We start from the raw sequence: 57,671 nt of genomic DNA on the forward strand, positions 1-57,671 counted from the left end.
ATCCAGTTACCCTTTCAAAAGATCATACTTTAGCTCAGGCTAAAGAAATGATGTCCAAATATAAAATTTCTGGTTTACCGGTTGTAGATCCAAATAATGTTCTTATTGGAATCATTACAAACAGAGATGTTAAGTATCAGGAAAATCTTGATATGAAAGTTGAGGAGATCATGACGAAAGAAAATCTGATCACTTCCGATAAAAACACCAATCTTGAAAAGGCTAAAGAAATCCTTCTTAAGAACCGTGTTGAAAAACTTCCTATTGTAGACAAAGACAATAAATTGGTAGGATTGATTACGATTAAAGATATCGACAATCAATTGGAGTATCCTAATGCGAATAAAGATCAAAATGGCCGCCTTATTGTGGGAGCCGGAGTAGGAGTAGGAGAAGATACCATGGACAGGATTGCAGCGCTGGTAAAGGCAGGTGTTGATATTGTAGCGATTGATTCGGCTCATGGACACTCCAAAGGAGTTTTAGATAAGATTTCTGAGATCAGAAAAGCATATCCGGATCTGGATATCGTGGGAGGAAATATTGTAACTGCTGAAGCAGCAAAAGATTTGATCAAAGCAGGAGCAAATGTTCTTAAAGTAGGTGTTGGCCCGGGTTCAATCTGTACAACCAGAGTAGTAGCAGGAGTTGGGGTTCCTCAGTTATCTGCGATATACAATGTGTACGATTATGCTAAATCTAAAAATGTAGCGGTAATTGCTGACGGTGGAATTAAACTTTCTGGGGACATTGTAAAAGCTATTGCGAGTGGGGCAGGAGCGGTAATGCTTGGATCTCTTTTAGCAGGAACTGATGAAGCTCCGGGAGAAGAAATTATTTTCCAGGGTAGAAAGTTCAAGTCTTACCAGGGAATGGGAAGTCTTTCGGCAATGAAAAGAGGAGGAAAAGAAAGATATTTCCAGAGTGAGGCTAAAAAATTCGTTCCTGAAGGAATTGAAGGTAGGGTTCCCCACAAAGGAAAACTGGAAGATGTGATTTTCCAGTTAACCGGTGGACTTAGAGCAGGAATGGGTTACTGTGGAGCAAAAGATATTGAGGCTTTACAGAAAGATACAAAAATGGTCATGATCACAGGAAGTGGATTGAAAGAATCTCATCCGCACGATGTGATTATCACACAGGAAGCTCCTAATTATTCCTTATAATTGTAGTAGTAATAAGATTAATATAAAAAAATACGGCTGGCTCATTATTGAGCCAGCCGTATTTGTAATTTAATAAATAAAATAACTTTTGAATAAAAGGACAAATTACTGTGCAATACAAGATCCTGGTGGAAGATCTGCTATTCTTCTGCAACCGCCAGGTCCACAGCAGAAAAACTCTGCATCACCACAGCCGAAATTAGGTAACTCAGCATTACACATTTTAAATCCTCCCTTAATTGTTTTCAAGCTTTCTCTTGAAATTTTTTTTGAATTTTTCATAATAAGTTAATTGTTTTAGGTTTTGTACAACGTATCAAATGTAAATTTTTTTTTCACAATTTGAATGAATTTCTTAAAAAAAGAGAGTTACTAAGGAAAATAATAATTTAAAATTCAATTGTTCTATGCGATCATTTCAGTGAAGAAAATATATGATATTCCTCAATATGGCTTTTATCCAAAATCTATTCGGAAATAGTATCGTTAAACTAAGAAATTAGGTCAATGAATGAATCATACGTTCCGTCATAATCTTCCCATTTTTGTCCATTGACGAAAAAAGATGGAGTGCCGTTTACTCCACTGCGTACACCGCCTTCAAAGTCAGCCTCAATCTTTGCCTGAAGTTCTTCGGTGTTAATCTCATTTTCGATTTTATTCACATCCAGTTTCAGAACTTTTACACACTCTTTGAGTAGTGCTTCGTTCAATATATTTTGATTATCATAGATGAGGTCGTGCATTTCCCAGAATTTTCCTTGTTTTCCTGCTGCCTCGGCAACTGTTGCGGCTGCCATGGCATATTCATGGGCATCAGTCAAAGGAAAGTTCCTGAATACAAATGCTACATCATCACTGTTTTCCTGAACAAATCTTCTTATTAAAGGAAAAGCGTGTCCACAATACGGACATTGATAGTCACCATATTCTACTAAAACTATTTTCGCGGTATCTGGATTTCCCTGAACGTGGTCGTTAGGACCAATGGGAATTCTTAAAGTAGACATAAATATTATTTTTGTTTTAAATTTTCTAAAGCATCAATGATTCCGTCAGCTCCTGGATTAATTCCATCGGGTGATAAGTAGCTCCACTGGATGATTCCTTCAGGATCAATAACAAATAGTGCTCTTTGTGAAGTTCCGTTTTCTTCATTATAGACGCCGTAAGCTTTTGAAACTTCTCCCTTGGGGTTGAAGTCTGCCAACAGGGGGAAGTGTAGTTTTCTGTTTTCCATGAAAGCATCATGGCACCAGGCGCTGTCAACAGAAATACCCAGGATATCTGCATTATATTTATGAAAAATGGAAAGCATTTCATTATATAGGCTCACCTGATCACCACAAACCGGACTCCAGTCTGCAGGATAAAAAACTAAAATCAGGTTCTTTCCTAAAAAATCAGAACGCTTTAGTTTCTGGTCGGGAGTAGCATGGAGTTCAAAATCCGGTGCCGGGTTCCTTGTTGTAGTATCATATTTTTTGTGATTGGTTGTAAATTCTTTGAATGAAAAACTAAAATTAGGAATAAGAAATTAATTCATAGCCGATAACGACTTAAATTATTGTTAAAATAAGACGCAGAATGTTATTTTATTCTGGTATACTTAAATTTCTTTTTGATAACCTTATTAAGAAATGTCCCTTTAGAAGTAAAAGCTTTGAATTGATCAACAATGATCTGTGGTACTTTCAAATAATCATAAACTGCTCCCGACTGATATACAATTCTTAGTATTTCAGTTTCCGGAAAATATTCATAACTATGTACAACTGAGGAAGGCATGGTTTAGTAACTGCAAAAAATATTCCTATTGTATAAATAAAAAAGACCTTCCGTAAATATGAAAGGTCTTTTTTTTAATATAATTTAAATTATTTATTTAGATTCTCTTTAAAATCATCGATTCTATAGTCGGTAAGGGTATTGCCTTTTTCAATTTTTTCCTTGGAGTACAGGCGGAAATCATTTTCTGTTTTTTCCAGTAGATGATCATAGGGGCCTACATGAGAAATTAGCTTAACCAGTACAGGAGAAATTTCCAGACAAATGAAAAGCCCCATAATAAAGGCTGCAGCTAAACCTATGATTGCGGAATTTTTTCCTAACTCATCCAGCGCCTGCAAACGGGCGGCAAATCCATTGAACTTATCCTCAAAGGTTTCAGTAGATTTTCTTTCGGTTTCCAGATTGGTGTATACTTTTGAAATTTCTTTATCCAGATATTCCAACCTGGGAGCTACTTGCTTTTGATAACTCTTAAGATCCTGACGTCTTTGCTCCTTAAGCTCCTGTTTTCTTTTGGCATTAGATCCGAAACCTACTTTTCCACTCGTTAAGCCTGATTGTTTTCCTAGGATTTCTTTTTCTAGCTCTACAGCTGCCGAATCATAAGACTTTTGGTATTGTGCAATCTTTTCTGATATTTGTTTTTTCTCAGTTTCAAAAGGACCGCTTTGCTGAAGAATTCTGCCGGTCATCTCACCCTGAAGCTGCTTTTTATTTCGCTGGATGATCGTGTTCAACTGTTTATTGACTTCCTTTTCAAAAATTTTAAGCTCTAAAGGTTTTGAAATGATAATTCCTAAAAAAGTAGCCAAAACCAGACGTGGAATAGCCATGAGTATCTGATTCCACCATGTTCCCGTTTTTTTGATGGAGGAAACAATGTAACGGTCCAGGTTAAATATCATTAATCCCCATAAAATTCCAAAACCAACAGATGTCCATATATTATCAAATACAGTATACATGGCATAACCTGCGGAAAGTGTAGCGAAAACTGCAGTAAATAAAACGATACCTCCGATACCCGAAAATTTATTCCATTCACTTGGTGTTTTCCTTAAAATATGGATGTTTCCTCCGGAGCATACCATCAGAAACTTCTGGAACCAATTTATTTTATGATTCACCTGATTTATAGTTTGTTGTTGATTTTTCATTATTGAAAATTTATACAAAAGTAATACTAAAAATCATACCAATGCTAAAGATAGTATTATGTTTTACCAAGTATGTTTACTTGTTTTATTTATATCGCTGTTAGACAATTAGTTATGATTTTTACATATTAACATAATAAAATTCTTTACGTTTTTTCAATATATTTTGTCAATTTGTTAAAATAAATAATAGTTTTGCATCGAATAAATTAAAAAAATAGTTGAATATGAAGAGAATAGTTCTATGTTTTGCGTTGATCCTTTGGGTTAATGCATTTTCTCAAGATGTGCAAAATATTTGTGGTTTTGACCAAATCATGTCGCAAATGGATGCTAAACACCCTGAACTAAAGAAAAACAGGGAGATTGTAGAAGCCAGATTAGCTTCCATGAATAAGCAGTCTTATCTTAATAAAGTTGGCGCTAGTACTTCGTGGAACGGACTTTATACCGGACAAGTTTATGAAATCCCTGTTGTAGTACGGTTTTGATGGCAAGCAGCGAACAGTTGTATGCTTTTTGGCAATGGATTAAAGGTGGGGATAATTCCTTTTAAGCTTGTATTGGCTAAAAGATTCCTCGGTATTGTGAGATATCTATAGGTTATGATATTAAGATTAAGTGGAGCTAATAGCCAGCACACCATTTTCATGTAGTGATCGGCCAGCAGCAATTATCATTTAAATACGCAAAATTCCCGGATTCTTATGCTTATGATTATGAAAGCTTTATGAAGGTGGCAACCATTAAAAATCAAAATGATACGACATTAACTCATGAACTTGGACATGCTTTTGGACTTTATCATACATTTCAGGGAGTTTCATATACTGATCAATCAAGTTGCCCTCCTAGTAATGATTGTGCAACAACAGGAGATAGAGTATGTGATACTTCACCATCTAGAAGCATGTATGGTGTTGCTGTTCCTAACAATACGGCTATTGATCCATGTACCGGACAAAACTACGACGGAACTCAATATAATGTTATGAATTACACTAATTCTAACCGTAAATTTACGGAAGGACAAAGAGACCGGGCTATTTTGTTAATGATGGAGTATAGAAAAGATCTGCTTAACTCTACAGCGGGTAAAGATCCGTCGATTGTTATTCCTTCGCCAGTTTCTGTAGTTGCAGCCCAATGTAATCCGCCAAGTACAGCGCACCCTACCAATAATAATTTCGCGATCGGTGCTACCAACGTTAAATTTGGAACCATAAACAGTACTACTAATGGCTACGATTCAGATGAAGCAACTCCTTCGTATTATGATGATTTTGCTTCTGCAAATTGTATCAGACCTGCATACTATACCGAAATACCGTCAACTACAGGAACCGAGCTGAAAGTGACTTATGCATATACTTTTAGTCAGGCAGAAAAGTTTAGAACAAAAGTCTGGATCGATTATAATAACAATGGGTCTTTTGAAGATAGTGAATTGGTCGTAAATCATTTATCAGGCAATTTGACTGGAACAGGGATGACCGTTACCAACACGATTACTCCTCCAGCCAATGCTGTGAAAAATACTTATTTGAGGATGAGAATTGCAGTGGATGCTGCGACGTATAATTCAGTAAATCTTCCTGATCTTACCCCTTGCTCTCAGTTACAATATGGACAAATGGAGGACTATGCAGTTAAGATTTTAGAAGCATTAGGAACATCTGAAGTTAAAGGAAGTTCGGAAAGTAAAATTGTTTATACAAAATCAGAAAATAAACTTCAACTGATAGGAAGTAAAAATGTAAGTTTTGGAGATTACCAGATCTATGACATGAGTGGAAAAGTATTGCAGAAAGGTACTTCTAAAACGAATGAAGTTCAAATCAACCAAACATTACCGAAAGGAGTATACATTATCACTTACGGTGATAAAAAAGAATCAAAGAAATTTATAAATAACTAATAGAGTAAAAGGCCCTTTGAAAAAAGGGCCTTTTTTACTAAAAGATGCTAAACAATGAAAAGATTAATTTTCTTATTATGCTGTAGTTTTATGCTAAATTGTCAATCACAATCTCCCGCAGTAAAAAGAAAGAGTCCGGAGAGTGATCAATATTACTTTATCGGAAAATGGAAATTAGTTGAAGAAACCTATAAAGATGGAGAGATAAGTAAAATATATCCACTTCACGAATGTACAAAGAAGACTACTTTATTATTCGAAAAAGAAAAGGGAAATATTTTTTTTATTAAAAAGTATGCAAATGGAAAAAACTGTGAGATAATAAGTTAGTCAGCAAGAAATTTAGTGACGATTAATAAAAATTCATTCTCATATATGGATGCAGATCTAAAAGAAAATAAACAATTTAGAATCATTTCGAAAAACAGATTTTCCATTCTTTATAATGATATCATCTATGGAAAGGCTACTGCTATAGAAGATATTTATGAAAGACAGTAACGCTTATTTTAAACGGTCAGGATTCTGCTTTAAAAAACTTTCCCATCCGGAATAAGATTTTGTATCAGCAATTGTTCCTGAATTAAAATGATGACAAACAGCTACGGCAAGACCATCAGAAGCATCCAGATATTTTGTTGGAAATTCTTTTAGCTTCAGAAGGTTTTGAAGCATCCCTGCTACTTGTTCTTTGCTGGCATTCCCATTTCCTGTAATAGCCATTTTTATTTTCTTAGGTGAGTATTCGGTAATCGGAATATTTCGATGAAGGCTCGCTGCCATTGCTACCCCTTGTGCACGTCCAAGTTTTAGCATACTCTGAACATTTTTTCCATAAAATGGAGCTTCCAGGGCAACCTCGTCCGGGTGATACTCATCAATTAAGGCTAAGGTTTTATCAAAGATGTATTTTAGCTTTGTTTCATGGTTGGGATATTTTTTCAAAATAAGCTCGTGGATGGAAACCATTTCCATCTGACCTTTTTTAATGGAAATAATCCCAAAGCCCATTATGGCAGTTCCCGGGTCAATACCTAAAATTATCTTTTCTGCAATCATTTTGTCAAAGATATGACTTTCTGAATTTTTTCCCTTAGAAAAAAAACAGTAAAAATAAATCTTATTTTGGTGAAATCTTCTTAACTTCATCAAAAAATGATTATGAAAAATTTACTAACCTTTTTAATTCTTCCGACTTTTGTGCTGTATAGCTTTCTGACAGTGAAAGACTTAAGTTATGGAAGATCATCTGAGAATGTTAATTGTCAACAAGACAAAAATCAAATTGTGTACCTGTTTTTTAAGGTAGAAAAAACGAAATCCGGTCCTGAAAAAATTACCCTCGAATCAAAGAAGATTACTGAAGGAAAGTTGAAATCCATCCCTTCTTTTGACAGAAATTCAGCAGGTCTTGGTGATTTTATTATATCACTTACTGATGCCAGCGGAAAAGAGATTGTGAAACAGCTGGTGGAAGATCCTCTGAATCAGAATCTGGAAAGTTTTGATAAAGACGGAATCGGAAGACACAAAGTTTTCTCGGATAATGCTGAATTCAGTGTGCGCTATCCTCATTCCGGAGAAATCCAGATCGTGAAAGTGGAAAAAGTTACCCATGCAGGAAATCAATTATTATTTAACCAAAAACTATAGCCATGAAAAAAACTTTATTTCTCCTATTAGTAAGTTCATTGTGCTTTTCACAAACCTTTCAGACAGTTTCTCTGCTTAATAACGGTTCAAACTCTAACCGGATCAATATCGCAGTATTGGGTGATGGATTTACTTCTGCTCAGCAAACTAATTTTGTGAATTCTGCACAGTCTACGATTAACTATCTCTTTACAAAAAGCCCATATACAGAATATAAAAATTATTTTAATGCGTATGCTGTAAAAGTAGTGTCAACAGAAACAGGTGTAAAACATCCTGGAACAGCAACGGATGTTACAGAGCCGGTTATTCCTGTTTCCAATCCCAATAATTACCTGGGCTCTTCATTTGACTTTGGTGTACACCGCTGTATTTACAGCAATAGTACAAATAAAGTAGCGCAGGTTCTCGCAGCTAATGTTCCTGATTATGATATTACGTACGTTCTGGGTAACTCTACAGAGTATGGCGGATGCGGAGGTGCTTATGCATTTGCGTCGCTAAATGGCTCTTCAAATGAGATTGTAGTACATGAACTTGGGCATTCCTTTGGAAAGCTTGCGGATGAATATTGGTTTGCAGGAACAGGGGAATCACCTAACAAGACACAAAACTCCAATACAGCAACCATCAAATGGAAAAACTGGTTAGGATTAAACAGTGTGGGAGTGTATCCTTATACCGAAAGCCCTTCATGGTACCGTCCACATCAAAATTGTGAAATGAGATATCTGGACAGACAGTTTTGTTCCGTTTGTAAAGAGGCCATTATTGAGAGAATACATTCATTAGTATCACCGATTGACTCTTATACACCAGCCAACAGCAGCAATGTGAATGGTAATGCCGCGGTAACATTTACTGTAAATGAAGTTTTGCCAATCCCTAATACATTGGTCAATTCCTGGACTCTCAATGGAACGGCTCTTTCTTCAACCAACAATACCTTAACAGTTTCTCCGTCACAACTGAATAGCGGTCTTAATACCCTTATTTTCTCTGTTACCGACAACAGTCCTTTAATAAAAGTTAACAGTCACAATACGGTTCATTTTGCCACGGTAACCTGGAAACTGAATAAGACCTCAACGTTAAGGATGTCTGAAATTAAAGCAGAAGAAAGAAGATTCGGAATCTATCCGAATCCGGCAGAGAATGAATTCTATATCAAAGGTAAACAGGACTTTTCAAAGAATGTAAAAGTAGCATTGTATGATGGATCGGGTAAATTGATTCCTGTCAAATTTGAAATGAAAAATGCTTCTACAATCTTTGTTAATATCAGTACTATTCCTTCTGGAATCTATACTTTAGCTGTAAGTGAAGATGAAGGTCTGATCATTTCACAAAAAATTGTAAAAGAATAAAAGTAAACGAAAATATACATAACATTATGAATCGGCCCAGTGGCCGATTTTTTATTGTAGTTTCTTTTCTCTGATGGATACCCATTTTCCGTCATATCTCAGAAGCAGAATTTTATCAACGGTAAATTTATTTTCGTAAGGTTTGTTTTGATACACCTTCCAGGCTTTCAGGTAATTTTCAAAGCTCAAATCTCTGTATCCAACGGTCATATGAGGGTTGAAGGAGCCTTTGCCAAAGCTAAATTGTTTTTTTACTCGATGGTAAATATCTATAAGGCCCGGATTATATTCAGGATGTACAAAGATCACCGGATTTTTTGGATTCGGAAAACTTCCAAAGCCATTGAGAACGATTTCGAATGGAGATAGGGAAGTATCTATTCTTTCAAACGCTTCAATAATATCATTCTCAAGCTCTGCCTCTCTTGAAAATGGAGGTAACAAGGTGATATGAGCATCATTTTTAACCGCTTTTGAATTTTGATAATGGTAAGCAAGGTCTTCTTTGAAGAGTTTTATTTCATCAATGATCCGTTGAGGAGGATAGATAGCAATGAAATATAATTTTTTCATTACAATTCATTTTTATTACTACTTGTTCTTATCATTTGTTGTCTTAAGTCGATAACCGTGTTTTCAATAGCATCTGTGATTTTCTTTACCTCAATATGCGGTCTGAAAACTGAAGCTTTGCCCTTTGCCTCATCAGCAATATTAGACAATATAATGACTGAAGTTTTAGTATATGGGTAATAAATGTTTAGGGAAGGAGAACCCATAACATAGCCACTGTGGAAATAGGCTGTCGGTTCGCCTATATTGAGCATTATACCATATCCGTAACCCATTTTTCCTAAAATAGCATGATGTCTTTCGGAACTTTTAGAGATGAATTTCTGAAGGGTTTCCGGTTTCAAAACTTTACCACCATACAGAGCGTTATTCCAGCGGCGTAAATCATCTATGGTAGAAAGAATTCCACCTGCAGGGATCCCAATTTCTTTTCCTCCCAATCTGCGCGGCATATTAGGAACCCTTTCCGCATTCTTCTTATTTCCAATATAAGCACTTGCGAAATTCTTTCCCTCAAAAACATCTCCTGTTGAAGAATTTTTCATTCCTGCCTTTTTAAACAATTCCTGGACGTTTTTGTCATAAGAGTTTCCTGATACTTTTTCAACGATTTTTCCCAATGCATTAAAGCCATCATTGGAATAGAAAAAACCCGATCCACTTTTGAATAAAAGCTTACCTCCCAGCGTATTTAATCCGGAGGTATGGTTCAGAAGCTGACGGATTGTAATATTTTCGTATTCTTTTGTTTGAAATTCCTTGAGGTATCTGGAAACCTTATCTTCGATATTCAGCTTGTTTTGTTCCATTTCAAGTAAAACAAGAACTGCCGTAAATTGCTTACTTACAGAGCCGATGGCAAAAATAGTACTGTCGTTGATTTTTGTTTTATTTTCAAAGTTAGAGAGCCCGCTTTCTTTTTTATATAATTGGGTAGAATCCTTGAAAACAGCAATACTTCCGTTAAAATTAAATCGTGAGAATACAGAGTCGATCTGTTTTTCCAAAAGTTTTTTCTCGAAGGCGGTAATGGTGGAGTCTACGATTGCATTCCTGTCAACCGTTTTTATAGATTCCATCGAATTCTTGCATGCGGTTAATGAGAGTGTAAAAATGATTAATGGGAACAATAAGTGGGAAAATTTCAGCATTTGTTTTTTAATTTAAAGCTACAGCATCAAAAAGGATGCAAACCATGCCAAATAAATAGAAAAAATGATGTGAGAGCTCCGGGACCGATTTTTAAATTATTGTGATCAAGGGAAAAGCTCTGCCAAATTATGAAAGACCTGTAAATTATATAAACTAAATTATTACAGAAAGTAATATTTTTGAATAGATTATTAATTCAAAAATGGAAAAACATCTTGAAAATGATTTGTCGGAAATCGGCAACTTATTAGAAACTATAAAAAAGCAGGGGCTGGCTTATCTGGATGCTTTACCCGATAGAAAAACATCCGTTGATTCAAAGGAATATGCTTCCGAAGACAAAGTACCAGAGTCCGGATATGGAACAAAAAAGGTGTTGGAAGTTTTTAATGAAAGATTTGAACCGGTTATGGTTGGATCATCAGGTCCCAGATATTGGGGCTTTGTTACAGGAGGTTCCACTCCTGCTTCTATTGCCGGAGACTGGCTGGCTTCTGTTTATGACCAGAATACCCAATCAACAAAAGGGCAGGGAGGTATTTCTGCGATTATAGAGCTGGAAACCATACAATTAATGCTCGATCTTTTGGGGCTGCCGAAAAATTTTCTCGGTGGCTTTGTAACCGGAGCAACAATGTCTAATTTTACCTGTCTTGCAGTAGCAAGACAATGGTTAGGAAGAGAAAAAGGAAAAGATATTGCAAAAGACGGCATTTCGATACCCATAAAAGTGCTTACCGCGACACCCCATTCTTCAAGCCTTAAATCACTATCACTTTTAGGGATAGGAAGCGGAAATATTGTGAAAATTAAAACAATAGAAGGGAATAGGGAAGCGATGAATATAGATGATCTAGAAAATCGTATCATTGAATTAAAAGAGGAGCCATTTATCCTGATCTCCAGTGGTGGAACTGTGAATACGGTAGATTTTGATGATTTTAAGGCAATAGCTGAACTTAAAAAAAAGCATAACTTCTGGTGGCATATTGATGCTGCATTTGGAGGATTTGCAGCTTGCTCAGATGAAACCAAACATCTTTTGGAAGGCTGGGAGCAGGCTGACAGTATTACTGTGGATTGCCATAAATGGTTAAACGTTCCTTACGAAAGTGCAGTGTTTTTCGTAAAAGATCAGTACAGGTTATTACAGGTAGAGACATTCCAGAATTCCAATGCTCCATATCTCGGGGATCCGTTGGAAAACTTCAGTTATCTGAACTTTCTTCCTGAAAACTCAAGAAGGTTAAAAGCCTTACCTTCCTGGTTTTCAATAATGGCCTATGGAAAACAAGGGTATCAGGAAATAGTTGAAAATAATATAAGATGGGCCAAACAGCTTGGTCATTTTATAGATTGCAGTTCGGATTTTAAACTTCTGGCACCTGTCCGTCTGAATACGGTGTGTTTCACTTTGAAAAATAAAGCTGATCAGGATAAGGTTAATGAATTCTTAGAAAAATTAAATAGTACAGGAAAAGTATTTATGACACCTACTTTTTATAATCAGCATAAAGGGATCAGGGCTGCATTTGTAAATTGGAGAACCAATGAAAATGATATAAGTATGGTTTTTGATCTCATGAAGGAGATATCAGAGACATTGAACTAAAAAATAACGCTGTAGAACCAATCGTTCTACAGCGTTTTATTTTTGATCAGATCACAAAACCAAAAGACATATTCATCACCATTTTCATGATCCTCTGCATTTGGTTTTGGATAGGTTTTTTTTACAATATCACCAATTTCAAACTGAATTGGTGTTTTAAAAATGGGACCATCAAAAGTAAAAGTATGGAACTCGCCATTTTCTCCGCAAGGGTCTACATTTTCAGGTAAGTCCGAGATGAAATTTTCATCAATAATCCTCCCTGCAAAACTTTTATCTAAATAGGTTTCATTGACGCAGGTTACGATCGTTTTAAAATCCAGATCAAGAAATTCATGAATAAGTTTTTTCGTATCTTTTTTCCAAAGTGGAAAAACAGCTTCCATCCCGATGGATTTCAATTGGTCTTCCCTGTATTTTCGCAGATCTTCGAGAAAAATATCTCCAAATATGGAATGGGTGACTCCACGTGACTTTATACCGGTCATCGTTTTGTTCATGATGTCGCGGTATTGTTCCATAGATGGTTCTTTAGGAAGTTCCATTTTAATTAAAGGAAGTCCTATGCTTGAAGCTTGTTCTTCCAATAGAGAAACATGAACCCCATGCATGGAAATCCGCTGATATTCCTGATTGATACTGGTAAGAAGACCAATTATATCTAATTTTTCCTCTTTAAAGGTTTTATATAATGCAAGGGCAGAATCTTTTCCGCTACTCCAGTTGAATAAGGCTTTGGGTTTCATGTATTACTATTTCAGATGCCTATTTTTGGATTTCTTTTATCGGAATAAATGCACCATTAAGGTAGTCAATCTTTAGTTCAAATGGGTAAGCAGAAGATGAACTGGAAGCAATTAAGCCTCCGACAATCCCAAAAAATATAGACGCTGTGACCACATCTCCCATTTTTGCGCTTCCTTTTACTTTACCGGTAAAATAGAAATCACCATCCTTCTTTTCAGCTTTTGAGAAAGCATTTTCCATCGGGACATAGATATAAGGAGATCCTTGATATACCAATGCATAATAGTCATTTTTTTTGATCTCCTTTTCTTTTGCATCAATAGTTTCGTATACCTTAATGATCTTTGGAGACTTGCCATAAAATTTGGCATTGGCAATTTGTTTTTCAGGTTCCTGATTTTTAAATGAATTATAATCTTTATATAAACCTTCCTTGAGTTGATCAGAGCTGTATAGACTCAGTTTTTGCTTTTCAATCGCATCAAAATTCTTTACATCTTCCAGAGTATAATGATCTGTTGCGGTTGCTTTTTTTGAAATATTTTTGCTGATAAAATTACTCACCATCTCACTCCCTTTTTTCATCGTTGCTTTGGTAACGTCCATTGAGGAATGATCAATAACAGAGTCGATTTTGTCAAGATAGGAGTAGGTTCCATCATCATTTTTTGCAAATAAAAATGCCTGAAAATAGCAATATCCATGTTCACTGAACGCTCCTGTTACTTCTGCAAAGTATAATTGTTTAAGATACATAACGATGGTGCCATCTTCTACATTGCTTCCATTAATATGGTTCAAAAGATTTTGAAACTGATTGGCAAGGCTTACTACGGGAACAACCTTAGCCTTTGCGTTGAATGCTCCTTTCTGTACAATCCCCAGTGAAGTGGTATCTGTCCTTATGTCAATAAGCTTAATGGTTTTATAATAGCTTTTCTCCAGTTTTTGATCAGGAAAGCTGATTGAGAAATCTTCTGTGCGTTTCTGAGAAAATAGTAAGATAGAGAACAATAGCATTGAAAGAATGCTGATTTTGTTGATGTATATTTTCATGACAATGAATATAATGATGATGTTTTATTTGCGAAAATAAAGAATCTGCCTGAGATTTAATGGATTTTTTATTCGTATAAATATTTCAATCAATGATGAGAAAAACTTATTAAATTTAAGAACGAAATTTATTAAATGCTATGAAAAACTTACTACTTGGGACAGCTGTCCTATTTTTTACAGGAACTATTAATCCTGTTTTTTCACAGAGTACCGAGGCTCCTAAATTTATTAGCAATACGGAAGGTATTAAAGAGTATACTCTTAATAATGGGATGAAAGTACTTCTGATTCCTGATCCTTCCCAAAGCAATATGGTTGTGAATATTGTGTATAATGTAGGATCAAAAGATGAAGGATATGGTGAAAAAGGAATGGCACATTTGCTTGAGCATATGTTGTTCAAGAGTACCAAAAACCTTGGAGATATTAAAAAGCAGCTTTCTGATAAAGGTGGGCAGGCTAATGGGACAACCTGGTATGATAGAACAAATTATTATGAAATTTTCCCGTCCAATGAAGAAAACCTGAAATGGTCTTTACAGATGGAAGCGGACAGAATGATCAATGCTACGATTTTACAGAGTGATCTGGATAAAGAGTTTTCCGTGGTTAGAAACGAATTTGAAATTGGAGAGAATAATCCTACAAGAGTGATGATGCAAAATGTATTTTCTAATGGATACGTTTGGCACAATTACGGGAACAGCACAATTGGCAGTAAGGAAGATATTGAACGGGTAAAAGCTCCGACCTTAAGAAAATTCTATGAGAAATATTACCAACCCGATAATGCAACTCTTATTGTTGCAGGAAAATTTGATGAGAAAAGCGCATTGAAATATATTTCTGATTATTTTTCAGTAATTAAAAAACCTTCACGTGAATTAGGAGGAACATATACCGTAGAGCCAGCTCAGAATGGAGAAAAGTATTTTGAAATCAAGAGAAATAATGATCAGCAGATTATAGCTGCAGGTTATCATACTTCTGCCTATGCAGATAAAGATTATGCAGCATTATCTGCACTTTATGAGATTCTCACCTCAAATCCTTCCGGATATTTATATAAAAGTCTGGTGGAAACTCAGAAGGTTTCCGAAGTCTGGACATTCAGCCCTGTTTTAAGAGATCCGGGGATGGTGTATTTTAATTTTGATGTTCCAAAAGATAAGAACTTAGACGAAACCACCAAACTCGTAAGGGCAGAACTGGATAAAATCTCCTCCATTCAATTTACTCAGGATGATCTTAAAAGAGCGAAAGCGAAACTGATTAAAGACATTGAAAACCAGAAAAATAATACCATTAATTTTGCAATTAATCTTACCGAAATTATCGGAGCAGGAAACTATAAATTAAATTTTCTGTACCGTGATCATGTAGAAAATCTAAAACTGGAAGATATCAGCAAGGTTGCTCAAAAATATTTTAAAAACAACAACCGTACGATGGGTGTTTTCCGACCTTCTCCTAATGAAGAAAGGGTATTCCCTACAGAATTCAGGGATAACCAGATTGCAGATCTGGTAAAAGATTACAAAGGAAGAGCTTTGGAGAAAGAACCAGCCCCTTTCGAAGCTTCCATTGCAAATATTAAGAAAAACCTTACTGAAGGAAAGTTGTCTAATGGGATGAAGTATGGGCTTATCAATAAAGAGCTTAAGGGAGAAAAAATTCAAGCGAATTTCCGTTTAAGAATCGGAAATGAAAAAGACCTGCAAGGCAAAGAAGCTATTGGAAATATTACTGCTTCTTTATTGAAATCGGGAACCAAAACCAGAACAAAAGAGCAAATAAAAGATGAATTAGATCAAATGAAATCTTCTGTGTATGCTTACGTATATGACCAGAATTTAATCATTGGAGTGAATACTTACAAACAGTATTATCCAAAAGTAATGGCCATCGTACAGGATATACTGACAAATTCTACTTTCCCGGAAAACGAAATTGCTAAAACTATTACTGAAGTAAATACTCAGTTGGAAGGACAATTAAAGGATCCTCAAGCTATTGCGGGTAATGAGTTACAGAGACTGGCATCCCCATACCCTAAAACGAGTATCTTCTATGTAGCTTCCCTACAGGAGCAAATTGATGAAAATAAAAAAGTAACTAAAGCCCAGATTGTTGATTTCTATCAGAATATTATGGGAGCATCCAATGGCGTAGGTACTGTAATCGGGAATATTGATCCAAAAATTGCTTCTTCTGAATTAGAGAAAACATTTGGAAAATTTACTGCTAAATCAAAATTTGTAGAGGTAAAACCAACATTCTTTGAAACTAAAAAACAAGATAAAAATATCATAACTCCAGATAAAGAAAATGCAGTTGCCCTTGGAACTTCAAGCTTCAAGATGTCGCAGGACCATCCTGATTACCCGGCTTTAGTTATGGCAAATGAAATTTTAGGAAGTGGAGGATTCCTTTCTGCAAGATTACCAATGAGGTTGCGTGAAAAAGAAGGGATTTCATATGGAGTTGGTTCATATCTGGATGTTCCTGTTTCAAATGATGTTGCTTCATGGACTTATTATGCTTTTTTAAATCCTACAAAAAGAAATGCTGTAGAAGCTGCTATTAAAGGGGAAATTAACAAAGCATTGGCTTCAGGTTTTACGCAGGAAGAAATTGATTCCAATAAAAAAAGTTATGCTAATGGAAGGAAAACCAGTTTAGGCTCTGATGGAACATTGGTTAACCTTGTAAATACTCAGCTTCTTTTTGGAGTTTCATTGGATAAATTTGATGAACAAAATACAAAAATTCAGAACCTGAAATTATCCGAAGTGAATGCTGCTTTGAAAAAATATCTTTCTGAGAATAATATTATTTCTGTTTTCGCCGGAGATTTCAATAAAAAATAGAAGTCTTATCAGATACAATTCAAATAAAAAACCGCAGAAATCCTGCGGTTTTTTTATTCATAATATAATATTGATTACATATTACGTCTGTATTTACCTCCTACTTCAAATAAAGCATTGGTAATTTGCCCAAGAGAGCAATATTTTACAGCATCCATCATAACAGCAAAGAGGTTTTGCTGATTAATAGCTGCATATTGTAATTCTTTTAAAGCTGCCTCAGATTTATCAAGATTGGCTTGTTGGAAATTGTGAAGTGTTTCAATCTGAACCTGTTTTTCTTCTTCAGTAGATCGAATAACTTCTCCCGGACGAACAGTTGGTGAGCCATCTTTACCCAGGAATGTATTTACTCCGATTATAGGATATTCTCCGGTATGCTTCAGCCATTCGTAATGCATGGATTCTTCCTGGATTTTTGAACGTTGATACATGGTTTCCATCGCCCCAAGTACACCTCCTCTTTCTGTAATCCTGTCGAATTCTGCATACACAGCTTCTTCAACCAGATCCGTTAATTCTTCAATGATGAATGAACCCTGAAGCGGATTTTCATTTTTCGCCAGACCAAGCTCTTTATTAATGATCAGCTGGATAGCCATTGCTCTTCTAACGGATTGCTCTGTAGGAGTTGTAATGGCCTCATCGTAAGCATTCGTATGAAGTGAATTACAGTTGTCATAAATGGCATATAAAGCCTGAAGAGTTGTTCTGATGTCATTGAAATCAATTTCCTGCGCATGCAGTGAACGTCCGGAAGTCTGAATGTGATACTTCAGCATCTGACTTCTTTCATCTGCTCCATATTTTATTTTCATGGCTTTTGCCCAGATTCTTCTTGCAACACGCCCGATCACTGAATATTCGGGATCGATACCATTTGAAAAGAAGAATGAAAGGTTAGGAGCAAAATCATTGATGTCCATTCCTCGGCTTAAATAATATTCCACATACGTGAAACCATTGGCCAATGTAAATGCTAACTGGGAAACTGGATTCGCCCCGGCTTCAGCAATATGATACCCGGAAATGGAAACAGAATAGAAGTTTCTTACTTTTTCTTTTATAAAGTACTCCTGAACGTCGCCCATTAATCTCAAAGCAAATTCCGTAGAGAAGATACAGGTATTTTGTGCCTGATCTTCTTTTAATATATCGGCTTGTACAGTACCTCTTACAGTGGCAATCGTATGAGCTTTAATTTTTTCATATTCTTCTTTAGGAATAACTTCATCTCCGGTAATTCCCAGTAATTTTAGTCCTAATCCATTGTTGGAAGGAGGAAGCTCTCCATTATAATGGGGCCTTTGCAATCCTTTGTCATCGAACTTGGCTTTAAGAACAGCTTCTACTTTACCTTCAAGTTTATGCTCCGCAATATATTTTTCAACATTCTGGTCTATCGCTGCATTCATAAAAAAGGCAAGCAACATAGGAGCAGGTCCGTTGATGGTCATAGAAACCGAAGTCATTGCATTAATAAGGTCGAAGCCGGAATACAGTTTTTTAGCATCATCCAGTGTCGCAATAGAAACTCCTGCATTTCCGATTTTACCATAGATATCTGGGGGTAAGGCAGGATCCTGGCCATATAATGTTACTGAATCAAAAGCTGTAGATAAACGCTTAGCAGGCATTTCCGCAGAAACATAATGGAATCTTCTGTTCGTTCTCTCCGGTCCACCTTCTCCCGCAAACATCCTTGTAGGATCCTCTCCGGTTCTTTTGAAGGGATAAATTCCGGCAGTGAAAGGGAAGCTTCCCGGAAGATTCTCTTTACCTTTCCATAGAATAAGATCTCCCCAGTCATTATATTTTGGTAATGCAATTTTAGGGATCTTCAGATGAGACAGGGATTCTGTTGAGGTTTCTACCTTAATTTCTTTTCCACGAACAAAATATGAATAGAATTCCTGATGAAATGCCTTTTTGGTGTCATCCCAGTTTTTAAGGAAATCAATATTCTCCTGCTGGAGGTCCTTTTCTGCCTTTTGGTATTCGGCATCTAAAGTTTCATTAGAGATAATTTTTTTCACACCATCAATATGATACATTTTTCTGGCAAGCTCAGCCTGCTTTTCAATGTTTACATCATACTGCTTATTGTTTTCCACGATCTCTGATAAATAACGAACTCTTTTAGGTGGAATTATGGTCACTTCATCTGTGATTTCCTGCTCAACGAAAGTATTGAGGTTTAGCCCCGAAAATTTGTCGTTAACTTTAGAAATTAATCTGTTGTATAGTTCTGTAGTACCGTGATCGTTAAACTGTGAAGCCTTTGTAGCATATACCGGCATGTCATCCAATGGGCTCTCCCATAAAAGATGGTTTCTCTGGAACTGTTTTCTCACGGCCTGTAAAGCATCCAATGCGCCACGTTTATCCGATTTGTTTAGAGCTACAAGATCTGCATAATCAAGCATGTCTATCTTTTCCAGCTGTGTAGATGCTCCGTATTCAGGAGTCATTACATACATGGAAACATCTGCAAAGTCTGAAACTTCAGAGCCTGATTGTCCGATACCGGAAGTTTCAAGGATAATAACATCCGGGTGGGCAAGTTTTAAAACATTCAAAGCGGAATGAATAAATGGAGAAACGGATACATTGTTTTCTCTGGTTGCCATGGACCGCATATAAACTCTTGGATCATTGATCGCATTCATACGGATTCTGTCTCCAAGTAATGCTCCTCCTGTTTTCTTTTTAGATGGGTCAATAGATATAATCGCTATTTTCTTATCTGTATTGGAACGCAGAAAACGTCTTACCAATTCGTCAGTCAATGAGGACTTACCGGCACCACCGGTACCTGTAATACCAATAATGGGAATATTCAGATCTTTTGCTTTTTCATCGATAGCTTTAGCAAGCTCCGGTTTTTCATCAGAGAAGTTTTCAACAGCAGAGATAATTTTAGCAATGCTGGTTGAATTTTCGAAATTGATAGAGTCCAGATCCTGTGCTGTTACATCTTTTCCTGTGGCAAAATCTGATCTGTTAACCAGATCATCAATCATTCCCTGAAGGCCAAGCTCTCTTCCATCATCCGGGGAATAAATTCTGTCGATTCCATAAGACATAAGATCTTGGATTTCTTCCGGCAGGATTACTCCTCCTCCTCCTCCGAAGATTTTGATTTGTGGCGAATTTTTTTCTCTCAGAAGATCATAAATATATTTGAAATATTCATTGTGTCCTCCCTGATAAGAGGTTAAAGCTATAGCATTTGCATCTTCCTGGATGGCAGTATTTACAACTTCTTCAGCTGATTTGTCATGTCCAAGGTGAATGACTTCGCAGCCGGTTCCCTGAATAACACGACGCATAATATTAATTGCCGCATCATGTCCGTCAAATAATGACGCTGCTGTTACAATTCTAACTTTGTTTTTAGGGGTATATTTTTGGGTTTCCATAAAAAATCTAGAAAATTTCTGAATTTCCAAATATAACAATAATACAGAACATAATATTGAACTTTATATTTCTTTAATTCAGGTGTTTAGGTGTTTTTGTCAAAATTCACGCTCTCCATTTCCTTTGCATTCTGCACGGAAATAATAGGTAAATTAATTACTTTTGCATCATATATTATTATATGCAGAAAGCTTCGATTTATTTTGCGATAGGAACTGTGATCAGTTTTCTTATTAACTATTTCTTCTTAAGCAGTCAGAATATCGGGCTAGACCTATATTATGCTGTTGCTTTTGGTTTTGCGTGGGGATTGGCTTATTATTTAGATACGCCTAATTTTTCACTGCCTCAAAAGTTGGGATTGTCTTTCGCGGCAATGGCTGTTTTGGTGTTGGTGGGGTCTGTTCTTTTTGATTTGAAACTTGCGATTCCTTCTATTCTTAAATTTTCTACTGTATTTGTAGCTTATTATTTAATTGCGAGTTTTAGAGGCAGTAAGTCTTTACGTAATTAATGCATCGTTATAAAACTGATGTAGCTTAATATCATTAGCATAAAGAGTAATCCGATACAGTTGATGATAAATAGCAATGAACCTTTTAATATGCTTTTCCTCTTGCTGTTTTCATAAAGCCTGTGGTGGGCAATAAAGAAATAGGCTGAGGTATAAAAGAATAAAGCACAATAGAATAATCCAAAAATAATTTTGATAGGGGTATAGTTGGGCAGTATTGCTGTAAGATGGTTGGCGAGAATGAAGATCAGGGTAGTTAATAAGAGAAAAGAAAAGTAATGAAGGGTAAATATTCCATGATCAAAGTACCACCATTTTTTCTTATTGTGAAATACCCATAGAAAGAATGCGAATATAGGTAAGTAAATAAAAAGGGCTTTTGGGAAAGAGTGGATGAATGTATCTACAAAACGGCCTATTATTTCTTTTCTTTTCAAACCTCTGTCCTGTAAATGGAATATTTTTTTAGCAAAAGGTCTTAAAGATTTATAATTTCCACCTCCTTTTTTGCTTAGCGAATCATATTGTTTCATCGATGTCGCTCCTAATATTGCAAATTGGTCTTTTTCAGAACTTAGCACTTCTTTTTTGTCAATAAGATCCTCAATTTTTTTTATTTTGGATATGCTTTTATGTACAATGCTGTCATTTTTATTATACCCTTCTGCAAGCATTCCGGATTTTACACTATCAATTATTTTTGCAGTCAGTTCTTTTTTCTGCTCTTTTTCTTTTTGTATGGAATGTTTTTCAGTTGCTTCATCATCTGTATCTTCTGACTGAGGGAAAAGGGTAGGGACGAAAAAAGTTATAAAACTCACAAATATGTAAAGCTTTACAGGGGCCACGTAAATTTGTCTTTTTCCGGATAGATATTCTTTGGTTAATTTTCCCGGCTGAAATAGCAGGTACTTTATCGTTTTCCAGAATTGTCCATCATAATGAGTAAAATCTTCAATGAAATGGGTGAAAAGAAAATAGAAGGGTTGTCTCGGTTCTGTATTTTCCTGTCCACAGTGTGGGCAGAATCTCTCTTCTACAAGGTGTCCGCAGTTGAGGCAGTTTTTTTCTTCTCTTATTTTTCCGTGACTCATGACTATTAAGGCTTTGCGGCAAATATAATTATTTCGAGAATGAAAAATAATTTTTTACATCAAATTAATGTAAAATATAATTTCACGGATAGGTAATTGATAATAATAATGGGGTATCTTTGAATAAAAGTTAATAAAGTAAGAGTTTAGTGACTAAACTCTTTACTTTATCACCTGTGTTTTTAGAATCTTCTAAAACTTTTTTTTCATCGAATATGATTTTGCAATATCTGTGCCAAGAATATTTTCCATAGATGAAATCTGTCGAATCGTTTAAGCTAAACCCATAACCTGCATATTAAATCAAATATGTTTTTCCATTACAAATTTAATTTGTATCTTTGCACACCCTTAGAGGGAAAATTATGTTTAATCTTTAACTAAAACGTGTGAATACATTAAGTTACAAAACTGTTTCAGCGAACAAAGCTACTGCTAATAAAGAATGGGTTGTGGTAGACGCTGAAGGACAACCGTTGGGAAGACTAGCTTCTCAGGTTGCAAAGATTTTGAGAGGTAAGCACAAAACAAACTTTACACCTCACGTAGATTGTGGTGATAATGTTATTGTTTTGAATGCTGGGAAAATTACGCTTTCCGGAAACAAGTGGGAAGATAAGACTTACATCTGGCATACAGGATATCCAGGAGGTCAAAAATCTATGACTGCGGCTGAACTTCAAAAGAAAGATTCTTTGAAAGTATTAGAAAAGTCTGTAAAAGGTATGTTACCTAAAAACAGATTAGGTTCTGCTTTGTTCAAAAACCTTTACTTATATGAAGGAACTGAGCACAAGCATGAAGCTCAACAGCCTAAAACAATTAATATTAACGAATTTAAATAATTAATATGTCTACAGTTCATAAAATTGGTAGAAGAAAGACTTCTGTAGCAAGAGTTTACGTAAAGCCAGGTACTGGTAACATTACAGTAAACGGTAAGGACGCTAAAGATTATTTCTCTACAGACGTAATGGTTTACAAGTTAAATCAACCATTTATCCTTTCTGAAACTGTTGGTCAGTACGATGTTACCGTAAATGTTTTCGGTGGTGGAAATACAGGACAAGCAGAAGCTATCAGATTAGGTATTTCAAGAGCTTTATGCGAAATCAACGCTGAGTTCAGATTAGCATTAAAGCCAGCTGGTTTACTTACAAGAGACGCAAGAATGGTGGAAAGAAAGAAGCCAGGTCAGAAAAAAGCAAGAAAGAGATTCCAATTCTCAAAACGTTAATTTTTTTCAGACATCAGATTGGAGACATCAGATTTCAGACTTTTTCTTGTCTGGTATCTTATATCTGAAATCTATTAATCTAAATTTTAAATTGCCCGTTACGTTTAGCATCCAAACGCTTCTCCCATCTAAAGAAGTTGTTGATTGTTTAAAAGACGGAAAGTAAACTAACAAAAACAGAAAACATGGCAAAAGCAAATGTAAAAGACCTTTTAGAGGCTGGTGTACACTTCGGTCACATGACTAGAAAGTGGAATCCAAATATGGCTCCATACATTTTTATGGAGAAAAATGGTATTCACATTGTAGACTTACATAAAACAGCAGTAAAGTTGGATGAAGCTTGTAGCGCTTTAGAAAAACTTACTTCTGCAGGTAAAAAAGTTCTTTTTGTAGCTACTAAGAAGCAAGCAAAAGAAGTTGTTGCTAAGCACGCTTCAGAACTTAATATGCCTTATATTACAGAAAGATGGCCAGGAGGAATGTTAACAAACTTTGTTACAATCAGAAAGGCTGTTAAGAAAATGAACTCTATCGATAAAATGAAAAAAGATGGAACGTTCGAAACTTTATCTAAAAAAGAGAGACTTCAGGTAGACAGACAAAGAGCTAACCTTGAGAAGAACTTAGGTTCTATCTCTGACATGGTTCGTCTTCCTTCTGCAATATTTGTTGTTGATATCTTAAGAGAGCACATCGCTGTAACTGAAGCTAAAAAATTAGGTATTCCAGTTTTCGGTATCGTAGATACCAACTCTGATCCTAGAAAAGTAGATTTCGTTATTCCTGGAAATGATGATGCTTCTAAGTCTATCGATATGATCTTAAATGTTGTTTCTGATTCTATCAGAGAAGGTCAATCTCAGAGAAAAGCTGACAAAGAAAAATCTAAAGAAGAAGGAGAAAAAGTATCTGCTGATACAGATGCTGATTTCGATGCAGAATAATTAAAGATTTTCTTTATTATATAAAAGGCCACTAATACAATTAGTGGCTTTTTTTTATGATATAAAAACTTTAGTTGGATAAAGTGATAGAGTAGGAGTTTGTAATAAATTTTGTCGATTGATATACAGAGTTGCAGACCATCCCGGAAAGCTTATAACTTTGATTTTTGGGAAGCATTACGTATCCTATCTTGTTTGCTCCAATTGGTATTTTTCTGTAGTAATTGTTTCCGCTTATTGTAAGGACCATATTACAAGGAGATTTATTCTCTACGGAAAAAGAAGTTTGTGTACTGCCTGATGAGTCATTTAACAGATCATTTAATACTTCAGTTGTTTCAGGCTTATAAGTCTTCATTAATTCATTATACTCACGTTCCGTACTTACGCGTGATGATGTTGCAGAAGTGGATGGAAAAGGATTTCTCCTGATTGGATAATTATTATAATTTACACTACAGCTGATCATTATTAATGAGAGAATGATGCCAGGTAAGAGTAATTTCTTTTTCATATATATTTTTGAAAAGTAAATGTATGATTTTACTTTTTATCTATAAAATTCTATTTCCCTATCTATTCGCATCTTATTAAAGTCAGAATAGTTGTTTTTCATCAAATGTGTTTACATATAAAACCTAACTTATTCTAAACTTTATATAAGTAATAGTCTTTCCTTTTGCGGAAAAAAGTGCTTCATAATACGTTTTTATATCCCTTAAATATTTTGTGTCGGGATCATACTCCGGAGCTCCGTAAATGTCGTGATGGGCAGTGATTATTTCATAGCCGGCTCCCTGTAGAAAACCTAACGTATAGCCATGTAAAAATTCGGAATCTGTTTTCAAATGAATGATTCCGCCTGGTTTTAAGAATTTTTTATACCGATCCAGAAAGTCAGGATGAGTCAGCCTGTGTTTTGTACGTCTGTATTTTATTTGAGGATCCGGGAAAGTGATCCATATTTCATCCACTTCATTTTCGGCAAAGAAGTGATCTACAAGTTCAATCTGAGATCTTAAAAAAGCAACATTAGGCATATTGTTTTCAACAGCCTCTTTAGCTCCGAACCAGAACCTTGCTCCTTTAATGTCTATCCCTATAAAGTTCTTTTCTGGGAATGCTTTTGCAAGACCAACAGAATATTCTCCCTTTCCACACCCTAACTCAAGAACAATAGGATTATTGTTTTTAAAGAAATCAGTTCTCCAATTTCCTTTAAGTTCGAAACCACTTAAAACTTCTTCCCTTGTCGGTTGAATGACGTTAGGTAATATTTTGTTTTCTTCGAATCTTGCTATTTTATTTTTACCCATGACTATAAATGAAAAATCTGGCAAAAATAGTGATTTTTATGCATAACTGGTTTCTTTTGTTCTTAAAAAGAAAAGGTTAATTTTTAGGTTCCGAGGATCCCAGTGCAACCATAATCGGTTTTTGAATCGTTTTTTGAGAGGCATATTGTGCTCCGCAAACAATGCTTGTAAAAAGATAATCTCCTTTTTGTACAACTATGGAGTTTTCATTATGTGCCGGAACAGCGAGTCTGTATTTTGTAGTACCAACACCTTCCATTCTCACGATCATGTTACAGTCTGATTTGTTTTCTATAAGCACGATACATTCTTTGCTCATAGGATCATTATCAAACAATGAATTTAGGATCTGTACTGTCCTGTTCTTATGCTCTGTGGGAGAAACTGCCATCAGCATATTAAATTCTTCTGCTTCAGCATCGGGAATTGCTACCGTTGTTGAAGATGTGTTGACTACAATTGCATTTTGTGCATTACTGGGCGTATAAACGATTGAAGATTGTTTGGCAGCTAATTCTGCTTTGTATTTTGCGATCTGCTTTTGTTTAATGATAGCATTCATTTCATCAAAAGTGATCTTGGTAGATGGCCTCCTTTTAAGCAAAGCAAGCATTTCCTGCATTTCTTTTACTTTTTGATCTGCCGGGTGAGCATTCTTGATGTACTCCCTCATCATATCCATTACTTTCGGTTTTAAAACTGATCTACGGGGATCATCCGGATGGGCATCTCTAAGAAAGGCATTGATCTCATAAATGTTTTTACTTTTTAGAATATTCGTGTAGTCCTTTCCTCTTTTCTGAGCAGAAAGGCTAATAAATAATAGTGTACCAAAAAATAGAAGTAACTTTTTCATCTGACAAATATTAGGTTAAATGGTATCTCTCCTTAATTTGTATTCAGGTCAGTTAGTCTTTAAAAAGATAACGTACCAATATAATTTTTATTTTACACTAGTACGTGAGATAAATTTAAGAATATATTGTATATAAATACAATTTTTTTGTAAATATCTCAATAACTGTATGTTATTTTACAATATCTTGCAGATGGGAGTTCTTTAGCCTTCTTTGATAGATGGGTAAATATTTTTCAATTGGAATTTTTACAGCTTCAAAGTTACCTGCCTGTACATAAGGTTGTATATTCTCTGAAGAATAAACAAATTGTAAAAAGTTATCAATTAAATTTTCAGGAATTTTAAATTTCAGGAAATAATCTTTACCCAAATAGTTCTTTATTTGAGTCACCGAATTATTCATGTTCTCGTAAGCAACATAACGTTGTTTCTTTTTTCTTTCTCCAGATAAAATATCGTAAATGCTTTCAAGACTAAATGTTAAGCCACCGTCACGAAGTCCCGCTACCGGAAGCTGTGGCGGATTGCCGTCTCCCTTAGGTTCCGGAAGGCCAATTACTTTTTTCAGCTCAAGGGCTTTATCTTTCTTAGCTAAGGCATTAACATCATATCGTAAATTTCCTGTAGGTTTAAATCTGCTGATGACAACCTCCTGGATATCATGATAGGCAATTTTCAGCTCGATCAGGCTTTTAATGCCGAACATCTGAGGGGTAAGGCGGATATCTTTTCTTTCTGTAACGATTGAAGTAAAACGTATAACATCTCCCGGGTTAGCCTGAATGTTAAAATCACCATTATAATCCGTAAGAACGGTTCGCTGAGTATTCAGGTTTGTTACATAAACCTGATTTAAATATAATATGGAATTGTCTCTAAGGAATACTTCCCCGGAATATATTTGAGCATTGACCTTTGCAAGAAAAACCAATAGCAAGAGCGTTATAAGTTTCTTCATATAATGTGGCAAAATTACATAGAATTACATCAATTTATACCTAGATAGATAGTGAAAACAGGTTAAAGTTATATTAAACTTTAGTTCATAAGTGTTAATGAATGTTATAACGTTGATTTTTTAGATCATTTTTCTTTCTGTTGATGTTTGCTATCTGTTTTTTACCAAAAGCCAGCTAGAATATTTTACGACAGTACTTGCCCCGTACTCAGTCCAGCTGATGGTATACCAGTATGTTGCTGTATTCACAGGTCTTCCTCCCAGTTTCCCATCCCAGGTATAACGATTACTAGCAGTGCCTCTGAAGATTTCCGCGCCGTACCGGTCATAAATTCTAAACTCAATATTATCTTTTGTCATCAATGCGGAATAATCTATTCCATCATTATGACCATCATCATTTGGAGTGATGGTGTTGATCAGATTGATGATGGTAAAAGGCCTCTGAACTTCATTACATCTTTTGGAATCCCTTACATAAATAATATAGCTCCCTCGTGGCAGGTTTTGAAAAACGTTTGAAATCTGCCAGGTTGTTCCATCGAGTGAGTATTCATAAGGAGGAGTTCCTCCACTTGCCCCTATAGTTACTGTACTCCCGTTAATCTCTATGGAAACAATGGCTGGAGATTGAGATTCGGTAACATTTACAAACTGTCTGTAAATACAACCATTGTATTGCAGGTCTACCCAATAACTTCCTGCAGGTACATTGGAAATAGAAGATGTTGTTGCCCCCGTGCTCCAAAGGTAGCTTTCAAAGCCAGGACCTGCATCTAAAGTTGTTTTGGTATTAGGGCATATAATCTGATCAGTAAGTAAGTCTGATCGTTTAGGAGTTTTTATGGTTATGATTATCTTTCCTATTTCTGCACAAACTCCCTGCTTTTGAAATCTTACGAAAGTAGTTTGTGTGCCCGTAAGGATTACGGGGTTATTGATTGGATTGATGTTATTCTGAGCATCTGTAAGAGTTGCAAAAAAAGTAGCGTTTACTGAAGGGTCTGTTGTAAATTGTGTGATATACTGACTTAAATTTACTTGTTTTATTCCGTCCAGATCATCATCACAAAAACTCTCCGTTACTGTATTTTTAAGTAAAGGAATTCTTGCACCTAATGTAAATGTAAGGGGCTGGATTACCTTTGCACATCCGTCGGGAGAATCTACCCTTATGTAAATGGTTGTGGTAGCACTGTAGCTCCAGGTGTTGGGTAAATTATTGGCATTTCCGGCATCAGCATCAGCTAGATTTGCATAATATCTTACGTTTGTAAAATAAGTACTGTTTGTAAGCACCAGGGGAGTAATATTTGATAATATAACCGTTACTATACCATCAAAATTATCATCACAGAAAGTACCATTATAATTCTGCAGAACAATTGCTACCGGGTACAGATTGAGTGTGATCTGAGCAATGCTTTTACATCCGGAAGGGTTTTTTACCACAGCATAAATGATAGTTCCATTCGGAGCTGTATAGTTATTGGGATTTGTAATCAGAGCAGCAGCATTTTCTGTTTGCGCATCAGTCAAAGTAGGGTAATAGGTAATGGTTACAGGTGTACTGGTAGTAACATTCGCTGAAGTAAGATTGAAGGTGCCCTGACCGTTGATATCGCAGGCAGATAAAGTAGCATTAGTTACCGTTAAAACCTGAATGTGTATCGTAACAGTCACAGTTTCGCAATCAGGAAAATCCGGATCGTTTCCACAAAATGTGTAAGTAAAGGTATCTGTTCCGGCAGTTCCCGGATTAGTTACATTATATGTGATGGCCCCTGTAGTAGGATTTATCGTTGCTGTTCCTAATGTAGGGGGCGTTAAGATGGCTATTGTTGAGATTACTGGTGTCTGGGTAGAAGAACTAAATACAGGGTTAATTGTATGGCTTGTACAAACATCATATGAGGCGTTGCTGAGTTTAGTACAATTTAAGACTTTATAAGGCTCGGTAATTAATGGAGCACAGCTACCCATTGTAACGGCACAAGTATAATTTCCGGACTGGGTTGGGGTATATGAAACATTCGTTGCTCCCGGAATAAGAATTCCATTGCGATACCATTGATAGGCGTTATAAATAACAGGGTCTACAGTAAGAACAATTCCCGGAGCACAGTCGCCCCCTGATTTTAAAATAACAGGTTGGGTAGGGAAGCCTGCAAAAAATCCTCCATAACCAACAGCGTCACTTCCGGCATTGATTCCGGCCGTAATTGCTTTATCGGAAACAACGGTAATGGTTCCCGTAACATTAGAAATTCCATAAGTTACCCAGTTATTTGTCCCTGTCATATTAAACGGTCCCGTTGTGGCAGGTGGTGTAATGCCGTTCACTGTTACATTGGCTCCTTTTTCGGTGATAAGATTAAGTTTTGTTGGAATGCTGAGAATTCCATTTGGATTATTATTGGAGTGGACAAAATTTTCATCTATAAATCCCAGTTCATTAATTTGCTTGGGAAGATAACAGTTGAGGGCAGGGATAAAATTAAAGCCCCCTGTAGCCACCTCATTTCCTGCGGTTGCATCCCCGGCTAACATCTGATATACGTAAGTATTTTTTGTCGTTTTAATATATAAATTATAGTGACCGTTTCCTTGCAGCTGGTACTTGGTATCTGGAATAATAAAGTATTGTCCTGTATTTAATGTAGCAATAGGAACGACTTCGTTATTTACACGGATTTGGGTATTATCTTCTGTTGCAATTACTAATGCCTCCTCCATATTGGCGCCGATATTTCCGTTTCCCTTGACGAGAGCAAATTCATTTCCGAGCCTGTCAACGGGAACAGCCTGATCCATTAGAATATCTGAACTGGTCGGGTAATTCCCTGCATACTGGCCATTAAAATTTCCATTGGTGATATTTACAGGTTTATTGGCGGTTATTTTCGCTCCAATAAATCCGTCAAAGTTTCCGGCAATATCTCCGATACCATCTATAATATAGGATTTTCCCTTATTAAGTGTAAATGTAATCACAGGGTTAGTAGCTCCTGTTGTTCCATTTGAAAACTGGACAGTAGGCTTATATCCGGATATGGTAACCGTTGTATTATCTTCAGTAGCCAGGATACTGGTCATAAAGTTTAAAATAATATTAGTAACACTGATCGGAGCATTGGCTGCGTAAAAAACTTTTCCAGTCGAGGGAATACCTTTTGAAGTGATAATTTCAGCATGATTGAATACGGAAAATCTCAAATTTGCGTAAAAAGGAAATTCTGCTTTTAAATAAAGGCCTTTAGATGTGGGAGTAAATAGGTCCGTTTGCTGTGTTGTGATGATATAATCCCTTAATACATCAAATTTTTGAGGATTATTCTTACTGATGTTTACGGTACCGATTAATACATTATTATTATAAATACTTACAGGGAATGATGTTGTCCGGTTGGTAGAAAGATACAGTTTCTGATAGGGATTCGGATTTCCGGTTCTGTCTACCATCGGGGCAAACCAATGTTCTCTGTCCAATTGGGCAGATACAGACGAGAAAATATAAAATATAAATAAAAAAGATAGAATTTTATTCATTTAGTACTAGCTTTTAACGCAAATTTAATAATAATAAGTAGTAATATGTTGAAAAAATAATAAAAAAACCACGATTCGAAATCGTGGTTTTTATTATTATTCAAGAAAATCTTATTCTCTGTTTTTTACAAGGATCCAGCCGGAATATTTTATTGGTGTTTGCTTTTTATTAGGCTCATTCCAGCTAATATCAAACCAATAGTTTCCTGTAGATACTCTTTTACTTCCATTGGTTGTTCCATTCCATTTATAGCCATTGGTTTTATCTCCCTGATGGATTTTAGCACCATACCTGTCATAGATATTGAATGTTAAATTTGGTTTGTATGATAATGACGAATAATCAATTACATCATTTACACCATCATCATTTGGTGTAATTACATTAACCAGGTTTGGAATAGTAACGGAAACAAAAATAGGATCACAGTCATAGGCGTCTTTAACATATACAACAGCATCTCCACGTGGAATATTATTAAATACATTAGAGTCCTGCCAGTTTATGTTATCAATAGAATATTTATAAGGAGGAGTGCCTCCTATAGCATATACTGTTATAGCATTACTGGTTATGTCAACATTAGAAATAACAGGTTGCTCTGCGGGATATACATTAACCGTTTGTGTTGTTGTACATTCACCCGTTTTTAATTGGACAGAATAAGTACCGACTCCCACGTTAGTAATAGACTGTGTAGTAGCTCCTGTACTCCATAGATAAGAAGCAAATCCGGGGCCTGCATCAAGTGTGGTTTTATCTTCCATACAGATGATTTTATCAACCAGTACTGTAGATTTTACAGGTGCCAGAACAGTCAGGGTAACTTCCGCAACTCTGTAACATCCGTTGGCATTGCTTACTTTAATATACACAACTCCGGTTGGTGCAATGTAGGTAGTAGGATTTGTAATTTCATTTGTCCCATTTACTGCATCAGTAGGTGATGGGTAATATTTTTTTGTGGTTCCAGCCTGTGTGGTTACTGCAGCCAAAGTAAGATTAAATAGTCCGGTTGAAGGATTTTGCTCCAGGAAGCAGGCTCTCAATGCTGCATTCGTAACAGTTGGCGTTGAAGAAACTGTTAAGTTTAACGTTACCTGTTCGCAATCAATAAATTCCGGAGCATTTCCGCAGAATTTATATACAATAGTATCAGGACCAAAGTATCCGAAATTCGGAACATAAGTAATAACGCCGGTTACAGGATCAATTGTTGCGGTTCCATTCGCTGGTGGAGTTACAATGGTTACCGTTCCCGGAACATAAGTTTGGGTTGAATTTGTAAATTCAGGGACAATCGCCTGGTATCCCTCACACATGATTAGAGATTTTGTAGATTGTTCAAGGCAAGAGAATACTTTGTATACAGGTGTTGTAGCAGGAGGGCAGCTTCCTACGGTAATTCTTACGGTATAATTTCCCGCCTGAGTTGGAGTGTAAGAGTTGGAAGTTGCACCCGGAATTGGATTTCCGTTTAGAGACCATTGGTAGGTTTCAAAACTGTCGTCTACCTCTAAAACTATTCCTGGAATACAGTCTCCGGTTTGCTTCGCGATTACAGGGATTGATGAGAATCCGGCGAAGTATCCGCCATAACCCGCCGTGCTATATCCACCGTTGATTCCGGCAGTTACGGCTTTTGTTGATGTAATGGTAACATTTCCTGTAATTCCTTGTATACCATATGTTACCCATTGTGTATTTCCTGTAAGAGGAAATGGTCCCTGTGCTGCGGTTGGAGTAGCACCATTTACAGTAACTGCTGCACCGGCTTCAGTTAAAATATTAAGTTTCAAATTAACAGTTCCTGTATAGGTTGGCATTTCCTGAATTTTCCCGATTTCATCTATTTTTCGGGGAAGGAAACAATTTAAAGGGGGGATGTAATTGTAACCTCCCGTATTATTGGCAGAGCCGGCACCAATTAATTGGTACAAATAAACATTTTTTGTAGTACGGATATAGATATTAGAGTGACCGCCCGCTTGAGTAGCATAGTCATTGGCCATAATTCTGTAATAGTCTCCCTCGTTGATGGTAGCAACTGGAGTTGTTCCCGCATTAAGATAAATTTCGGTATTGTTTTCTGTGGCAATTATAATTCCTCCTTCCATATTGTTCTGGCTTGTGGAAATACTTTTTACCATGGCAAACTCATTCCCAAGTCTGTTCGTTGGTACGGACTGGTCCATAATTAAATCCGAACCATCAGCAGATGTTGTTGTTGCATAAAACCCATTTGAATTACCATTGGTAACGGATATAGGTTTATCAGCAACAATTTTTGCTCCAATAAATCCCGTCTGGTTAGCAACGGTATTTCCAAGTCCGGCAAGAATATAGGATTGTCCCTTGTTTAATGTCGTCGTAAGTGATAGTGGAGGAGTGGTATTATTAATGAATTGTATATTGGGATCATATCCGGAAATGGTAACGGTAGTATTATCTTCTGTTGCCATTATTCCCGTTGTGAAGTTATTAGATGTGGAACTAACAGTCATAGGAGTCGCTGCGGCATAAAATTGAGTTCCAATTCCCGCTTTCCCCTTAGAAGTAACAATTTCTCCGTGAGAAATATTGTATATTCTTAAAGAAGCGAAATAAGGCTTGTCTCCTTTGGTATAAACTCCAAGATTTGTGGGAACAGCAGCACTTGAAGAGCTTGTTGTTCTAATGTATTGGGCGCCCAAAGTGAAGGATTGGGGGCTGTTTTTACTAATAGTAACGGTTCCGATTAATGCATTATTACTATAAATTTTGACATCAAAAGGAGTGACAGAGTCAGTAGAAAAGTAAAGCCCGTGTGCGTAGTTTGTAGCTGACGAAGATGAGCTATCAAAATAAGGAGCAAACCAATGGTCTGTATCTCTTTGTGCAAAAAGGCAATTATAGGATAATAAAAATAAGAATAAACTAAGTAAAAATCTTTTCATAGATATGGGAATTTAGGATTGTTGCAAAAATAGGAGATTATTTGATATATCATCAATTAATTTGAAAAAAATGCAATAAAATAATAAAAAGAAACCACAATTCTAGGATCGTGGTTCGCAAATATTGTAAAATTTAATTTCTGTTTTTTACCAAAATCCAACCCGTATATTTAACAGGTGTTTTTTCTTTGTTGGATTCATTCCAGTTAATGTGATACCAGTAAGTTCCTGTGGAAATTTTTTTGCCTAAATGTTTTCCATCCCATTTGTAATTATTGAATTTATCGCCGGTGAATATTTTATTTCCGTACCTGTCATAGATAACTAGAATAAGATTCTCTTTATATGACAAAGCACTGTAGTCAATATAATCATTATGTCCATCATCATTAGGAGTTATGGCATTAATAAGATTGACAACTGTAATCTCTACAGAAATCGGTTTACAATTATTGGCATCTTTTACGTAGAATGTATGTTGCCCTCTGGAAAGGTTGGTAAATACATTTGATTCCTGCCAGTTTGATGTTCCGTCTACGGAATATTTGTAAGGTGGTGTGCCACTAGTTACAATAACAGTTGCCGTATTGTTAGAGATTTCAATCTGAGTAATTACAGGATCCTGAGTTTTGATAACCTTTACAATCTGTGTAACAAAGCATCCGTCTTTTCCAAGAATAACGGTGTATTCACCAACTCCTACTCCCTCTATGGATTGTGTAGTGGCACCCGTGCTCCATTGATATGAATCATAACCAGGACCTGCATCAAGATTGGTTCTTGAATCAATACAAATATATTTATCAAGCAGAGTAGGAGATTTCTTAATAGGTTTTGCAATTAGTGTAATTTTTGCAATTCCAGTACATCCCTCATTACTTGTAATTTTAACATACACAACTCCTCCTGTAGATTCGTAATTTTGTGGATTGGTGATCTGATTGGTATTAGCGTTCAGGTCAGCTAAAGTAGGATAGTATTTTTTTGTTACCTGTTGATTATCAGTTATGTTGGCGTTTGTTAAATTAAAGTAAGCCTTATCTTCATACTGGCATGCCTCTAAAGTAGCATCCTTTACGATAAAAGGGACTATTGATAGGTTTAAGGTTACTGTTTCACAATCGATGAATTCCGGAGCATTTCCACAGAAAGTATAAACGATTACATCTGATCCTAAATATCCCGGTATAGGATTATAAGTTATTATACCTATAGAAGGGTTTAGAACTGCTGTTCCGTGAGTAGGTGCTGTTAAAATGGATACAGTACTCGGTACAGGTGTCTGTGTAGAGCTTGAGAATGTTGGGGTTATAACTTTTGTGGCACATATATTTATATTGGTTGTTGTATTTTTCATGCAGGTAAAAACCTTATAAATTGGAGTTGTTACCGGGCAGCTTCCCATTGTTACTTTAACGGTGTAGTTACCTGCCTGGGTAGGAGTGTAAGTATTGGTAGTAGCGCCAGGAATAGCAACTCCGTTTAAATACCATTGATAAGTTTCATATCCATCGTCAACCTCCAAAACAATACCAGGAACACATTCGCCGATCTTTTTAGTAATTACTGGGACTGATGAAAATCCTGCAAAGTAACCTCCATATCCTGCTGTGCTATATCCGCCGTTAATTCCCGCAGTTACCGCTTTTGTAGATGTAATAGATATATTGCCTGTAATCCCTTCAATAGCATAGGTTTGCCATTGGGTATTTCCTGTCAATGGGTAAGGCCCTTGTGCGGCAGTCGGAGTGACTCCGTTTACTAAAACAGCTGCTCCTGTTTCAGTTAGGATATTTAATTTCAAAGTGATGGGACTTGCTATATTCGGCATTTGGTTAATGTTTCCGATTTCATCAATCTTCCTGGGCAGGAAACAGTTTAGAGGTGGGATGTAATTAAATCCACAAGTTGCATTACTGCTACCCACGGCTACAAGTTGATATAAGTATACTTTTTTTGATGTGGAAATGAACATATTGGAATGTGTTCCCGCTCCGGTTTGTGTTACATAACTGGTTTCATTAATTCTATACCATTGTCCTGCATTGATTGTTGCTATAGCATTGGGGGAGCCATTTAAAAATATATCTGTATTATCTTCTGTGGCTATGATAATTCCGCCTTCCATATTTTGGGCAGGATCAGTAGAGCGAGTTTTAACCATGGCAAAAGTATTACCCAGCCTTTCTACAGGGACAGACTGGTCGAGAACAGGGTCAGAACCTCCTGAGCTTAATATCCCAAAATTTCCATTGCAGCTACCGTTGGTAAGCGCGACTGGTTTGTTGGCAACAACTTTAGCACCGATAAATCCGGTAAGATTTGGGCTAGAACTCCCAGAGCCTGCAAATATAAATGATTGTCCTTTGTTTAATGTAAAAGTATGTGAATTTCCTGTAGGTGTTCCTCCGTAGAAGGTCATTCCTGTGCCATTCCATGAAACAGTTACAATAGTATTATCTTCTGTAGCAAGAATTCCTGCGGTAAAATTATAAATAGAACTTGTCGAAGTATTAGGGCTGGATGCTACGAAAAATTCTTTACCAATACCTGCCTTTCCTTTACAGGTTATTATCTCCCCATGGGCACTTTGTGCCATTCTTAAGCTACAATAAAAACGTTTATCTGCCTTAAGGTATAGGCCTTTACCCGTTACAGTAAAACCATCAGTTGGGGAGGTCGCTAAAATTAAATTGTTATTGAGTGTATATGTTTGTGGGTTTCCTTTGCTTATTATAACAGTTCCTATAATAGAATTGTTATTGTAAATTTTTACTTCAAATGGGGTTACTGAATCCGTGGATAAATATAATGCATTAGTATAACCACCTACAGAATCGTAATAAGGCGCTATCCAGTGGTCTGTATCCCTCTGGGCAAAGAGTGTATTAATTATAAAAAGAACCAGAACTAGACTGAATAAATGTTTTTTCATGGTATTGGGAATTATAATTTTATACAAAAATAGTAGATTATTTGATATGTTTTAACAATAATCTATTACAACAATAAAAAACCACGATTAATTAATCGTGGTCTAATTATTTAATAATTATTTAATGTTAATTTCTATTTTTTACTAAAATCCAGCCCGTATATTTTATAGGTGTTTTTTCTTTGTTGGATTCATTCCAGTTGATGTGGTACCAATAAGTTCCGGTCACTATCTTTTTATCGAAATGTCTTCCATCCCATTTGTAATTGTTGAATTTGTCACCGGTGAATATTTTATTTCCGTACCTGTCATAGATGACAAAACTAAGATTCTCTTTATAACCCAGTTCACTGTAATCAATATAATCGTTGATATTGTCGCCGTTTGGAGTTATTGCGTTGATTAGGTTAGGAACCGTAATTTCAACAGAAATAGGGGTGCAATTATTGGCATCTTTTACATAGAATGTATGTTGCCCTCTGGAAAGGTTGGTAAATACATTTGAATCCTGCCAGTTTGATGTTCCGTCTACGGAATATTTATAAGGTGGTGTACCACCAGTTACAATAACAGTTGCCGTATTGTTAGAGATTTCAATCTGAGTAATTACAGGATCTTGAGTTTTAATTACGTTTACAATCTGTGTAACAAAGCATCCGTCTTTTCCAAGAATAACGGTGTATTCACCAACTCCTACTCCTTCTATGGATTGTGTAGTGGCACCCGTGCTCCATTGATATGAATCGTAACCAGGGCCTGCATCAAGATTGGTTCTTGAATCAATACAAATATATTTATCAAGCAGAGTAGGAGATTTCTTAATAGGTTTTGCAATTAGTGTAATTTTTGCAATTCCAGTACATCCCTCATTACTTGTAATTTTAACATAAACAACTCCTCCTGCAGAACCATAGTGTTGAGGTTCTGTGATCTGATTGGTATTAGCGTTCAGGTCAGCTAAAGTAGGATAGTATTTTTTTGTTACTAAATTAAAATCAATAACGTTTGCTGTTGTTAAATCAAAATAGGCTTTGTCTTCATACTGGCATGCTTCCAGGGTGGCATCCTTTACGATAAAAGGGACAACTGTCAGATTTACAGTTACTGTTTCGCAGTCGATGAATTCCGGAGCATTTCCACAGAAAGTATAAACGATTACATCTGGTCCTAAATATCCCGGTGCAGGATTATAAGTTATTATTCCTGTAGAAGGGTTTAGGACTGCTGTTCCGTGAGTAGGTGCTGTTAAAATGGATACAGTACTCGGTACAGGTGTCTGTGTAGAGCTTGAAAAGGTTGGGGTTATAATTTTAGTTGCACAAGCATTTATACTGGTTGTTGTATTTTTAATACAATTGAAAACCTTATAAATAGGTGTTGTTACAGGAGGACATGTTCCCATACCAACTTTCACGGTATAATTTCCTGCTTGGGTAGGCGTGTAAGTGTTGGTAGTAGCGCCAGGAATGGCAACCCCGTTTAGGTACCATTGATAAGTTTCATATCCATCGTCAACTTCCAAAACAATACCAGGGACACACTCACCGGTCTTTTTACTGATTACTGGGACTGATGAAAATCCTGCAAAGTAACCCCCATATCCTGCGGAGCTATATCCACCGTTAATTCCTGCAGTTACCGCTTTTGTAGATGTGATGGACACATTTCCTGTAATCCCTTCAATGGCATAGGTTTGCCATTGAGTATTTCCGGTCAATGGGTAAGGTCCTTGTGCGGCAGTCGGAGCGACTCCGTTCACTAAAACAGCTGCTCCTGTCTCTGTTAAAATGTTTAGCTTTAATGTAATTCCACTTGAAATACCCGGCATCTGATTAATGTTTCCAATTTCATCAATCTTTCTAGGCAGGAAACAGTTTAGAGGTGGGATGTAATTAAATCCACAAGTTGCGTTACTATCTCCTACAGCTACAAATTGATATAAGTATACTTTTTTTGATGTGGAAATAAACATATTGGAATGTGTCCCTGCTCCGGTTTGTGTTACATAACTTGTTTCGTTGATTCTATACCATTGTCCCGCATTGATTGTTGCTACAGCAGTAGGAGAGCCATTTAAAAATATATCAGTATTATCTTCTGTGGCTATGATGATTCCGCCTTCCATATTTTGAGATGGGGCTGTGGACCTAGTTTTGACCATGGCAAAAGTATTACCCAGTCTTTCTACAGGGACAGACTGGTCGAGAACAGGGTCAGAACCTCCGGATCCTAATATCCCGAAATTTCCATTGCAGCTACCATTGGTTAATGTAACGGGTTTGTCGGAGACAACTTTAGCACCGATAAATCCGGTAAGATTTGGGCTGGAATTCCCGGAACCTGCAAATATAAATGATTGTCCTTTGTTTAACGTGAAAGTATGTGAATTTCCTGTAGGTGTTCCTCCATAAAAAGTAACGCCTGTGCCATTCCATGAGACAGTTACAGTTGTGTTATCTTCTGTAGCAAGAATTCCTGCGGTAAAATTGTATAGTGAACTTGTTGAAGTGTTAGGGCTGGATGCTACGAAAAATTCTTTACCAATACCCGCTTTTCCTTTACTGGTGATGATTTCACCATGTACGCTTTGTGCTAATCTTAAACTACAATAAAAAGGCTTGTCCCCTTTAAGGTATAGTCCCTTACTTGTTGCAGTAAAAGCATTTGCTGTAGTGTTGGCCATTATAAGGGCATTGTCCGTGATGGTATAGACCTGTGGGCTCCCTTTACTGATTGTAACAGTGGTAACCACGGCATTATTATTATAAATTTGTACATCAAAGGGAGTGACCGAATCTGTAGATAAATATAGTGCATTGGTATATCCTCCAACGGTATCATAATAAGGGGCTATCCAGTGCTCAGTATCTCTTTGTGCGAAAAATAGGTTAATTGTAAAAAAGAACAGTAATAAACTGAGTAGAAATCTTTTCATAAACTTGGGAATTAGGATTTCTACAAATTTAAAATAATATTTGATATATCATTAATAAATTACGGGCTAAAATAAAAAATAATTCATAATTATATGTCAAAAATCTTTTGAGTGTATGAAAATTATAATCGTAAAAAGAATAATTTTTACCATGGCGATTTTAAGTTCAAAAATAATAGTAAGAGCATAAAAAAATCCCGATGAATTTTCATCGGGATTTTATTTATCTTAAGAAGACAAGATTAGTTAAGACTTACTCTTACAAATCCTGTAACTTTTAAATCTCCATTAACAGATTTTACATAGTCTGCAACAGATTGGCTTCCATCTTTAATAAATGCCTGGTGAACCAAAGTGTTTTCTTTGTAGAATTTCTGCATTTTACCTTTAAGGATGTTGTCGATAATGTTTTCAGGCTTACCTTCTTTAGTAAGAAGTTCTCTTTCGATTTCTAATTCCTTGTCAATAGTTTCCTGAGAAACTCTTGTTTCGTCAAGAGCGATAGGGTTCATTGCAGCAACCTGCATAGAAACAGCTTTAGCAGCTTCATCAGCTCCTTCTACTTTAGAAGAAAGAGATGTAATTGCAGCGATTTTGTTTCCAGCGTGGATATAAGCTCCTAAGAAAGGACCTTCTAGTCTTTCAAAAGCACCGATCTCAATTTTTTCACCAATAACTCCTGTTTGCTCGATAAGTTTTTCAGCAACAGTAATTCCGTGGAAGTCTGTAGCTAGAAGCTCTTCTTTAGTTGCAGCAAAAATTGCCATTTCAGCTAACTCATAAGCTAACTCGATGAACGCTTCGTTTTTAGCAACAAAGTCAGTCTCACAATTTAAAGAAATAACAGCACCTAAAGTGTTATCTTCATTTACTCTTGCAATAACAACTCCTTCAGTAGATTCTCTGTCAGCTCTGTTAGCCGCAACTTTTTGTCCTTTTTTTCTAAGGATATCTACTGCTTTTTCGAAATCTCCTTCAGCTTCTACTAAAGCTTTTTTGCAGTCCATCATACCTGCACCTGTTTGGTTTCTCAATTTTGCTACGTCTGCAGCAGCTGGTGTATAAGACATAATATCTATTATTTTTTTTATTAAGAATTAGTTTTGATTTTTTAGTTTATTTTTGAGCAGTGCAAAGATAATGATTTTAATGACAAACTAAAAATTGACTTTTCACGTTATTTATTTGTTAATAATTTTAAAATGCTTAGTTAATGAAAAAAATATTTCTCCTTATATTTTTATGCATTTTTACACTTGGCTTTTCTCAGAAGAAGAAAAGGGCCAAATCTAAAGCTGTTGTGGAAAAAGAGACTTTGATAATATATACTGAACAGGATGCTGAAAGTTCAAAGGAGGCAAGAGTAATAGCCGGATTTTTAAAACAAAACCCGAATCATGCAAAAACAGATTACTTTAAAAGGAAGCTGATAGAAATAATTATGGCGGATAATTCTCCTGAGGCAAAACCAACTATTAAGCCTATTAGTAAAGAAAAAATAGAAAAAATTGTTAAAAATAATGAATTGAACAGTGGCAAAACACTAGCCGTAAATTCAGCATCTGCACCTTCTGAAACAAAAGTAAATTATGCCAGCGTAAGCGGAAGTAAAAAATCAGAACCAAGTGAAGAGAATAAAAGGACTGCTGCTATGCTTACTCATCTTTTTAGCAATGATACTAATTTAAAAGAGGCATACATCAATATTAAAAATAGATCGAACTGTAATTTGATTGTAAAGATCAGCGGGAAAAAATATTACAATCTAAGTGTTCCTGCAAAAGGGCAGAATTTTATTTTAATAGATAAGGGAGAATATGTTTTGACAACAATGGTTTGTGATGCAAAATATTCTTCCATAAAAAAGATCAGCAAAGATATTGAGATTGAGCTGAATGTTTCTGAATAAAAAATTGAATGATCAATATAGAATAAAAAAACGGTTAAGAATTTCTTAACCGTTTTTATTTTTATCCTTTAAATTGCCCCATGGCAATGAATTTTTCTTGACGTTGAGTTTCAAGTTCCTGTCCTGTAAACTTAGAGAAAGCTTTTATGTTTTGCAAAATTGAACTTTTCAAATTCAAATATGCTGTTTCAGGATCGTAGTGTGCTCCTCCCAGAGGTTCTTCGATAATCCCATCAATGAATTTTTCTCTTAAGGCATCTTGTGGGGTAAGATTTAATGCATTCGCTGCATCTTCCTTGTGATCCCAGTTTCTCCACAATATAGAAGAACAGCTTTCAGGTGCAATTACAGTATACCATGTGTTTTCCAGCATATATACTTTATTTCCAACACCTATTCCTAATGCTCCACCGCTAGCTCCTTCACCAATAATGTAAGTGAATATCGGAGTTTTAAGCTGAACCATTTCAAAAATGTTTCGGGCAATAGCTTCACCTTGTCCACGTTCTTCTGCTTCTAATCCTGGATATGCTCCAGGTGTGTCCACTAAAGTTACAACCGGGATGCGGAATTTTTCAGCTAATTTCATTAGTCTAAGAGCTTTTCTATATCCTTCAGGATTTGGCATCCCAAATCTTCTGTGCTGTCTTTCTTTGGTTGTTCTCCCTTTTTGGGTTCCGATGATCATTACTTTGTGACCATCCAGAGTAGCTAAGCCTCCAACCAATGCCGGATCATCTGCAAAATTTCTGTCTCCGTGGAGCTCCAGAAAACTACCCTTGTCTGCAATACCATTGATATGATCCAATGCATAAGGACGATCAGGGTGACGGGATAGTTGTACTCTTTGCCAAGGAGTAAGGTTTCCATAGATCTCTTTTTTCTTCTCTATGATCTTATCCTCAATTTGACTACATGCTAATTTTACATCAACACCACTTTCTTCTCCTACTAAAGAACATGTTTGGTATTGGTCCATTAATTCTTTTATAGGAAGTTCGAAACTTAAATATTCCATTCTTGAAGTAAATTATATCGTTCAAATTTATGAAAAATTATGAAACTCTATTTAAAATTATTGTAGCATTGTCTATTCTTACTATAGTTTCTTCTTTTCCAAGCAGTTCCATGATATCTGGGACATCCGGCCCTTTCAATTCTCCTACAAGAGCGAGACGTAAAGGCATCATTACTTTGCCCATTCCAAGGCCCTTGTTATCTGCAAAATCATGTACCACCTGCTTCAATGTTTCTGCATTGAACGTTTCTGTTTTTTCTAAAACAACAGAAAGTTCACTTAAAATGGTTGCAGTGTCTTCATTCCACGCTTTCTTTGATGCTTTTTCATCATAGGAAGTAGGAGCTTCAAAGAAGAATTTTCCATTTTCATAAATGTCTTTTGGAAATGTTGCCCTTTCCTTCATAAGATGGATAATTCTGATTAGTTTATCATCAGAAATGTGGGATAAATCAAGATCTGTACTTTTTAAAATGTCAAGAAGTTCTTTATCAGACTTTAACTGAATATATTGATGGTTGAACCACTCCGCTTTCTCTTTACTGAATCTCGCACCTGCTTTATGAACTTTGTGAAGATCAAATTCTTTTATCATTTCTTTCAATGGAAGAATTTCCTTATCATCAGCAGGGGACCATCCTAAGAGAGCGACCATATTAATAAATGCATCCGGAAGATATCCGTTTTCTCTGTAACCTTTGGAGATATTTCCGGTTTCGGGATCTTTGAAATCTAACGGAAATACAGGAAATCCGAATTTATCACCATCTCTTTTGCTAAGTTTGCCTTTTCCTTCTGGTTTTAAAATAAGTGAAAGATGAGCAAATTGTGGAGCTTCCCATTGCATTGCTTCATATAATAAAGTATGTAAGCCCAAAGAAGGTAACCATTCTTCTCCACGAATAACATGAGTTATTTTCATCTCATGGTCGTCGATTACATTGGCAAAGTGATAAGTGGGCATTCCATCATTTTTAACCAAAACTTTATCATCTAAAGTATTGGTATTTACAGATGATTTACCACGGATAATATCCTCAAGATTTAAAATTCTGTCGACAGGCATTTTGAATCTCACCACGTAAGGTGTTTTTTCATCCAAAAGTTTTTGTACTTCTTCTTCGGATAATGCAAGGCTGTTTCTCAGGCGATTTCTTGTTTTGTTATCATAAGAAAAAACATCTCCTTTAGCTTCGTATTCTGCACGAATAGCATCCAGTTCTTCAGGAGTGTCAAAAGCCATATATGCATAATCCGTTTTTAAGATCTGCTCAGTATACCTGTCGTAAATTTCTCTTCTTTCAGATTGACGATAAGGAGCATATTTTCCTCCTTTTTTAGGACTTTCATCAGGAATGATTCCACACCATTCTAAAGCTTCTTCAATATATTCTTCAGCACCTTCTACATATCTTGCTGTATCCGTATCTTCAATTCTCAATACAAACTCGCCACCTTGATTTTTAGCGAAAAGATAATCATATAATGCGGTTCTTACACCTCCCAAATGCAAAGGTCCTGTAGGACTTGGAGCAAAACGTACTCTTACTTTCTCCATTATCAATTTTAATTTTTTGCAAATTTACTCAAAAATATATGGTTAACAGATATTTTGCGATTCTGATATTTTCTCTAGGATAAAATTCTTATAGTATTGTTAGGTAAGGATCATATATTCTTTAGACTGTTTAGAATAAATATATGTTTGGTTAAAATTAACAATTATATAATGATGAGCGTTGGAAATAATTAATAATTGTATTGATTAGGCTTAAATTAATTCAAATATTTGGGAACGTTTGTTCTTTTATTTATAGGGGTTATGGATGTTGTACAATTCCTTATTTTGTGATATCTATCATGTGGTCATATTTTTATCTTGTGGAATGGAATTTTTTTTTTGCAAAAAAAGAAATATGATAAAAAAACAATTTTCATTTTGTATTAGTGCTATACTAATGCTTTTTCTAGCTTCATGTTCTACAGAAGAACTTAATAATGAGGCCACACCAGAAAACTTGAACCGCCTGAATCGTTCAGCAGCGGGAAAATCTGCTGGAGATGGCATATATGATGTTTTAGGACATGGGTATAATGCAACTGGTGAATATGCTAGTGCCAATGCTGCCGGATTTCAGGTAATTGATATAGCAAGATTTAAAGCAGAGCAGGCTTCCAGATTAGTAACTGAGAATGTAGCTACTCAGGAGTATAAAGAAGAATACGGAGAAAATGCAGAAGCTTATTCTAAAATGGTATCAACTAAAGTAGGTGCTACAGTAGGATTTCCATTGTTTAAAAAAGTTCTCTCTGCATCTTTTAATTTAGCTGTAACAAATAATAATAAATTTGATGCTAAATATATATATGGAAGTTATAATCTTACAATTAAACAAAAGAGACTAAGGTTTAATACCACATCTGATGTTTTAGCAAACTATTTGACACCAGAGTTTACTCAGGACTTACAAACTAAAACCCCACAACAAATTGTTAATGATTATGGGACTCACGTATTATTAGATATTTATACAGGAGCAAAAATGGATATTTTATTCCAATCCGAAACGACTAATGAAAATCGTGAATATGCTGCTAGAGTGGGAGTTAAGGTTGCTGTAGCATCTATTGTTGATGTAAATGTTAACAATGATGTTGAAACTTCAAGCTCTAATAAAAATTATTCTAAAAAGCTTTCTTATAAGACAAGAGGAGGAGATCCATCGAAAGGGTTAATGGGAGAGTTAAATTTAGACCAAAGTAATCCTAAGATTAATATTTCAAACTGGCAAAATAGTTCAACACCGAATAACTCTGTTTTGGTAGATTTTGGGAATAATGGATTGGTTATTATTTATGATTTGGTAAAGGATCCAGTTAAAAAGGCACAGCTTAAAGCCTATGTTGATCAATATTTGATTGATAATCAAGTGTCTTTAGATTATACTACCACTATGTTATATGGTTATAAAAATGATCCAAGTAGTGATCATTACTTTTCTTTCGAAACTAATTTGCAACCATCCAGTTATTGGACGAATGAAGGGCCAACATTTAGAGCCTTTAGGTACAAAGCTCCTAATACAATTCCTATTTATTGCTACAAAAGTACTTCAGGATCAGAGCACTATTTTTCAAAAAGCAGTACGTTGCAACCTACTTCTTATTGGAACATCTACATCGGGTTAGCCTTTTATGCATATAAAGAACCTGGCGCTGGAAGGGTAGCTATATATAACTATAAAGCAAGAAATACGGGTGATCATTATCTTTCTACAAATCCAAACTTAGGTCCATCTAGTTATTGGGTTAATGAAGGAATTGAATTTTATGCCCCGGTAAATTAATTTTTTATATTAAAACAATTAAAAATAAAAAAGGCTGTCTGAATCTTCAGGCAGCCTTTTTATATATTTGCTCATTTACGAAAGTATCCTATTCCAAATATTTACGGTATCCAGTTCCTCATTTTTCAAATTATAATTTTGGGAAACAAAGTCTGAAGCCATTTTTCCTTTATGCAAGATCTCTGAAGGATTATTTTCATAAGATTTCAATGCTTCTTCTATTTTTTGGACAAACTCAACAATATTTCCATCTTCAACAGGACTTGAGAAATCATTTTTAAAATATTCTTTTCCTCCTTGCCCCCGATATCCTATAACATAACAACCACAGGCCATAGCTTCTACAGGAGGTAAACCAAAGCCCTCTTTGTGATTAAAACTTAAAAATAGAATACTTTCTTTCATAATATTCGCAACTTCTTCCTCAGTTTTATTATCTATCGGAACAAGGTTCCAGCCATTTAAAGATTTCCTTTGTTTTAAGATTGAAATTACCTGTGTAACATCATCACCTAGTTTTCTTGGCATAAAACAAATCTGCTTTTCTTTTTTATCATGAAAATTAAAAACACTTGAATCTACTCCCAATCTCATTTTTAATATATTGGCTAAAGGGAACGTAAATTTCATGTAATTAAGAGCGTCCTCTGAAGCAACTATAGTAGCAAGCGTTTTTGGGTGATTATATGGGTTTATTTGATAATCTTCATGTATAGAAAAATATCCAAAAGTATAGTAGCAGTTCTGATTGAAAATAACCTTTGAAATGTCTTTTTCAATATTGTGTATGTGTGGACCATATATTTCAGGGAATACCAGGATAGAATCTTTTTCAATTTTTTTACTTTTCCTTTGAAGAAAGGAAAGTGCTATTTTTCTAAAAAAGTTAACTTTTTTCTCTTTGTATGAATATTTTAGTTTTTTGAATAGGTATGGGCTATATTCAATTGGTACCTCCGTCCTAAACCAATCATCTTTTTTACCAATTTTTTTATGTAAAATAACGGCATTAAAGCCATTCCGGTTAAGTGTTTCTACCTGTCGATAGATTTGCTTTACACCTCCGCTGGCAAACTTATTATTAGGACATACAAAGTATATTTTAGTTTTCATTTAAAGAAATTATTGATTTTATCCAGTTTTTAATGTAATATTTTTCTTTGATCCAATCTAAAGGCTCCTCATATGCATTTGTAATAAAATTCTCAGGGATGATCAAATTTTTTACATCTTCAACGACAAGGATGTTATTAGGGTTATAAAAATCATAGTTAATAATCTCTTTATTCGTTGTAATTAGTTTCTTGCTCAGCCCTAAAGCTTCATAAGGCCTAAAAGATAATCCCTTTTGGTGAGGATGGGCTAGATCCAGGATTATCTTACTGTCCAGATAATATTTATATGATTTTGAAAAAGGAATAATCTCATGAATTACTTCTATATTATCGGGTAAATCTTCTTTGATTGGGACTGATTTATATGTGAAAATTTTTCCTTTTGCAGAAATGTTGTTAGAATTAAAATAATCAAAAAAATGAATTGTCTCCTCTATTCTTTGATCATAAGTTGCTAAATAGCTTACATCATATTTTACAGCAGTACTTTTATTTTTAACAAAATAAAAGTTTGTTATATAATGTAAATGATAATGTTCACAATCTTCAGAATCAAAACTACAACAAATATTAAATTGGTTAATATATTCTTTTTGAGCCGGAATTTTTTTAATACTATCCCAAAATAAAACAATTGAGACTTTAGATTTTTGTAGTGCTGAAGCTAAGTCAGCCTGACTTAATACATCGGGCCTGTTAACAAGTAATATATCATAATCATTACTGTTAATTATATGTTGGATGTGCTGTCCCCTTTTAATATTTTTTAAGTTTTTTCTTAGAAACGTTTTCAGAAAAAAATTATATACTTTTTCAAAAATATTTTTATATTGATATGGTAGAGTAGAATTAATATGAGTAACCTCACATTCACTATATTTTTTTAATCCTTCAAAAACAACTTCATTAAAACCATAATACCCCGGAGCTATAAATAGGAGTTTCTTTTTCATATTCTCAATTATTCAAATCAAATAATTTATTAGTCCAATTATCAATTGTGTAAAAGTAATAAATATTGTCTGGAATCTTCTCGTAAGGCTGTTCAAAAAATTGGGTATTCAGATTACTGCAGGTTTCATCTAGAACTAGGATGTTGTTGGGATTATAAAAGTCGTAATCTTTAATAGCTATGTTGTCGGTAATGATTTTCTTTTCAAGTGCCATTGCTTCAAAAACCCTGAAACTTAATCCGTGTTGGTTTTCCCGTGTAAGATCGAGTAGGGCTTTCGAGTTTTTATAATATCCCGGAAGGTCCTGATGGGAAATTTTCTTGATACTAAAGATAATGGATAAGCTTTCCGGCACTGTAATAAATAAATTCTTTAGTTGATTTTTCCAGCTTTTCTTACCGATAATCATAATTTGAAATTTTAAATTCAAAGCGATTAACTTCTTCGTAAGTAACTTAATAAAAGAGACTCTTTTATTGTCGTAGGATGTAATATAGAAAAGATCCATTTCCGGATTCTGCTCCTCCGAAGAATGGTGATCCAGATAAATATAATTGGTCAGCTTTTCAAAAGCGTGTTTTTTAACATCAATAATATCAAATGAAAAAATTTTATCAAAAAGCTTAAGTTTTTCAATTTCAACAGGGAGCCTCTCAAGGCTATCGTATAGATAAGTAATAAGTCTTTTGCTGTATGCCTTAATTTCCTGAAGAGTAGATATATCAAATGTGTCAGGATTTAGAACCAAAATTTGATCCTGCGGACCTAATGCTGCAAGTGAATCGATAACAAACTGTTGTCTTTTCTCCGTTTTCAGATTTTTATTTAAAAAAACCTTACTGATGGCATTAGTTGCTCTCTCCTGAAAGTTTGAATGCGTAACGTTTCCGATTTTAATATGATGTGCATCAATACCCTTTTTACATAGTGTATCTACAATATGTTTGTCGTAGCCCCAAAAATCATAACTAATTACACAAATCTTCATTCAACTATTTTTGTTCCTTTTTTAATGATTCATACGTTTCATACGTGCTTAACGCCTGCAAATATGAAAGCTGATAACCTTCTTTTCCATCTAATATTCCTAACCGCAAAATGTATGCCTTGAAAAATTTGAACGCTGTTTTGGAATATTGTGTTATTAGATTAAATTTTTTTCCTTTATTTGATAGTTCCTGTCCTTTCAGTATTCCATAATGAATCATTTTGTTTTTATAAGACTCATAATCTGAAACGGAAAAATGGAGTAGTTTATTCTTCAATTCTCCGACTGTTCCGGAAACTTCTAATGTTTCATGTACTTTTTTTTCTGAAATATATCTCGCCTTTGACTTTCTGAACAATCTGAAGTTCTTGTCAGTCTGGGTTCCTGAATAATGAATAGGTTTCCCTGCAAAGAAGAATTTTCTGTAAAAATAATAAGCATCTTTTTTGTGCGGTTTTTCAAGTTCATTAATTATTTCAGCTTTAAGATCCGGGGTAATTCTTTCATCACCATCCAGAAATAGGACCCAATCATTTTTAGCCTGATCCAGAGCTATGTTTCTTTGTTTAGTAAAATCTTCAAATTTGTTTTGGATGATTTTTACATTAGGATTAGCTTTAGCAATGTCTAAGGTTTTATCGGTGCTAAAAGAATCTACAATTATAATTTCATCACAAAAATCAAAACATTCAACGATTTCCTGTATATTTTTTTCCTCGTTATATGTTATGATTAAGCCGCTTATATTTATCATAACCATTTAGATGTTTGAAAACCATTAAAGTTAGGTCTTCTAAAACAGTTTTAATTTTCCAAAGATAAGTTTTAATTTGAATTTTTCTATGGAGTCATCCCCTTTTATATCTATTCTACATAGCTCATATTTCTTAGATGGATAGTAATTTACTCTGTTTCCAATTCTTACGGCAAAATCAATTCCCAACTTTTTTAAGGTAAGAAAAAGCTTTTTCTTATCCTCATCTTTCTTGGGGTATTTCCCATAAGGATAAGCAAGGACCTTTTTATACCTAATATGATGGTCATTAAGAATTTGCATATTTGTTTCAAGATCCTTTTCGATTTCTTCTGGTGTTAATGTTCTCAGATTTTCATGAGCATGAGTATGCAAGGCAATCTCAAAATAATTCTGATCAAGATTTCTGATATCTTCAAAAGTCATCATGGGATAATCTTTGTATCCTTCTTGAATAAATTTTGTAGGAATAAATATAACAGCTTTTAAGTTGTATTTTTCTAATAGGGAAGGGAGATAGTCGAAATTGTTTTTATAACCATCATCGAATGTTAATATAATGTTATTCTTAGTCGGAATGTTGATTTCCGAAAAGAATTTAGAAGTGTAATTTTTGTCTTTCAGATATTTAAACTGACGCTCAAGATTATCAAGGCTTACCATGAGGTCATCTGTACTTTTTTCTCCTATCTGGTGGTACATGAGGATAATCAATCTGTTTTCAGTGAAGAAAATGAGATAGAGTCTGAAATGTATCACTAAGAATACCAATATAGCAGATATAATAATTAGGGATAACATCATACGGCTTTCTTGTGGTATTTTTTTTCAAGTTCTTCTAATTTTATTTTTTCACGAAGTTTAATGTACTTGAGAAATGTATAATAAGACATGGTTTTAGCGATATAGTATCCGGCAAACCCATCCAGGAAGCCAAATTTAAAGATAAAAACTTTTATAAATTCGAAAACAGGGCTTACGATAACCTTAAAACGCTTGATTCTTTTTCCTTTTTCAAACATTTTCTCCGCCATCATATCAGAATATTTATTGATTTTTGATACATGGCAATGTATACTTCTGTAAGTATAGTGATCAAGCCTGCCATCGAGATTTCCTGCTTTTTTATCAGAGATCAGATATTCATGTACTTTATCATCTGAATATTTTGCCGAATCCTTCCTGAACAATCTTTCTCGGGATACAGTTCCCCAGCCTCCATACCTTATCAAATGAGTCCCTAGGTGGTTATTAAATTTCGCCTTATAAATATGATATTCAGGATTATTTAACGACGTTACCTGCCTGATAGAATTTCTTAGTTCCGTATCAGGGATTTCATCAGCGTCCAGAAATAAGATCCATTCACCAGAACATAAAGAAAGGGCATGGTTTTTCTGTTCACCATACCCGTTAAATTTCTTTTCAAAAAACTTGACCTCGGGATATTGTTGAAGAACAATTTCTTTTGTGCGATCAGTTGAATAGCTATCGACGATTATAATTTCATCGACGATATTATAAAGGGAATCTAAAAGCCTTGCAATGTTATGCTCTTCATTATAAGTAATGACAGCCAGAGTAAGAGACATTATTTAAACTCGAGAATCGTTTTTTTAATGATTTCTATACAATCAAGTAACTGCTCCTCTGTAATGACCAAAGGTGGTGCTAATCTAATGATATTTCCGTGAGTAGGCTTGGCAAGCAGTCCGTTTTCTTTTAATTTCAGACACAGGTTCCACGCTGTAGAGCTGTCAGGAGTATCATTGATTAGAATAGCATTTAGCAATCCTTTACCTCGTACTTTAGTAATAAGGTCAGATTTTTCAATTAATTTTTGAATCTCATTTCTGAAAAGCTGTCCTAATTGTTCGGCTCTTTCAGATAGGTGCTCATCTGCTACAACATCTAAAGCTGCTACGGCTACTGCACAGGCTATTGGATTTCCTCCAAATGTTGAACCGTGCTGTCCGGGTTTAATAACATTCATGATTTCATTGTTAGCAAGAACAGCAGATACAGGATACATTCCTCCGGAAAGTGCTTTCCCTAAAATCAGGATATCTGGCTGCACATTTTCATGGTAACAGGCAATCATTTTCCCGGTTCTTGCAATACCTGTCTGTACTTCGTCCGCAATAAAAAGAACATTATGTTTTTTACACAGCTCAGAAGCTCCTTTAAGAAAGCCCTCATCCGGAACATACACTCCGGCTTCACCCTGAATGGGTTCAACTAAAAATGCGGCAATATTTTCTGCTTCATTGTTTAATACTTCTTCCAGAGCTGAAAGATCATTATATGTGATTTTAATAAAACCCGGGGTAAAAGGCCCATAATTTTGATTCGCATCCGGATCGTTAGAAAATGAAACAATAGTAGTTGTTCTACCATGGAAATTATTTTCGCAAACAATTATTTTCGCTGCACTTTCTGAAATACCTTTAACTTCATAACTCCATTTTCTGGCAAGTTTCACTGCTGTTTCTACTGCTTCAGCGCCAGAGTTCATGGGTAACACTTTATCAAAACCAAATAAAGTAGTAATCTTCTTTTCGTACTCTCCTAATTTTGAATTGTAAAAAGCTCTTGAAGTAAGAGCAAGCTTTTTAGCCTGATTTACTAAAGCATCTACGATTTTTGGATGGGAGTGGCCCTGGTTTACGGCAGAATAAGCTGAAAGAAAATCATAATATTTCCTGCCTTCTACATCCCATACAAATACACCTTCTCCTCGGTCTAAAACTACGGGAAGAGGATGGTAATTATGTGCTCCATGCTTGTCTTCAAGGTCGATAAAATACTGTGAATTTTTTTCTGTTTCTACTGTTGACATATTCTTTTGGTTTTGTACAAAGTTAATAATTTAATATGATAAGGTATCAATAAAAAACTGCCCCGATTTGAGGCAGTTTCTGTTTTTTATATTAAATAATCTTAATGATTATCATATTTTCTATCCATTACAAAGTCTTCCATGAACTTTGTAGTGTAGTTTCCTGCAAGATAATTTTCGTCATCCATTAATTGTCTGTGGAAAGGAATCGTTGTTTTTACTCCTTCAATATAAAACTCTTCCAATGCACGTCTCATTTTAGCAATTGCTTCTTCACGGGTTTGAGCCGTAGTAATTAGCTTTGCAATCATAGAGTCGTAATTAGAAGGGATCGTATACCCTGAGTAAACATGAGTGTCTACTCTGATTCCATGTCCCCCAGGGATATTTAATCCTGTTATTTTTCCTGGAGAAGGTCTGAAATCAGCATATGGATCTTCAGCATTAATTCTACATTCAATTGAATGTAATTTCGGGTAATAATTGATTCCTGATATTGGAGTTCCTGCAGCTAACAGGATCTGTTCCCTGATCAAATCATAATCAATTACCTGCTCGGTAATAGGGTGTTCTACCTGAATCCTTGTGTTCATTTCCATGAAATAGAAATTTCTGTGTTTGTCCACTAGGAATTCGATTGTTCCCACACCTTCGTAACCAATGAATTCAGCTGCTTTTACTGCTGCTGCCCCCATTTTCTCACGAAGTTCATCGGTCATAAACGGAGAAGGAGTTTCTTCTGTCAATTTTTGATTTCTTCTTTGTACAGAACAGTCTCTTTCAGAAAGGTGACAGGCTTTACCATATTGATCTCCTGCAACCTGAATTTCGATATGTCTAGGCTCTTCAATTAATTTTTCCATGTACATACCTCCGTTTCCAAAAGCGGCTACAGCCTCCTGAATGGCAGAATCCCAATGCTCCTTAAGATCTTCTGCTTTCCAGACAGCTCTCATTCCTTTTCCACCTCCACCGGCAGTTGCTTTGATCATTACAGGATATCCTGTCTCTTCAGCAACTTTCACTGCATGCTCATATGATTCAATAAGACCGTCAGAACCTGGAACACATGGCACACCTGCAGCCTTCATGGTTGCTTTGGCGTTCGCTTTGTCACCCATTTTCTCAATTTGTTCTGGGGAAGCACCAATAAACTTGATCCCATTTTTCTGACAGATTCTAGAAAAATTCGCATTTTCAGATAGGAATCCATAACCAGGGTGAATAGCATCTGCATTAGTAATCTCTGCAGCAGCGATGATATTTGGAATTTTAAGGTATGAGTCTTTGCTCATTGCAGGACCAATACAAACTGCTTCATCGGCAAATCTTACGTGAAGACTGTCTTTATCTGCAGTAGAGTAAACTGCAACGGTTTTGATCCCCATTTCTTTGCAAGTACGAAGAATACGCATTGCAATCTCGCCACGGTTGGCTATTAATATTTTTTTGAACATCTTCTTCAATTTGAAAATTAGATAATTTGAAAATTAGATAATGTTATTTTAATGTAGAATTTAATCTAACATCCAATGTCTAACATCTAACTTCTAAATTAAGATGGATCTACTAGGAATAAAGGTTGGTCGTACTCTACAGGAGTAGCATCGTCTACCAATATCTTAACGATTTTACCGCTGATCTCAGATTCTATCTGATTGAATAATTTCATTGCTTCAATTACACAAACGATTTTTCCGTTAGAAACTTCATCACCTACATTTACAAAAACGTCTTTATCTGGAGATGGCTTTCTGTAGAAAGTACCAATCATTGGAGACTTAATAGTTAAATACTTGCTGTCATCAGAAGCTGCTTCTACTTTTTCAGTTGGGGTAGTGGCAGCTGGAGTTTGTACAGGAGCTGCTACTTGCTGAGGAGCAGTGTGGTAAACTGCTGGTTGTGCATAGTTTACTTCGCTTCCTGCTAATGGAGTTTTAATAGTGATTTCGAAATCTTTAGTCTTGTATTTAACCTCTGAAACTTCGGCTTTAGATACAAACTTGATAAGATTTTGTATGTCTTTAATGTCCATAAATTTGATATTTGATTTTGAGCCAAAGATACCAAAAAAACATAAAAAACAACAAAAAATCGCCCAATTTTGATGAAATTGGGCGATTTTTGTATTAAAATGAGGTTTTTTTAAATTTACCTCTTAGTTTTCTTCAGTAGTTTCCACTGTTTTCTCTAGTACTACTTTACCTCTATAGTAAAGTTTTCCTTCATGCCAGTGAGCTCTGTGATAAAGGTGGTGTTCACCTGTAGTTGCATCTTTCGCTAATTGAGGAACTACTGCTTTGTAGTGAGTTCTTCTCTTATCTCTTCTTGTGGACGACTGTCTTCTCTTTGGATGTGCCATTGTGTAATAACTTTTTTAATTTGATGAGCGATGAGATTTTTTTCATCATCTCATCATATTTAAATTATTTTAATTTTTATCTTTTAATTTTTTTAAAGCTTCCCATCTTGGGTCACTCTCATGTTCTTCCTCTTCCTTTTCTTCAATATCTTTAGGACTGAACTGGTCCAAAATTTTTAAATCTTCATCACTTACGTCAGGAGATACTTTTTTCATAGGTATGGAAAGTACTACATTTTCGTAAATCAACTGTGCTACATTGAAAGCGTGGTCCGAGCTTGGAATAGTAATAACGTTTTCGTCACTATCATCATATTCTTCTCCAAACTTGACCAGGACTTTAATTTCATTTTCAATCTGATGGTCAAAATCGGCGCTTGTAATATCGCAAACCAATTCTACGGTTCCATCAATTTTTATTTCAAACTCTAAAAAAGTAGTATGCTTTTCCAAAAGAACATCTACTGTTATTCTAGGATTTGTAAATTCTTGTTCAGTGTCAAATAATTGAAAGAACGATTGGTCTATCTCAAATTTGAACTGATGCTTGCCGTTTTTTAATCCGGAAAAGCTTACGTCATAGTTTCTTAACTTGTCCATAAAATGAGTGTGCAAAAATATGCATTTTTTTTATAATTACAAATAAAATATCAAACAAATTAATTTTAAATGTGTTTAGAAGAGTTATGCTTCATTTTCATCAGGAAGATCTTCATCTATTCCATTATCTACAGCCATTTTTCTTGGTTGCATCCTATTGCTCATGAGATCGTTATATTCGCTTCTGTTCTTAAAAATTTTAATAGCTGTAAAAATAGCTTCTGTAAAACTCTGTTCATCGGCGATATTTTTTCCTGCAATATCATAAGCGACTCCATGGTCGGGAGAAGTTCTGATAAAAGGTAGTCCTGCAGTATAATTTACACCTTCTTCATAAGCCAGTGTTTTGAAAGGAGCAAGGCCCTGATCATGGTACATTGCTAAAACAGCATCGAAATTTTTATATTTATTGGGTTGGAAAAAACTGTCCGCAGGAAATGGTCCGAAAGCTAAAACTCCATTATCTGAAAGTTCTTTGATGGCTGGTCCGATAATCTCTATTTCCTCGCTACCAATTACTCCTCCGTCTCCGGAATGAGGATTTAGTCCTAATACGGCAATTTTTGGTTTTTGAATACAGAAATCTTCAATTAAAGTTTGGTTTAAGGCTTTGATCTGTTTTTTGATTTTTTCTTTCGAAATACTTTCGGCTACCTTAGCTAAAGGAATATGATGCGTAGAAACGGCTACTTTTAAATCATCCGTTACTAAAAACATTAAGCCTTTTTTATTGAATTTTTCTTCAAAATATCCAGTATGTCCGGCGTGTTTAAAGCCTAGTTTCATCATTTCATCCTTATTGATAGGCGCTGTAACAAGTACGTCAATGTCTCCTTTGATTAAAGCTTCTGTAGCAGCCTCCAGAGAGGATATTGCCATTTGGGTGGATTCTTCGGTAGGAGTTCCCAACTCTACATTAGAATTTTCCTTGGCAAGATTGACCATATTCAGTTTTCCCGTCTGAGCCTGAGAGGCTTCATTGATATAATTGAAGTTCAGATTCAGTTTGAAAATATTCTTTTGATAGGTAAATAATTTCCCGGATCCGAAGATTACAGGAGTGAAAAAATCTGTGATCGTTTTGTCTTTCAAAGACTTCATAATGATCTCAGGGCCGATGCCATTGAAATCACCTATTGAAATTCCTACTCGTACTTTATAGTTTTTTGGACTCATTTTGATTATCTTTGAAGATTATAATTTTACAAATTTAGCAAAAAATAATATGTTCACAGGAATTATTGAAGCAGTTGGAGTTATTGAGAAAATTGAAGAAAAAGGAAGTAATATCGACTTTACATTAACCTGCCCTTTTACCAATGAGTTAAAAATAGATCAAAGTCTTGCACATAACGGATGTTGTTTGACGGTTGTGGAAATTAAGAATGACCAATATGTTGTAACAGCAATTAATGAGACTCTGGAAAAGACTAATCTTGGAAAATGGGAAGTGGGAACAGTAGTAAATCTTGAACGTTGTATGAAGATGGATGGCAGACTGGATGGGCATATTGTACAGGGACATGTGGATAAGACAGGTGAAGTTGTAGGAATCGAAAATAAAGACGGGAGCTATTTCATTACAGTGAAATATGATAATGACGGTGATTTTGTAACAGTACCTCAGGGATCAATTACTATGAATGGAATAAGTCTTACCGTTGCTAAAAGTGAGGATTTCCAATTTTCTGTCGCGATTATTCCATATACCTGGGAGTTTACGAATATGCAATATTTAAAAATAGGTGATAAAGTTAATCTTGAATTTGACATAATTGGTAAGTATATTGCTAGGTTAATTAAAAAACAGAATGGCAATTAATAAGTACAAAGGATATAGCTTGAGGAATCGAGTGTTTTTCGGTTTCTTGCTGGTATGTCTTTTAAGTGTTGTTGCTTCATCCCTCGTTCCTTACTTTGTTTTGAGAAACCATTCTTTGCAACAAAGCAAAATTGACATGCAGGAGAAAACCAGTGCTGTAATGCGCTTTCTGGATTATGAAGTAAGCAGTACGGT

Annotated in this window: 52 protein-coding genes (2 of these 52 only partly in view); 17 read left to right on the forward strand and 35 right to left on the reverse strand. The window is 35.4% G+C overall.

Features of this window, described 5'->3' with window-relative positions:
* Positions 1-1,166: the 3' portion of an IMP dehydrogenase gene (gene guaB, locus AAEU33_RS06945; RefSeq protein ID WP_172280936.1), read on the forward strand. 295 nt of this gene lie to the left of the window's left edge; 1,166 of the gene's 1,461 nt are visible here — the last part of the coding sequence; its start codon lies off the left edge, out of view; the stop codon is at positions 1,164-1,166.
* A 105-nt stretch (positions 1,167-1,271) separates the two neighbouring features.
* On the opposite strand, the gene AAEU33_RS06950 is transcribed toward guaB, so the two are convergent.
* The 5 genes from AAEU33_RS06950 to AAEU33_RS06970 form a co-directional block, all read right to left on the reverse strand.
* Positions 1,272-1,448, reverse strand: coding sequence for a hypothetical protein (locus AAEU33_RS06950; protein WP_172280934.1), 177 nt, complete (start codon positions 1,446-1,448; stop codon positions 1,272-1,274).
* A 209-nt stretch (positions 1,449-1,657) separates the two neighbouring features.
* A complete protein-coding gene (locus AAEU33_RS06955) occupies positions 1,658-2,176 on the reverse strand; it encodes a thioredoxin domain-containing protein (RefSeq protein WP_172280933.1) in 519 nt (172 codons plus the stop codon).
* A 5-nt stretch (positions 2,177-2,181) separates the two neighbouring features.
* Positions 2,182-2,697, reverse strand: coding sequence for a redoxin domain-containing protein (locus AAEU33_RS06960; RefSeq protein WP_345992749.1), 516 nt, complete (start codon positions 2,695-2,697; stop codon positions 2,182-2,184).
* 59 nt (positions 2,698-2,756) lie between these two features.
* Entirely contained in the window at positions 2,757-2,954 is a 198-nt protein-coding gene (locus AAEU33_RS06965) for a KTSC domain-containing protein (RefSeq protein WP_172280929.1), read from the reverse strand.
* Between the two features lie 89 nt (positions 2,955-3,043).
* The gene (locus AAEU33_RS06970) at positions 3,044-4,114 is read right to left on the reverse strand and encodes a DUF4407 domain-containing protein (RefSeq protein WP_345991646.1); all 1,071 of its coding nucleotides are present in this window, start codon (positions 4,112-4,114) and stop codon (positions 3,044-3,046) included.
* Between the two features lie 227 nt (positions 4,115-4,341).
* Here AAEU33_RS06970 and AAEU33_RS06975 point away from each other — a divergent pair, with 227 nt between their 5' ends.
* The 4 genes from AAEU33_RS06975 to AAEU33_RS06990 all read left to right on the forward strand — a co-directional run bounded on the left by AAEU33_RS06975 (position 4,342) and on the right by AAEU33_RS06990 (position 6,533).
* Complete coding sequence (locus AAEU33_RS06975; RefSeq protein WP_345991648.1) at positions 4,342-4,605, forward strand: hypothetical protein; 264 nt, start codon at positions 4,342-4,344, stop codon at positions 4,603-4,605.
* A 164-nt stretch (positions 4,606-4,769) separates the two neighbouring features.
* The gene (locus AAEU33_RS06980) at positions 4,770-6,032 is read left to right on the forward strand and encodes a zinc-dependent metalloprotease (RefSeq protein WP_345991650.1); all 1,263 of its coding nucleotides are present in this window, start codon (positions 4,770-4,772) and stop codon (positions 6,030-6,032) included.
* A 54-nt stretch (positions 6,033-6,086) separates the two neighbouring features.
* Positions 6,087-6,362, forward strand: a complete 276-nt coding sequence (locus AAEU33_RS06985) for a hypothetical protein (RefSeq protein WP_345991652.1) — start codon at positions 6,087-6,089, stop codon at positions 6,360-6,362.
* 45 nt (positions 6,363-6,407) lie between these two features.
* A complete protein-coding gene (locus tag AAEU33_RS06990) occupies positions 6,408-6,533 on the forward strand; it encodes a hypothetical protein (RefSeq protein WP_345991655.1) in 126 nt (41 codons plus the stop codon).
* A gap of 3 nt (positions 6,534-6,536) precedes the next feature.
* Here the strand turns inward: AAEU33_RS06990 and ruvC are convergent, their stop codons facing one another.
* Complete coding sequence (ruvC, locus tag AAEU33_RS06995) at positions 6,537-7,091, reverse strand: crossover junction endodeoxyribonuclease RuvC (RefSeq protein ID WP_172280920.1); 555 nt, start codon at positions 7,089-7,091, stop codon at positions 6,537-6,539.
* Between the two features lie 102 nt (positions 7,092-7,193).
* On the opposite strand from ruvC, the gene AAEU33_RS07000 reads away from it, so the two are divergent.
* Both AAEU33_RS07000 and AAEU33_RS07005 read left to right on the forward strand, forming a co-directional pair.
* Complete coding sequence (locus AAEU33_RS07000) at positions 7,194-7,685, forward strand: hypothetical protein (protein WP_345991657.1); 492 nt, start codon at positions 7,194-7,196, stop codon at positions 7,683-7,685.
* A 2-nt stretch (positions 7,686-7,687) separates the two neighbouring features.
* Positions 7,688-9,052, forward strand: coding sequence for a M64 family metallopeptidase (locus AAEU33_RS07005; RefSeq protein WP_345991659.1), 1,365 nt, complete (start codon positions 7,688-7,690; stop codon positions 9,050-9,052).
* Positions 9,053-9,103: 51 nt separating this feature from the next.
* Here the strand turns inward: AAEU33_RS07005 and AAEU33_RS07010 are convergent, their stop codons facing one another.
* Together AAEU33_RS07010 and AAEU33_RS07015 are read right to left on the reverse strand one after the other, a co-directional pair.
* Positions 9,104-9,625 carry a 2'-5' RNA ligase family protein gene (locus AAEU33_RS07010; protein ID WP_345991661.1) on the reverse strand — a complete coding sequence of 174 codons (522 nt, stop codon included), beginning with the start codon at positions 9,623-9,625 and terminating at the stop codon, positions 9,104-9,106.
* Positions 9,625-10,704 carry a serine hydrolase domain-containing protein gene (locus tag AAEU33_RS07015; protein ID WP_345991663.1) on the reverse strand — a complete coding sequence of 360 codons (1,080 nt, stop codon included), beginning with the start codon at positions 10,702-10,704 and terminating at the stop codon, positions 9,625-9,627. Before AAEU33_RS07015 ends, AAEU33_RS07010 begins: the two co-directional genes overlap by 1 nt.
* A gap of 275 nt (positions 10,705-10,979) precedes the next feature.
* Between AAEU33_RS07015 and AAEU33_RS07020 the strand changes: the two genes are divergently transcribed.
* On the forward strand, positions 10,980-12,389 hold the full coding sequence (locus AAEU33_RS07020) for a pyridoxal-dependent decarboxylase (RefSeq protein WP_345991665.1): 1,410 nt from the start codon (positions 10,980-10,982) through the stop codon (positions 12,387-12,389).
* A 26-nt stretch (positions 12,390-12,415) separates the two neighbouring features.
* Here AAEU33_RS07020 and AAEU33_RS07025 read toward each other — a convergent pair whose 3' ends face one another.
* Both AAEU33_RS07025 and AAEU33_RS07030 read right to left on the reverse strand, forming a co-directional pair.
* Entirely contained in the window at positions 12,416-13,135 is a 720-nt protein-coding gene (locus AAEU33_RS07025; RefSeq protein ID WP_345991667.1) for a diphthine--ammonia ligase, read from the reverse strand.
* A gap of 19 nt (positions 13,136-13,154) precedes the next feature.
* On the reverse strand, positions 13,155-14,192 hold the full coding sequence (locus AAEU33_RS07030) for a hypothetical protein (RefSeq protein WP_345991669.1): 1,038 nt from the start codon (positions 14,190-14,192) through the stop codon (positions 13,155-13,157).
* 140 nt (positions 14,193-14,332) lie between these two features.
* Here AAEU33_RS07030 and AAEU33_RS07035 point away from each other — a divergent pair, with 140 nt between their 5' ends.
* A complete protein-coding gene (locus AAEU33_RS07035; RefSeq protein WP_345991671.1) occupies positions 14,333-17,065 on the forward strand; it encodes a pitrilysin family protein in 2,733 nt (910 codons plus the stop codon).
* A 74-nt stretch (positions 17,066-17,139) separates the two neighbouring features.
* Here the strand turns inward: AAEU33_RS07035 and AAEU33_RS07040 are convergent, their stop codons facing one another.
* Positions 17,140-20,487 carry a methylmalonyl-CoA mutase family protein gene (locus AAEU33_RS07040; protein ID WP_345991673.1) on the reverse strand — a complete coding sequence of 1,116 codons (3,348 nt, stop codon included), beginning with the start codon at positions 20,485-20,487 and terminating at the stop codon, positions 17,140-17,142.
* Between the two features lie 182 nt (positions 20,488-20,669).
* Between AAEU33_RS07040 and AAEU33_RS07045 the strand changes: the two genes are divergently transcribed.
* Entirely contained in the window at positions 20,670-21,002 is a 333-nt protein-coding gene (locus tag AAEU33_RS07045; RefSeq protein WP_172280903.1) for a hypothetical protein, read from the forward strand.
* Here AAEU33_RS07045 and AAEU33_RS07050 read toward each other — a convergent pair.
* Positions 20,999-22,096 carry a DUF3667 domain-containing protein gene (locus AAEU33_RS07050; protein ID WP_345991676.1) on the reverse strand — a complete coding sequence of 366 codons (1,098 nt, stop codon included), beginning with the start codon at positions 22,094-22,096 and terminating at the stop codon, positions 20,999-21,001. The genes AAEU33_RS07045 and AAEU33_RS07050 overlap by 4 nt on opposite strands.
* Positions 22,097-22,485: 389 nt before the next feature.
* On the opposite strand from AAEU33_RS07050, the gene rplM reads away from it, so the two are divergent.
* The 3 genes from rplM (at position 22,486) to rpsB (ending at position 24,280) form a co-directional block, all read left to right on the forward strand.
* The gene (rplM, locus tag AAEU33_RS07055; protein WP_089027987.1) at positions 22,486-22,941 is read left to right on the forward strand and encodes a 50S ribosomal protein L13; all 456 of its coding nucleotides are present in this window, start codon (positions 22,486-22,488) and stop codon (positions 22,939-22,941) included.
* A gap of 5 nt (positions 22,942-22,946) precedes the next feature.
* The gene (rpsI, locus tag AAEU33_RS07060; RefSeq protein WP_172280899.1) at positions 22,947-23,333 is read left to right on the forward strand and encodes a 30S ribosomal protein S9; all 387 of its coding nucleotides are present in this window, start codon (positions 22,947-22,949) and stop codon (positions 23,331-23,333) included.
* 185 nt (positions 23,334-23,518) lie between these two features.
* Positions 23,519-24,280: a 30S ribosomal protein S2 gene (gene rpsB, locus AAEU33_RS07065; RefSeq protein WP_172280898.1), complete on the forward strand. Its 762-nt coding sequence runs from the start codon at positions 23,519-23,521 to the stop codon at positions 24,278-24,280.
* A 70-nt stretch (positions 24,281-24,350) separates the two neighbouring features.
* On the opposite strand, the gene AAEU33_RS07070 is transcribed toward rpsB, so the two are convergent.
* The 9 genes from AAEU33_RS07070 to tsf all read right to left on the reverse strand — a co-directional run bounded on the left by AAEU33_RS07070 (position 24,351) and on the right by tsf (position 40,839).
* Positions 24,351-24,794, reverse strand: coding sequence for a DUF6759 domain-containing protein (locus AAEU33_RS07070; protein ID WP_172280896.1), 444 nt, complete (start codon positions 24,792-24,794; stop codon positions 24,351-24,353).
* Between the two features lie 124 nt (positions 24,795-24,918).
* Positions 24,919-25,596 carry a tRNA (guanosine(46)-N7)-methyltransferase TrmB gene (gene trmB, locus AAEU33_RS07075; RefSeq protein ID WP_172280894.1) on the reverse strand — a complete coding sequence of 226 codons (678 nt, stop codon included), beginning with the start codon at positions 25,594-25,596 and terminating at the stop codon, positions 24,919-24,921.
* Positions 25,597-25,672: 76 nt separating this feature from the next.
* Positions 25,673-26,452: a DUF6759 domain-containing protein gene (locus AAEU33_RS07080; RefSeq protein ID WP_172280892.1), complete on the reverse strand. Its 780-nt coding sequence runs from the start codon at positions 26,450-26,452 to the stop codon at positions 25,673-25,675.
* Positions 26,453-26,624: 172 nt separating this feature from the next.
* On the reverse strand, positions 26,625-27,413 hold the full coding sequence (locus AAEU33_RS07085) for a hypothetical protein (RefSeq protein ID WP_172280890.1): 789 nt from the start codon (positions 27,411-27,413) through the stop codon (positions 26,625-26,627).
* 150 nt (positions 27,414-27,563) lie between these two features.
* On the reverse strand, positions 27,564-30,962 hold the full coding sequence (locus tag AAEU33_RS07090) for a T9SS type B sorting domain-containing protein (protein WP_345991679.1): 3,399 nt from the start codon (positions 30,960-30,962) through the stop codon (positions 27,564-27,566).
* A 111-nt stretch (positions 30,963-31,073) separates the two neighbouring features.
* Positions 31,074-33,899, reverse strand: a complete 2,826-nt coding sequence (locus AAEU33_RS07095; protein WP_345991681.1) for a T9SS type B sorting domain-containing protein — start codon at positions 33,897-33,899, stop codon at positions 31,074-31,076.
* A gap of 133 nt (positions 33,900-34,032) precedes the next feature.
* Positions 34,033-36,834, reverse strand: coding sequence for a T9SS type B sorting domain-containing protein (locus AAEU33_RS07100; protein WP_345991683.1), 2,802 nt, complete (start codon positions 36,832-36,834; stop codon positions 34,033-34,035).
* Between the two features lie 127 nt (positions 36,835-36,961).
* Positions 36,962-39,769, reverse strand: a complete 2,808-nt coding sequence (locus AAEU33_RS07105) for a gliding motility-associated C-terminal domain-containing protein (protein WP_345991685.1) — start codon at positions 39,767-39,769, stop codon at positions 36,962-36,964.
* Between the two features lie 242 nt (positions 39,770-40,011).
* On the reverse strand, positions 40,012-40,839 hold the full coding sequence (tsf, locus tag AAEU33_RS07110) for a translation elongation factor Ts (protein WP_172280880.1): 828 nt from the start codon (positions 40,837-40,839) through the stop codon (positions 40,012-40,014).
* A 143-nt stretch (positions 40,840-40,982) separates the two neighbouring features.
* Between tsf and AAEU33_RS07115 the strand changes: the two genes are divergently transcribed.
* A complete protein-coding gene (locus tag AAEU33_RS07115) occupies positions 40,983-41,678 on the forward strand; it encodes a DUF6759 domain-containing protein (protein WP_172280878.1) in 696 nt (231 codons plus the stop codon).
* Between the two features lie 61 nt (positions 41,679-41,739).
* On the opposite strand, the gene AAEU33_RS07120 is transcribed toward AAEU33_RS07115, so the two are convergent.
* Both AAEU33_RS07120 and gltX read right to left on the reverse strand, forming a co-directional pair.
* Positions 41,740-42,696 carry an acetyl-CoA carboxylase carboxyltransferase subunit alpha gene (locus AAEU33_RS07120; protein WP_172280876.1) on the reverse strand — a complete coding sequence of 319 codons (957 nt, stop codon included), beginning with the start codon at positions 42,694-42,696 and terminating at the stop codon, positions 41,740-41,742.
* A gap of 37 nt (positions 42,697-42,733) precedes the next feature.
* On the reverse strand, positions 42,734-44,254 hold the full coding sequence (gltX, locus tag AAEU33_RS07125) for a glutamate--tRNA ligase (RefSeq protein ID WP_345991689.1): 1,521 nt from the start codon (positions 44,252-44,254) through the stop codon (positions 42,734-42,736).
* 358 nt (positions 44,255-44,612) lie between these two features.
* Between gltX and AAEU33_RS07130 the strand changes: the two genes are divergently transcribed.
* Positions 44,613-46,043, forward strand: a complete 1,431-nt coding sequence (locus AAEU33_RS07130) for an MAC/perforin domain-containing protein (RefSeq protein ID WP_345991691.1) — start codon at positions 44,613-44,615, stop codon at positions 46,041-46,043.
* 75 nt (positions 46,044-46,118) lie between these two features.
* Here the strand turns inward: AAEU33_RS07130 and AAEU33_RS07135 are convergent, their stop codons facing one another.
* The 12 genes from AAEU33_RS07135 to pdxA form a co-directional block, all read right to left on the reverse strand.
* Positions 46,119-47,156: a glycosyltransferase gene (locus tag AAEU33_RS07135; protein WP_345991693.1), complete on the reverse strand. Its 1,038-nt coding sequence runs from the start codon at positions 47,154-47,156 to the stop codon at positions 46,119-46,121.
* Positions 47,146-48,111, reverse strand: a complete 966-nt coding sequence (locus AAEU33_RS07140) for a lipopolysaccharide core biosynthesis protein rfaS (protein WP_345991695.1) — start codon at positions 48,109-48,111, stop codon at positions 47,146-47,148. Before AAEU33_RS07140 ends, AAEU33_RS07135 begins: the two co-directional genes overlap by 11 nt.
* Positions 48,112-48,115: 4 nt before the next feature.
* Entirely contained in the window at positions 48,116-49,099 is a 984-nt protein-coding gene (locus tag AAEU33_RS07145) for a hypothetical protein (protein ID WP_345991697.1), read from the reverse strand.
* 4 nt (positions 49,100-49,103) lie between these two features.
* Complete coding sequence (locus AAEU33_RS07150) at positions 49,104-49,853, reverse strand: glycosyltransferase family 2 protein (RefSeq protein WP_345991698.1); 750 nt, start codon at positions 49,851-49,853, stop codon at positions 49,104-49,106.
* 39 nt (positions 49,854-49,892) lie between these two features.
* A complete protein-coding gene (locus AAEU33_RS07155; protein ID WP_345991700.1) occupies positions 49,893-50,657 on the reverse strand; it encodes a polysaccharide deacetylase family protein in 765 nt (254 codons plus the stop codon).
* The gene (locus AAEU33_RS07160; protein WP_345991703.1) at positions 50,654-51,445 is read right to left on the reverse strand and encodes a glycosyltransferase family 2 protein; all 792 of its coding nucleotides are present in this window, start codon (positions 51,443-51,445) and stop codon (positions 50,654-50,656) included. The genes AAEU33_RS07155 and AAEU33_RS07160 overlap by 4 nt, the downstream gene beginning before the upstream one ends.
* Positions 51,445-52,692: an ornithine--oxo-acid transaminase gene (gene rocD, locus AAEU33_RS07165; protein WP_345991705.1), complete on the reverse strand. Its 1,248-nt coding sequence runs from the start codon at positions 52,690-52,692 to the stop codon at positions 51,445-51,447. Before rocD ends, AAEU33_RS07160 begins: the two co-directional genes overlap by 1 nt.
* Before the next feature lie 101 nt (positions 52,693-52,793).
* The gene (gene accC / locus AAEU33_RS07170; protein WP_172280855.1) at positions 52,794-54,149 is read right to left on the reverse strand and encodes an acetyl-CoA carboxylase biotin carboxylase subunit; all 1,356 of its coding nucleotides are present in this window, start codon (positions 54,147-54,149) and stop codon (positions 52,794-52,796) included.
* A gap of 98 nt (positions 54,150-54,247) precedes the next feature.
* Complete coding sequence (accB, locus tag AAEU33_RS07175; protein ID WP_172280853.1) at positions 54,248-54,727, reverse strand: acetyl-CoA carboxylase biotin carboxyl carrier protein; 480 nt, start codon at positions 54,725-54,727, stop codon at positions 54,248-54,250.
* 123 nt (positions 54,728-54,850) lie between these two features.
* Positions 54,851-55,054 carry a 50S ribosomal protein L32 gene (gene rpmF, locus AAEU33_RS07180; protein WP_172280851.1) on the reverse strand — a complete coding sequence of 68 codons (204 nt, stop codon included), beginning with the start codon at positions 55,052-55,054 and terminating at the stop codon, positions 54,851-54,853.
* 69 nt (positions 55,055-55,123) lie between these two features.
* Complete coding sequence (locus tag AAEU33_RS07185; RefSeq protein WP_172280849.1) at positions 55,124-55,654, reverse strand: DUF177 domain-containing protein; 531 nt, start codon at positions 55,652-55,654, stop codon at positions 55,124-55,126.
* A gap of 84 nt (positions 55,655-55,738) precedes the next feature.
* On the reverse strand, positions 55,739-56,830 hold the full coding sequence (pdxA, locus tag AAEU33_RS07190) for a 4-hydroxythreonine-4-phosphate dehydrogenase PdxA (protein ID WP_345991708.1): 1,092 nt from the start codon (positions 56,828-56,830) through the stop codon (positions 55,739-55,741).
* A gap of 49 nt (positions 56,831-56,879) precedes the next feature.
* Here pdxA and AAEU33_RS07195 point away from each other — a divergent pair, with 49 nt between their 5' ends.
* Both AAEU33_RS07195 and AAEU33_RS07200 read left to right on the forward strand, forming a co-directional pair.
* Positions 56,880-57,476, forward strand: a complete 597-nt coding sequence (locus AAEU33_RS07195; protein WP_273649719.1) for a riboflavin synthase — start codon at positions 56,880-56,882, stop codon at positions 57,474-57,476.
* Positions 57,466-57,671, forward strand: the 5' portion of a protein-coding gene (locus AAEU33_RS07200) for a HAMP domain-containing sensor histidine kinase (RefSeq protein ID WP_172280843.1). Its footprint extends 1,249 nt past the window's final position; 206 of the gene's 1,455 nt are visible here — the first part of the coding sequence; the start codon lies at positions 57,466-57,468; its stop codon lies off the right edge, out of view. Before AAEU33_RS07195 ends, AAEU33_RS07200 begins: the two co-directional genes overlap by 11 nt.

Origin of the sequence: Chryseobacterium sp. Chry.R1 (assembly GCF_039645525.1) — a bacterium.
GTDB classification, from domain to species: domain Bacteria; phylum Bacteroidota; class Bacteroidia; order Flavobacteriales; family Weeksellaceae; genus Chryseobacterium; species Chryseobacterium proteolyticum.

Coding starts and splice junctions, on each gene's coding strand:
- rpsI (WP_172280899.1), top strand. CDS start 22,947: ATGTCTACAGTTCATAAAATTGGTAGAAGAAAGACTTCTGTAGCAAGA.
- AAEU33_RS07105 (WP_345991685.1), bottom strand. CDS start 39,769: ATGAAAAGATTTCTACTCAGTTTATTACTGTTCTTTTTTACAATTAAC.
- AAEU33_RS06965 (WP_172280929.1), bottom strand. CDS start 2,954: ATGCCTTCCTCAGTTGTACATAGTTATGAATATTTTCCGGAAACTGAA.
- AAEU33_RS06975 (WP_345991648.1), top strand. CDS start 4,342: ATGAAGAGAATAGTTCTATGTTTTGCGTTGATCCTTTGGGTTAATGCA.
- AAEU33_RS07085 (WP_172280890.1), bottom strand. CDS start 27,413: ATGAAGAAACTTATAACGCTCTTGCTATTGGTTTTTCTTGCAAAGGTC.
- AAEU33_RS07000 (WP_345991657.1), top strand. CDS start 7,194: ATGAAAAATTTACTAACCTTTTTAATTCTTCCGACTTTTGTGCTGTAT.
- AAEU33_RS06950 (WP_172280934.1), bottom strand. CDS start 1,448: ATGAAAAATTCAAAAAAAATTTCAAGAGAAAGCTTGAAAACAATTAAG.
- accC (WP_172280855.1), bottom strand. CDS start 54,149: ATGTTCAAAAAAATATTAATAGCCAACCGTGGCGAGATTGCAATGCGT.
- AAEU33_RS07090 (WP_345991679.1), bottom strand. CDS start 30,962: ATGAATAAAATTCTATCTTTTTTATTTATATTTTATATTTTCTCGTCT.
- AAEU33_RS06985 (WP_345991652.1), top strand. CDS start 6,087: ATGAAAAGATTAATTTTCTTATTATGCTGTAGTTTTATGCTAAATTGT.
- AAEU33_RS07155 (WP_345991700.1), bottom strand. CDS start 50,657: ATGATGTTATCCCTAATTATTATATCTGCTATATTGGTATTCTTAGTG.
- AAEU33_RS07025 (WP_345991667.1), bottom strand. CDS start 13,135: ATGAAACCCAAAGCCTTATTCAACTGGAGTAGCGGAAAAGATTCTGCC.
- pdxA (WP_345991708.1), bottom strand. CDS start 56,830: ATGAGTCCAAAAAACTATAAAGTACGAGTAGGAATTTCAATAGGTGAT.
- rpsB (WP_172280898.1), top strand. CDS start 23,519: ATGGCAAAAGCAAATGTAAAAGACCTTTTAGAGGCTGGTGTACACTTC.
- AAEU33_RS07160 (WP_345991703.1), bottom strand. CDS start 51,445: ATGTCTCTTACTCTGGCTGTCATTACTTATAATGAAGAGCATAACATT.
- AAEU33_RS07045 (WP_172280903.1), top strand. CDS start 20,670: ATGCAGAAAGCTTCGATTTATTTTGCGATAGGAACTGTGATCAGTTTT.
- AAEU33_RS07140 (WP_345991695.1), bottom strand. CDS start 48,111: ATGAAAAAGAAACTCCTATTTATAGCTCCGGGGTATTATGGTTTTAAT.
- AAEU33_RS07185 (WP_172280849.1), bottom strand. CDS start 55,654: ATGGACAAGTTAAGAAACTATGACGTAAGCTTTTCCGGATTAAAAAAC.
- rocD (WP_345991705.1), bottom strand. CDS start 52,692: ATGTCAACAGTAGAAACAGAAAAAAATTCACAGTATTTTATCGACCTT.
- AAEU33_RS07130 (WP_345991691.1), top strand. CDS start 44,613: ATGATAAAAAAACAATTTTCATTTTGTATTAGTGCTATACTAATGCTT.
- AAEU33_RS07020 (WP_345991665.1), top strand. CDS start 10,980: ATGGAAAAACATCTTGAAAATGATTTGTCGGAAATCGGCAACTTATTA.
- AAEU33_RS07010 (WP_345991661.1), bottom strand. CDS start 9,625: ATGAAAAAATTATATTTCATTGCTATCTATCCTCCTCAACGGATCATT.
- AAEU33_RS07040 (WP_345991673.1), bottom strand. CDS start 20,487: ATGGAAACCCAAAAATATACCCCTAAAAACAAAGTTAGAATTGTAACA.
- AAEU33_RS07150 (WP_345991698.1), bottom strand. CDS start 49,853: ATGATAAATATAAGCGGCTTAATCATAACATATAACGAGGAAAAAAAT.
- AAEU33_RS07145 (WP_345991697.1), bottom strand. CDS start 49,099: ATGAAGATTTGTGTAATTAGTTATGATTTTTGGGGCTACGACAAACAT.
- AAEU33_RS07135 (WP_345991693.1), bottom strand. CDS start 47,156: ATGAAAACTAAAATATACTTTGTATGTCCTAATAATAAGTTTGCCAGC.
- AAEU33_RS07195 (WP_273649719.1), top strand. CDS start 56,880: ATGTTCACAGGAATTATTGAAGCAGTTGGAGTTATTGAGAAAATTGAA.
- AAEU33_RS07005 (WP_345991659.1), top strand. CDS start 7,688: ATGAAAAAAACTTTATTTCTCCTATTAGTAAGTTCATTGTGCTTTTCA.
- AAEU33_RS07015 (WP_345991663.1), bottom strand. CDS start 10,704: ATGGAATCTATAAAAACGGTTGACAGGAATGCAATCGTAGACTCCACC.
- AAEU33_RS07080 (WP_172280892.1), bottom strand. CDS start 26,452: ATGAAAAAGTTACTTCTATTTTTTGGTACACTATTATTTATTAGCCTT.
- AAEU33_RS06990 (WP_345991655.1), top strand. CDS start 6,408: ATGGATGCAGATCTAAAAGAAAATAAACAATTTAGAATCATTTCGAAA.
- rpmF (WP_172280851.1), bottom strand. CDS start 55,054: ATGGCACATCCAAAGAGAAGACAGTCGTCCACAAGAAGAGATAAGAGA.
- ruvC (WP_172280920.1), bottom strand. CDS start 7,091: ATGATTGCAGAAAAGATAATTTTAGGTATTGACCCGGGAACTGCCATA.
- trmB (WP_172280894.1), bottom strand. CDS start 25,596: ATGGGTAAAAATAAAATAGCAAGATTCGAAGAAAACAAAATATTACCT.
- AAEU33_RS07095 (WP_345991681.1), bottom strand. CDS start 33,899: ATGAAAAGATTTTTACTTAGTTTATTCTTATTTTTATTATCCTATAAT.
- AAEU33_RS07070 (WP_172280896.1), bottom strand. CDS start 24,794: ATGAAAAAGAAATTACTCTTACCTGGCATCATTCTCTCATTAATAATG.
- gltX (WP_345991689.1), bottom strand. CDS start 44,254: ATGGAGAAAGTAAGAGTACGTTTTGCTCCAAGTCCTACAGGACCTTTG.
- AAEU33_RS07115 (WP_172280878.1), top strand. CDS start 40,983: ATGAAAAAAATATTTCTCCTTATATTTTTATGCATTTTTACACTTGGC.
- accB (WP_172280853.1), bottom strand. CDS start 54,727: ATGGACATTAAAGACATACAAAATCTTATCAAGTTTGTATCTAAAGCC.
- AAEU33_RS06970 (WP_345991646.1), bottom strand. CDS start 4,114: ATGAAAAATCAACAACAAACTATAAATCAGGTGAATCATAAAATAAAT.
- tsf (WP_172280880.1), bottom strand. CDS start 40,839: ATGTCTTATACACCAGCTGCTGCAGACGTAGCAAAATTGAGAAACCAA.
- AAEU33_RS07050 (WP_345991676.1), bottom strand. CDS start 22,096: ATGAGTCACGGAAAAATAAGAGAAGAAAAAAACTGCCTCAACTGCGGA.
- AAEU33_RS07120 (WP_172280876.1), bottom strand. CDS start 42,696: ATGGAATATTTAAGTTTCGAACTTCCTATAAAAGAATTAATGGACCAA.
- AAEU33_RS07035 (WP_345991671.1), top strand. CDS start 14,333: ATGAAAAACTTACTACTTGGGACAGCTGTCCTATTTTTTACAGGAACT.
- AAEU33_RS07030 (WP_345991669.1), bottom strand. CDS start 14,192: ATGAAAATATACATCAACAAAATCAGCATTCTTTCAATGCTATTGTTC.
- AAEU33_RS06955 (WP_172280933.1), bottom strand. CDS start 2,176: ATGTCTACTTTAAGAATTCCCATTGGTCCTAACGACCACGTTCAGGGA.
- AAEU33_RS07100 (WP_345991683.1), bottom strand. CDS start 36,834: ATGAAAAAACATTTATTCAGTCTAGTTCTGGTTCTTTTTATAATTAAT.